Annotated in this window: 40 protein-coding genes and 1 pseudogene (1 of these 41 only partly in view); 37 read left to right on the top strand and 4 right to left on the bottom strand. The window is 37.3% G+C overall.

The window, feature by feature from the left end; translation table 11 throughout:
• Window positions 1-141 precede the first annotated feature (141 nt).
• From AC4FQ5_RS11325 to AC4FQ5_RS11275, 11 genes are all read left to right on the top strand, one after another.
• The gene (locus AC4FQ5_RS11325; protein ID WP_491143356.1) at window positions 142-2,673 is read left to right on the top strand and encodes a glycosyl hydrolase 115 family protein; all 2,532 of its coding nucleotides are present in this window, start codon (window positions 142-144) and stop codon (window positions 2,671-2,673) included.
• 90 nt (window positions 2,674-2,763) lie between these two features.
• Window positions 2,764-5,511: a T9SS type A sorting domain-containing protein gene (locus AC4FQ5_RS11320; RefSeq protein WP_491143355.1), complete on the top strand. Its 2,748-nt coding sequence runs from the start codon at window positions 2,764-2,766 to the stop codon at window positions 5,509-5,511.
• Window positions 5,512-5,716: 205 nt separating this feature from the next.
• On the top strand, window positions 5,717-8,344 hold the full coding sequence (locus AC4FQ5_RS11315; RefSeq protein WP_491143354.1) for a glycoside hydrolase family 3 C-terminal domain-containing protein: 2,628 nt from the start codon (window positions 5,717-5,719) through the stop codon (window positions 8,342-8,344).
• A 95-nt stretch (window positions 8,345-8,439) separates the two neighbouring features.
• Window positions 8,440-10,413 carry an alpha-L-arabinofuranosidase family protein gene (locus AC4FQ5_RS11310; protein WP_491143352.1) on the top strand — a complete coding sequence of 658 codons (1,974 nt, stop codon included), beginning with the start codon at window positions 8,440-8,442 and terminating at the stop codon, window positions 10,411-10,413.
• Between the two features lie 250 nt (window positions 10,414-10,663).
• Window positions 10,664-12,361 (top strand): ribulokinase, encoded by a 1,698-nt coding sequence (locus AC4FQ5_RS11305; protein ID WP_491143350.1) that lies wholly within the window; start codon window positions 10,664-10,666, stop codon window positions 12,359-12,361.
• A 403-nt stretch (window positions 12,362-12,764) separates the two neighbouring features.
• On the top strand, window positions 12,765-13,463 hold the full coding sequence (locus tag AC4FQ5_RS11300) for an L-ribulose-5-phosphate 4-epimerase (RefSeq protein ID WP_491143348.1): 699 nt from the start codon (window positions 12,765-12,767) through the stop codon (window positions 13,461-13,463).
• Between the two features lie 151 nt (window positions 13,464-13,614).
• Window positions 13,615-15,111 (top strand): L-arabinose isomerase, encoded by a 1,497-nt coding sequence (gene araA / locus AC4FQ5_RS11295; protein ID WP_491143346.1) that lies wholly within the window; start codon window positions 13,615-13,617, stop codon window positions 15,109-15,111.
• Window positions 15,112-15,132: 21 nt separating this feature from the next.
• Window positions 15,133-16,290, top strand: coding sequence for an aldose epimerase family protein (locus AC4FQ5_RS11290; protein ID WP_491143344.1), 1,158 nt, complete (start codon window positions 15,133-15,135; stop codon window positions 16,288-16,290).
• Between the two features lie 3 nt (window positions 16,291-16,293).
• Complete coding sequence (locus AC4FQ5_RS11285; RefSeq protein ID WP_491143343.1) at window positions 16,294-18,021, top strand: sodium:solute symporter family transporter; 1,728 nt, start codon at window positions 16,294-16,296, stop codon at window positions 18,019-18,021.
• An 87-nt stretch (window positions 18,022-18,108) separates the two neighbouring features.
• A complete protein-coding gene (locus tag AC4FQ5_RS11280) occupies window positions 18,109-18,753 on the top strand; it encodes a 3'-5' exonuclease (protein WP_491143341.1) in 645 nt (214 codons plus the stop codon).
• Window positions 18,754-18,865: 112 nt separating this feature from the next.
• Window positions 18,866-20,773 (top strand): DUF294 nucleotidyltransferase-like domain-containing protein, encoded by a 1,908-nt coding sequence (locus AC4FQ5_RS11275; protein ID WP_491143339.1) that lies wholly within the window; start codon window positions 18,866-18,868, stop codon window positions 20,771-20,773.
• Window positions 20,774-20,775: 2 nt separating this feature from the next.
• Here the strand turns inward: AC4FQ5_RS11275 and AC4FQ5_RS11270 are convergent, their stop codons facing one another.
• Window positions 20,776-21,453, bottom strand: coding sequence for an NUDIX hydrolase (locus tag AC4FQ5_RS11270; protein ID WP_491143337.1), 678 nt, complete (start codon window positions 21,451-21,453; stop codon window positions 20,776-20,778).
• Window positions 21,454-21,978: 525 nt separating this feature from the next.
• On the opposite strand from AC4FQ5_RS11270, the gene AC4FQ5_RS11265 reads away from it, so the two are divergent.
• The 12 genes from AC4FQ5_RS11265 (at window position 21,979) to AC4FQ5_RS11210 (ending at window position 39,058) form a co-directional block, all read left to right on the top strand.
• Window positions 21,979-24,354: a beta-L-arabinofuranosidase domain-containing protein gene (locus tag AC4FQ5_RS11265; protein WP_491143335.1), complete on the top strand. Its 2,376-nt coding sequence runs from the start codon at window positions 21,979-21,981 to the stop codon at window positions 24,352-24,354.
• Window positions 24,355-24,381: 27 nt separating this feature from the next.
• On the top strand, window positions 24,382-26,295 hold the full coding sequence (locus tag AC4FQ5_RS11260) for a sialate O-acetylesterase (protein ID WP_491143333.1): 1,914 nt from the start codon (window positions 24,382-24,384) through the stop codon (window positions 26,293-26,295).
• Between the two features lie 33 nt (window positions 26,296-26,328).
• Complete coding sequence (locus AC4FQ5_RS11255) at window positions 26,329-27,783, top strand: MFS transporter (RefSeq protein WP_491143331.1); 1,455 nt, start codon at window positions 26,329-26,331, stop codon at window positions 27,781-27,783.
• Between the two features lie 206 nt (window positions 27,784-27,989).
• Window positions 27,990-29,111, top strand: a complete 1,122-nt coding sequence (locus tag AC4FQ5_RS11250) for an endo-1,4-beta-xylanase (RefSeq protein WP_491143329.1) — start codon at window positions 27,990-27,992, stop codon at window positions 29,109-29,111.
• Window positions 29,112-29,138: 27 nt separating this feature from the next.
• A complete protein-coding gene (locus AC4FQ5_RS11245) occupies window positions 29,139-30,107 on the top strand; it encodes a glycoside hydrolase family 43 protein (RefSeq protein ID WP_491143327.1) in 969 nt (322 codons plus the stop codon).
• Between the two features lie 148 nt (window positions 30,108-30,255).
• Window positions 30,256-32,289 (top strand): alpha-glucuronidase, encoded by a 2,034-nt coding sequence (locus AC4FQ5_RS11240; protein ID WP_491143325.1) that lies wholly within the window; start codon window positions 30,256-30,258, stop codon window positions 32,287-32,289.
• A gap of 156 nt (window positions 32,290-32,445) precedes the next feature.
• Entirely contained in the window at window positions 32,446-33,099 is a 654-nt protein-coding gene (gene fsa / locus AC4FQ5_RS11235) for a fructose-6-phosphate aldolase (RefSeq protein WP_491143323.1), read from the top strand.
• A 3-nt stretch (window positions 33,100-33,102) separates the two neighbouring features.
• The gene (locus AC4FQ5_RS11230) at window positions 33,103-33,951 is read left to right on the top strand and encodes a transketolase (protein ID WP_491143322.1); all 849 of its coding nucleotides are present in this window, start codon (window positions 33,103-33,105) and stop codon (window positions 33,949-33,951) included.
• 584 nt (window positions 33,952-34,535) lie between these two features.
• The gene (locus AC4FQ5_RS11225; RefSeq protein WP_491143320.1) at window positions 34,536-35,492 is read left to right on the top strand and encodes a transketolase family protein; all 957 of its coding nucleotides are present in this window, start codon (window positions 34,536-34,538) and stop codon (window positions 35,490-35,492) included.
• Between the two features lie 56 nt (window positions 35,493-35,548).
• The gene (locus AC4FQ5_RS11220; protein ID WP_491143319.1) at window positions 35,549-36,532 is read left to right on the top strand and encodes a Gfo/Idh/MocA family protein; all 984 of its coding nucleotides are present in this window, start codon (window positions 35,549-35,551) and stop codon (window positions 36,530-36,532) included.
• Window positions 36,533-36,837: 305 nt separating this feature from the next.
• Window positions 36,838-38,025: a galactokinase gene (gene galK, locus AC4FQ5_RS11215; RefSeq protein ID WP_491143318.1), complete on the top strand. Its 1,188-nt coding sequence runs from the start codon at window positions 36,838-36,840 to the stop codon at window positions 38,023-38,025.
• Window positions 37,994-39,058: a UDP-glucose--hexose-1-phosphate uridylyltransferase gene (locus tag AC4FQ5_RS11210; protein ID WP_491143316.1), complete on the top strand. Its 1,065-nt coding sequence runs from the start codon at window positions 37,994-37,996 to the stop codon at window positions 39,056-39,058. The genes galK and AC4FQ5_RS11210 overlap by 32 nt, the downstream gene beginning before the upstream one ends.
• A 74-nt stretch (window positions 39,059-39,132) precedes the next feature.
• Here AC4FQ5_RS11210 and AC4FQ5_RS11205 read toward each other — a convergent pair whose 3' ends face one another.
• Both AC4FQ5_RS11205 and AC4FQ5_RS11200 read right to left on the bottom strand, forming a co-directional pair.
• Entirely contained in the window at window positions 39,133-39,831 is a 699-nt protein-coding gene (locus AC4FQ5_RS11205; RefSeq protein WP_491143314.1) for a DUF1826 domain-containing protein, read from the bottom strand.
• Between the two features lie 42 nt (window positions 39,832-39,873).
• Entirely contained in the window at window positions 39,874-40,299 is a 426-nt protein-coding gene (locus tag AC4FQ5_RS11200; protein WP_491143313.1) for a winged helix-turn-helix transcriptional regulator, read from the bottom strand.
• 15 nt (window positions 40,300-40,314) lie between these two features.
• On the opposite strand from AC4FQ5_RS11200, the gene AC4FQ5_RS11195 reads away from it, so the two are divergent.
• From AC4FQ5_RS11195 to AC4FQ5_RS11185, 3 genes are all read left to right on the top strand, one after another.
• Window positions 40,315-41,088, top strand: a complete 774-nt coding sequence (locus tag AC4FQ5_RS11195) for an SDR family oxidoreductase (protein ID WP_491143311.1) — start codon at window positions 40,315-40,317, stop codon at window positions 41,086-41,088.
• A 200-nt stretch (window positions 41,089-41,288) separates the two neighbouring features.
• Window positions 41,289-41,645, top strand: a complete 357-nt coding sequence (locus AC4FQ5_RS11190; RefSeq protein WP_491143310.1) for a response regulator — start codon at window positions 41,289-41,291, stop codon at window positions 41,643-41,645.
• Window positions 41,646-41,949: 304 nt separating this feature from the next.
• Complete coding sequence (locus AC4FQ5_RS11185) at window positions 41,950-42,567, top strand: DUF4142 domain-containing protein (protein ID WP_491143308.1); 618 nt, start codon at window positions 41,950-41,952, stop codon at window positions 42,565-42,567.
• Window positions 42,568-42,742: 175 nt separating this feature from the next.
• Here AC4FQ5_RS11185 and AC4FQ5_RS11180 read toward each other — a convergent pair whose 3' ends face one another.
• On the bottom strand, window positions 42,743-43,075 hold the full coding sequence (locus tag AC4FQ5_RS11180) for a hypothetical protein (RefSeq protein ID WP_491143306.1): 333 nt from the start codon (window positions 43,073-43,075) through the stop codon (window positions 42,743-42,745).
• Window positions 43,076-43,165: 90 nt separating this feature from the next.
• On the opposite strand from AC4FQ5_RS11180, the gene AC4FQ5_RS11175 reads away from it, so the two are divergent.
• The 11 genes and pseudogenes from AC4FQ5_RS11175 to AC4FQ5_RS11125 all read left to right on the top strand — a co-directional run.
• On the top strand, window positions 43,166-43,486 hold the full coding sequence (locus tag AC4FQ5_RS11175) for a DUF6660 family protein (protein WP_491143304.1): 321 nt from the start codon (window positions 43,166-43,168) through the stop codon (window positions 43,484-43,486).
• 145 nt (window positions 43,487-43,631) lie between these two features.
• Window positions 43,632-47,996 carry a CusA/CzcA family heavy metal efflux RND transporter gene (locus AC4FQ5_RS11170; protein WP_491143302.1) on the top strand — a complete coding sequence of 1,455 codons (4,365 nt, stop codon included), beginning with the start codon at window positions 43,632-43,634 and terminating at the stop codon, window positions 47,994-47,996.
• A gap of 1 nt (window position 47,997) precedes the next feature.
• Window positions 47,998-49,233, top strand: coding sequence for an efflux RND transporter periplasmic adaptor subunit (locus tag AC4FQ5_RS11165; RefSeq protein WP_491143300.1), 1,236 nt, complete (start codon window positions 47,998-48,000; stop codon window positions 49,231-49,233).
• 603 nt (window positions 49,234-49,836) lie between these two features.
• Entirely contained in the window at window positions 49,837-50,637 is an 801-nt protein-coding gene (locus tag AC4FQ5_RS11160) for a Cof-type HAD-IIB family hydrolase (protein WP_491143299.1), read from the top strand.
• Window positions 50,638-50,758: 121 nt separating this feature from the next.
• Window positions 50,759-52,111, top strand: a complete 1,353-nt coding sequence (locus tag AC4FQ5_RS11155) for a sigma-54-dependent transcriptional regulator (RefSeq protein ID WP_491143298.1) — start codon at window positions 50,759-50,761, stop codon at window positions 52,109-52,111.
• 160 nt (window positions 52,112-52,271) lie between these two features.
• Complete coding sequence (locus AC4FQ5_RS11150) at window positions 52,272-52,631, top strand: DUF7674 family protein (protein WP_491143296.1); 360 nt, start codon at window positions 52,272-52,274, stop codon at window positions 52,629-52,631.
• 13 nt (window positions 52,632-52,644) lie between these two features.
• Window positions 52,645-52,785, top strand: coding sequence for a hypothetical protein (locus AC4FQ5_RS11145; RefSeq protein WP_491143295.1), 141 nt, complete (start codon window positions 52,645-52,647; stop codon window positions 52,783-52,785).
• A 334-nt stretch (window positions 52,786-53,119) separates the two neighbouring features.
• On the top strand, window positions 53,120-54,808 hold the full coding sequence (gene kdpA, locus AC4FQ5_RS11140) for a potassium-transporting ATPase subunit KdpA (RefSeq protein WP_491143293.1): 1,689 nt from the start codon (window positions 53,120-53,122) through the stop codon (window positions 54,806-54,808).
• 103 nt (window positions 54,809-54,911) lie between these two features.
• Window positions 54,912-56,920 (top strand): annotated as a pseudogene (gene kdpB / locus AC4FQ5_RS11135) (potassium-transporting ATPase subunit KdpB).
• 12 nt (window positions 56,921-56,932) lie between these two features.
• Window positions 56,933-57,499, top strand: a complete 567-nt coding sequence (locus AC4FQ5_RS11130; protein ID WP_491143291.1) for a K(+)-transporting ATPase subunit C — start codon at window positions 56,933-56,935, stop codon at window positions 57,497-57,499.
• A 40-nt stretch (window positions 57,500-57,539) separates the two neighbouring features.
• A protein-coding gene (locus tag AC4FQ5_RS11125) for a porin (protein ID WP_491143289.1) crosses the window boundary here: on the top strand, window positions 57,540-57,671 show its 5' end (the start). 948 nt of this gene lie beyond the right edge of the window; only the first 132 of its 1,080 coding nucleotides appear in the window; the start codon lies at window positions 57,540-57,542; its stop codon lies off the right edge, out of view.

Genomic DNA, 57,671 nt, shown 5'->3' with positions numbered 1-57,671 from the left:
CGCTTTTTTGCTCGTCGTGCCTCCTCACAAAAAGAGCTCCGTTCAAGCCGGGCTGCGTGCAATTCGCAACCAATAAATGTTAAACTAAACCTTATAGGTTTTCAGAATCTATAAAGTTTCAATTAAATCAAAATAAAGATTATGAACAGATTACCGATACTATTTCTCTTTGTACTGCTGTTTGGTGCTTGTTTAAATGGACAGGCGACAGAACCATTTATCACAACAAAAAAAAGCGATGATGCTATTCTCCTGAAAGATAAATCAGTCAGTATCTCATTATTTACTAACAATAATATTGATGCAGGAATATTGAGAGCTGTCAAAAACCTGCAATCCGATTTCCAGAAAGTAACAGGTGAGGAACCAACGATTTTGAATCAGATTTCCGGAATAAATTCTCCCTTAATCATCATTGGAACTCTCGGAACAAAATCGGTGATTGATGATTTAATCAAACAAAAAAAGATTGATGGAAAATCTCTAACCGGAAAACGTGAAAAATATATTATCCAAAACGTCAGCAACCCGTTTCCGGGCGTTTCGGAAGCGATTGTGATTGCAGGCAGTGACAAAAGAGGAACCATTTACGGGATTTATGAAGTGTCTCGGCAAATCGGCGTTTCACCTTGGCATTACTGGGCAGACGTTCCTGTGGAAGCAAAAGAAAATTTATACTTCAAAAAAGGAATGTATACCGATGGAGAACCTGCCGTAGAATACCGCGGAATTTTCCTGAATGATGAAGAACCTTCGCTTGGCGGTTGGGCAAGAGCAACTTTTGGCGGCATCAATTCTAAATTTTATGAAAAGGTTTTTGAACTGCTTCTTCGCTCCAAAGCCAATTATCTATGGCCTGCGATGTGGGGAAAAGCATTCTATGACGACGATGCGTTGAGCGGACCATTAGCCAACGAAATGGGAATTATAATGGGAACTTCGCACCACGAGCCGATGGCGCAGGCACAAGCCGACTGGCACAGATACATCAAAAGAAATAACCTTCCGAATGTCTGGGATTATTCAAAAAACGCAAAAGTCTTGCAGGAATTCTGGAAAGCCGGAATCGTTAGAAGCAAAAACTGGGAAAAATTAGTCACTGTCGGAATGCGTGGCGACGGTGATGAAGCAATGGGAGAGGGAACCAATATTTCCTTATTAGAGAACATCGTAAAAGACCAGCGCAAAATCATTCAAAATGTTACAGGTAAAAATCCAAGCAAAACACCACAGGTTTGGGCTTTATACAAAGAAGTTCAGGATTATTATGACAAAGGAATGAGAGTTCCGGATGATGTGATTTTGCTGTTTTGTGACGACAATTGGGGTAATGTTCGTAAACTTCCAGATCCTTCAAAACCTTTACACAAGGGAGGTTACGGAATGTACTATCACTTCGATTATGTAGGCGGCCCGAGAAATTCCAAATGGATCAATATCAGTCCGATACAACGGGTTTGGGAGCAGATGAATCTTTCTTATGAACATAAAGTAGACAAAGTTTGGGTCGTGAATGTGGGTGATTTAAAGCCAATGGAATTTCCAATCAGCTTTTTCCTCGAAATGGCTTGGAATCCGAAACAGTTTAATGCTAAAAACCTTTTGGAATACACCGAGAAATGGTCTGCTCAGCAATTTGGCGAAAAACATTCAAAAGAAATTGCCAGAATGATTAATCTTTACGCTAAATACAACCGCAGAGTAACTCCGGAAACACTTGACAGCAAGACATTCAGTCTGGAAAATTATAATGAATTTGAAACGGTTTTGAATGATTACAGAGCTTTGGCAGTAGATGCATTACGTTTGAAAGAACAGATTCCTACTGAATATCAGGATGCATACTATCAGTTGGTTCTTTATCCGATTGATGCGTGCAGTAATTTGTATGAAATGTATTATGCAGTTGCCAAAAACAGGGAATTGGCAGCCAAAAATGACCTTAAAGCAGATTATTATGCGGATAAAGTGAAAGAGTGTTTTGAAAGAAACACGTATCTCGATAATAAATATAACAATGTAATTGCCGGCGGAAAATGGACGCATATGATGGACCAGATGAAGATAGGATACAAAGCCTGGTTCGATGGAAAAGAAAATATAATGCCTGAAGTCACTTACGTTTCTGAAGCAAATGTCCCGAAGGAAAAAGTATTCCAAGAAAAAGACGGTTATGTTTCTATCGAAGCCGAAAATTTTGCACGAATGAATAATTCAGACAGAATCCATTGGGAAGTGATTCCTGATTTCGGTAAAACAAAATCAGGAATTACGACTTTTCCCCAGAATGCTTATCCGAAGGCCGATGAAAATATTTATCTGGAATACGATATTAATTTCGAATCCAAAGGAGAATTTGAAGTTCAACTTTTGTTGGCTCCGACTTTAAATTACAATCACAATAAAGGATTGCGCTACGAAATTTTTTTTGATGGCGAAACTCCGCAAACTGTCAATTTCAATGGTCATTACAAAGGCGAATTGGGAAAATGGCAGTCGGAGCATATCATTAAATCAATCACAAAGCATCAGATTTCCGAACCGGGAAAACATACTTTACGTTTCAGAGTTTTAGAACCGGGAATTGTACTGGAAAAAATACTAATTAATACAGGCGGTCTCAAACCAAGTTACTTGGGAGCGCCGGAAAGTGAAATTTTAGAAAATAAATAAGCAATTTTCCACGCATTATATTTCAAAAAACAATAATAACATATTGAGTTAAATTAAAATTTATGTCACATTTAAAATCAAATTATTACTATGAGAAAAATCATCAATTTAGTACTTGCTGCCATGGCAGGTATTGTATTCACAGGGCATCTTAATGCACAGAGTACACAGAACGCAAAAGTAAAGATTGATAAGAACATTACTTATCAGAAAATAACCGGTTTTGGCGGATTTGTCTGCAGTCCGCAGTTTGCCTACAATCACATGACAACAGCAGAAATTCAGAAACTCTGGGGAAACGGCGCTACAGATGCCGGATACAATATGCTGAGGCTATATATTCCGGAAGACAGTTCTAACTGGCCACAGGTTTTGGCCACTGCACAATTGGCAAAATCAATGGGATTGATTGTATTTGCAAGTCCATGGACAATGCCTGCAGCATGGAAAACCAATAATCATGTTAACGCAGTGTACACGGATACGAACGGAGTACAGCAAATTGGTTATTTGAAACCTGAAAATTATCAGGATTATGCTCTTCATCTCAACAGTTTCGTAACTTATCTGGCTACTAACGGAGTTACACTCGATTATATTTCTATACAGAACGAGCCTGATGAGATGGCGCAATACCAAGGTTGTATCTGGACACCAACGCAGATTGCTACTTTCGTTAAAGACTATGGACATTTGATAAACTGTAACGTAATTGCTCCGGAAAGTGTCGGTTTTACGGATAATTTCGCAAATGCGTTTTTAAATCCAGCAGTAATGGCAAATTTTGAAGTTTATGGAGGTCATCAGTATGGATCTATGCAGTCTGTCTACAAGCAATTTCAAAATCACAATAAACAAATCTGGCAAACAGAATATCTCATTAACTGGAATTCGTCCACAAGTGTACCTGCAAGAGACTTTAGCTGGACAATTGACGGTTTCACTTTTGCAAGAAGCGTAAATAATGCTATGCTTGGTAACATCAACGCATGGGTTCACTACGCATCAAAAAGATACTACGGAATGATGGGTGATGGTACAAATGGCACAGTAGCAGGTGAGATGACAAAAAGGGGATATATTTTATCCCAATATGCTAAAAATACGACAGGTAAAACCAGAATTGATGCAAAATGGGAAACTTCAAGCGGAACTTTGGAAGGTTCTTCTTATATTTCACTAGACGGCAACCAGATTACCCTTGTTGTTATCAATTCCTCTTCCAACACCTATGATCTTAAAGTTGATCTGCCATTCTTTACGACTTCAGGAGTACAGACAACCACATCACAATCATTGAATATGGCTTCATCACCTTTCTCTTTCAGTACGGCGAGTTTCCGTCCGACAGTTCAGGTGAGTCCTTCGAGTGTAATGACTTTTGTTTTTAATAAAAGCGGAGACAGACCGGTATCATTAATGACAGGCGGCGATGTTCATTATAATAAAATTGAAACTCAGATCCCGACCAATACTGCGTTTGGTATTAATTATCAGCTTAGCGGAAAAACAGTTACTTTCTACAATTCAACTCCGTTGATAAGTTCAAACACAGATGCGAACAGCGGATATTTGAATCTGGATGACCGTTACAATAAGTTAATTTTTAATGTATTAAACTATACAACAAGCAATTTGCCGACTTCTTCCAATACAACACTGTATTACGTTGATATAAACGGAACAGTAAGATCTCATAATTATGGAAGTGTTGCATTTCCTGCACCAGGCTCAGGAAGTTTCAATCTGGTGTTTGACATTTCCAGAACAGTTCTTCCATATGGCTGCAAAGGAATCATCGGGCTTAGAAGTGGAAATTACAGCTCCATTCTTACCCTGACTTTGGGTGATGTCTATTTCAATGTGGGTAATGAAAGAGCTTCAAAATTTGCATCAGCGTACTCTCTTACAGACAGTAATCTTATGGACGCCTTGGAAAATGAATATTATACATCCGTTGATTTTAAAGATGTTACAGGAAACACATCAGCAGATACATGGAATAGTGCTTCTGCCAATCTTAACAGTATTTTTTATGTTAATGGAAGTGTCAGCAACAGTAATGTAAATGTAATTTCTGGCAATTCTTGTCAGAATCTTACTCTTTCGGATCTGGGTAAAGATTTTCAGGTTCCATTTGGATTTACTGCAAATTCTGCAACGTATGCAAGAACTTTTAATGGGTACGGAATCGTTCTTTTACCTTTCCAGTCAGCCATCCCTTCTGGAGTTACAGCCTATACGATGCAGCCGGCTTCGGGAAATGTGGTTTGTACACAGATTTCCAATGGAATAATTCCTGCCAATATTCCTGTATTGATCAACGCAACAGGAAGCAAAACATTCACAGGATCAGGTGCTGTATCTACACCAAAAGCCATTACCGTGAATCAGATCAATGGGGTTTATCAGTCTATAAAAGTGGCTGCAGGAGGATATGTATTGAAAACAGAAAACGGAGTTACAGGATTTTATAAAGTGACAGCAGGTAACGAACCGGTAATCAGCTCGTTCCAGGGGTATCTTTCCGAAAACAATACATATACTGACGTTTTCCTTCCTTTGAGCTTTTCTACACTTGGAGTTGAAAGTATTATAGAAACAAAGAATGACATAGTTCTCTATCCAAACCCTGCCAAAAACGAAATTTTCGTTGATTGGAAATCGGGTGATGCAGTATATTCTATCATTGATGCAAAAGGAAGTGTTGTTTCGTATAAAGCAAAACTGACAAACGGCAAAAACAGAATTGATGTTTCAAAACTTCCTTCAGGAGTATATTTTATTGAAATATCAGGTTCAGGAAAAACCGTCACAAACAAATTTATAAAGCAATAACCTCAATTATATTCTTTTAAAATTAAATTTTGCAAGGTCACTGGTTTATTCCAGTGACTTTTTCTTGTAATAATATCTATAATTAAGTGTAATATATACATTTATTCAAAATAGAATCTTATATTTGTCTTTATCACACTGCAAAGCAATATTTGGTGATAATATTCAAGATCTATTAATAAAAAACTGCTTTAAAATCAATTATATGAACAAAATTTTATTAACCATATCAGTAGTTGTCTGTACTTTCAGTTTTGCTCAGAATTATAAATATCCGTTTCGAAATCCCAATCTTCCAGTCGAACAAAGAATCGAAAATCTTCTCGGATTATTAACTGTTGATGAAAAAATAGGAATGATGATGGACAATTCTAAAGCCGTTCCAAGACTTGAAATTCCCGCTTACGGATGGTGGAACGAGGCACTTCACGGTGTTGCCAGAGCTGGAACAGCAACTGTTTTTCCGCAAGCCATTGGTTTAGCAGCAACCTGGGATGTTCCGGAACATCTCAAAACCTTTGAAATGATTTCTGATGAAGCCCGTGCAAAATATAACAAATCTTTCGATGAAGCCAGTAAAACCGGACGTTACGAAGGTCTCACATTCTGGACTCCCAATATTAATATTTTTCGTGATCCAAGATGGGGAAGAGGTCAGGAAACCTATGGAGAAGATCCATTTTTAACTTCTGTTCTCGGTGTTGCTGCGGTAAAAGGTTTACAGGGAAATGATCCGAAATATTTCAAAACCCACGCCTGTGCCAAGCATTTTGCCGTTCACAGCGGTCCGGAATGGAACCGCCATTCTTACAACGCAGAAGTTTCCAAAAGGGATTTGTACGAAACTTATCTTCCTGCTTTTAAAGCATTGGTTTTGGAGGGAAATGTTAGGGAAGTGATGTGCGCTTATAATGCTTTTGATGGACAGCCTTGTTGCGCCAACAATACTTTGCTTACAGAAATTCTTCGTGGTAAATGGAAGTACGATGGAATGGTCGTTTCAGATTGTTGGGCTTTGGCAGATTTCTATCAGGAAAAATACCACGGAACACATCCTGATGAAAAAACCACCGCTGCAGATGCCCTGAAACATTCAACTGATTTGGAATGTGGAGATACTTATAATAATCTTAATAAATCTCTGGCAAGCGGATTAATCACCGAAAAAGACCTCGACATTTCAATGCGAAGAATCCTGAAAGGCTGGTTTGAGCTCGGAATGCTTGATCCAAAATCGTCCGTTCATTGGAACCAAATTCCATATTCGGTGGTGGATTCGGAGGATCACAAGAAACAGGCTTTGAAAATGGCTCAAAAATCAATCGTTCTGATGAAAAACGAGAAGAATGTCCTGCCTTTAAATAAAAGCATTAAAAAAATAGCAGTAGTCGGTCCCAATGCTGATGATGGAATTATGCAATTAGGAAATTACAACGGAACACCTTCTTCAACGGTTACGATTTTAGATGGAATCAAAGCCAAATTTCCTAATGCTGAAATCATTTACGAAAAAGGAAGTGAAGTGGCAGATCCGTCATCCAGAACATCTCTTTACCAGAATTTTCTAAGCCAGAAAAACGGTGAAAAAGGAATGAAGGTAGAGTTTTTCAATAATAATGAATTCAAAGAAAAACCGGTTAATATTTCCGTTAATAAAACAGGAATTACCTACAACAGTTTTGGCGGAACTCAGCTTGCACCGGGAGTTGCCAGAGAAAATACTTCCGCAAGAATATCAGGTGTTTTTAAAAGCAGTTATTCGGGCGAAGTGATATTTTCTGCTGCAACATCAGATGTTTACACACTTTTTGTAGACGGTAAGGAAATCGCCACTAGAAAAGGTCCTGATGCAAGACATCCTTCAGAATTTCCTGTAAAAATGGAGAAAGGGAAAGAATATCAGATAGAACTTCGACACAGCCAGAAAGGAAAATATGTAAGCATTGCCTTTGAAGTATATAGAAAAGACCCGGTGAATTTCGCTTCAGTAAAAGAAAAAGTAAAAGATGCAGATGTAATTGTTTTCGCAGGCGGACTTTCTCCAAGTTTGGAAGGTGAAGAAATGTTGGTGAGTGCCGAAGGTTTCAAAGGTGGTGATAAAACTTCAATAGAACTTCCGAAAGTTCAGCGTGAACTGTTAGCCGAATTGAGAAAAACAGGGAAACCCGTCGTGTTTGTACTGTGCACGGGAAGTGCGCTTGGTTTGCAGCAGGATGAAAAAAATTATGATGCTCTGCTGAATGCTTGGTATGGCGGACAAGCCAGCGGAACTGCGGTTGCAGATGTTTTGGCGGGAGACTATAATCCTTCCGGAAGATTACCCATTACATTTTACAAAAATCTGGAGCAATTGGACAATGCACTTTCGACAACAAGCAAGCATCAGGGTTTTGAGAATTATGATATGAAAGGAAGAACCTATCGCTATATGACCGAAGATCCTTTATATTCATTTGGTCACGGTTTGAGCTACTCAAAATTTAATTATGGTCAGGTTAAATTGAACAAAAATTCCATCAGTTCTAATGAAAATATCACGATAACGATTCCTGTTACCAATATTTCGGAAAGGGATGGCGAAGAAGTGGTAGAGGTTTATGTGAAAAGAAATAACGATGTTTTAGCACCTGTAAAGACTTTAAGAGCTTTTGAAAGAGTTTTTATTAATTCTAAAGAAACAAAAAACATTCAACTCACAATTTCCAATGAATCATTCAAATTTTATAATGAAAAAGCCGATGATTTGGTTTCAAAACCCGGAGATTATACCATTTTCTATGGCGGAACTTCCGAAAATTCAGGATTGAAAAGTGTTCAGTTGAAAGTCAAATAATTATAGACTGACACGCTCCATTAAACATTTAGTATTAGAGATGTTACACTGAGCGTAGTCGAAGTGTCTGTTTGAACAATCAAAAAATAGAATCAATGAAAACTAAAAATAAAATCTTCACCCTTCTTCTCTCAACCTGTGCTGCATTTTCATCAGCACAAACAACAAAATTTACTTTTGATTTGGATGGAAGTCCTACCAACATCAAAATCCAGCCAACGATGTACGGAATCTTCTTTGAAGATATCAATTTTGCAGCCGATGGAGGAATTTATGCCGAACTCATCAAAAACCGGAGTTTTGAATTTGACGAACCTATGATGGGCTGGAAACAACAAAACACGAAAACCCTTTCTCCGAATTTAGATTCCGGGTTTCTGACGATTTATTCTGATGATTCTAAAACTAATAAAAACTACGCAAGAATCACGGTTTACAATGACAAAAATTATATTTTGGAGAATGAAGGTTTCAGAGGAATCGGACTTCATCAGAATTCCGGATATGATTTTAGTTTTGACTTGGAAAAAGTATCCGGAAACATTTCTGCCGTCAATGCAAGTCTGATTGACGAAAACGGAAAGATAATCTCGACAGTTCCCATTCTAATCAAAGGAAAGGGCTGGCAAAAATATACAGCGGTTTTTTCTCCATCAAGAACAGTTGAAAAAGCAAAACTTCAAATCACTTTTACTGGAAACGGCATCGTCAATATGGATATGATTTCCCTTTTCCCACAAGATACTTGGAAGGGAAGAAAAGGAGGTTTGCGCAAAGATTTAGTTCAAAAATTATATGACTTGCAACCCGGTTTTTTACGGTTTCCCGGAGGTTGTATTGTCGAAGGCAGAACCCTTGCCGAAAGATATCAATGGAAAAAAACTTTAGGAAATATCGCCGACAGAGAATATCTCATCAACAAATGGAGTTCAGGATTTTCGCATCGCCTGACTCCCGATTATTATCAGTCTTTCGGTTTAGGTTTTTATGAATATTTCCAGCTTTCGGAAGATTTGGGAGCAGAACCATTACCGATTTTGAGCTGTGGAATGGCGTGCCAGTTCAACACCGCCGAATTGGTTCATTTGGAAGAATTAAATCCTTACGTTCAGGATGCTTTGGATTTAATTGAATTTGCCAATGGAAGTGAAAATACAAAATGGGGGAAAATCCGTGCTGAAATGGGACATCCAAAACCATTCAATATGAAGTATATCGGCGTTGGAAACGAGCAGTGGGGAGAAGATTACATTGAGCGTTATAAGATTTTCGAGAAAGCCATTCACGGCAAATATCCTGATATTAAAATCATTTCCGGAAGCGGACCATCGCCTGACGGAGAATTCTTCGATTACGGCTGGAAAGAACTCAAAAAACTCAATGCACAGATTGTGGATGAGCATTATTACAATTCGCCCGAATGGTTCACAAAAAATGCCGGAAGATATGATTCTTATGATCGTTCCGGACCAAAAGTTTTTGCCGGAGAATATGCTGCACAATCAGTCGGTGTAGTAAAACCCGACAATAAAAACAATTGGCTGACTGCACTTTCCGAAGCTGCATTTATGACAGGGCTTGAAAGAAATGCCGATGTTGTCACGATGACTTCTTATGCTCCGCTTTTTGCTCACGCAGACGGTTGGCAATGGACACCGGATTTAATTTGGTTTAATAATCTTCAGTCGTATGCAACACCCAATTATTACGTTCAGAAATTATTTTCCAACAATAAAGGAACAGATTTAATTAAGATTTCTGAAAATGGGAATCCTGTAAAAGGACAAAATCAACTCTTTGCATCTGCAGTGAAAGATGGTAAAAATAATGAAGTAATTATCAAAATAGTTAATACAAATTCTCAAGAAAAGTTAATTGAAATCAATCCAAAAAACATAAAATTAGGAAGCAAATTAGCCAAAACAACCTTGACAGCTTCTCAACTTTCGAGTGAAAATAATTTTCAAACAGAAAACATAAAACCCCTCGAAGAGAATTCTGTGATTAAAAAAGGGAAATTTTCTGTTCAAATCCCAGCCAATTCTTTCGTTGTTTTAAAGATAAAATAGTCGTTAAGCACCATCAATAAAAGAAAAATTAAAATTAAGTGTAATATTTACATTTATTTAAAATAAAAATATATATTTGTTTTAATCTCTTAAACATAAATGTAACGATTTGTTAAAGCTTAATTAAATATGATTCTTTTGAGTCTATTACATTAAACTAAAGCTTAAGATTTAGTATTAGAGATGTCACCCTGAGCCTGTCGAAGGGTCTACCAAAATAAAAATTAATAAAATTTAATTCATCGCAACAATGAAGAAATATGTTATCGGATTAGATTATGGAACAGATTCCGTTCGTGCAGTCCTGATTGATACAGAAAACGGAGCCGAACTCGCCACATCCGTGAGCTATTACCAAAGATGGAAAGAAGGAAAATTCTGTCAGCCGGAACAAAATCAATTCCGTCAGCATCCGCTTGACCATATCGAAGGCTTGGAAAAAACCATTTCCGATGTTGTCAAAGAAAGTGGAGTAGCTCCTGAAAGTATTGTCAGCATCTGCATCGATACCACAGGTTCATCACCACTTCCGGTAACCAAAGAGGGAATTGCATTAGCTTTAACACCTGGTTTCGAACAAAACCCCAATGTAATGATGGTTTTGTGGAAAGACCATACATCAATTGATGAAGCGGAGGAAATCAACCATTTAGCGAGAAATTGGGGCGGTGAAGATTACACCAAATTTGAAGGCGGAATCTATTCTTCCGAATGGTTTTGGGCAAAAATTCTTCACATCAACAGAGTTGATGAAAATGTAAAAAATGCGGCGTACAGCTGGATGGAGCATTGCGATTATATCACGTTTCTACTTTCCGATAATCAGGATTTAACGACATTTAAAAGAAGCCGTTGCGCCGCAGGTCACAAAGCAATGTGGCACGAATCGTGGGACGGATTGCCGTCTAAGGATTTCCTTGGTCAGTTAGATCCGTCATTAGCTGAACTTCGTGACAGGTTGTACGATAAAACTTACACTTCCGATGAGGTTGCAGGAAATTTAAATCAAGAATGGGCAGCAAAACTGGGATTAACAACCAATACTGTGATTGCCGTAGGAACTTTTGACGCACATTCCGGAGCAGTCGGTGCAAAAGTGGAGGAGAACACGCTCATCCGAATTATGGGAACTTCTACCTGCGATATTATGGTTGCACCCAACGATATTATCGGAGACAAGACCGTCAAAGGAATCTGCGGACAGGTAGATGGTTCTGTCATTCCGGGATTGATTGGTCTGGAGGCGGGTCAGTCGGCGTTTGGTGATTTGTTGGCCTGGTACAAAGACATTCTGATGTGGCCAACTCAAAATATTCTGATGAATTCTAACGTCATCGATGAAAGTCAAAAACAACAATTAAAGGAAGAAATAGAAAACAATCTTATCCGAAATCTTACTTTAGAGGCAGAAAAAATTCCTCTTTCCGAAGCCGTTCCTATTGCTTTGGATTGGATTAACGGACGAAGAACGCCCGATGCGAATCAAGAGCTGAAAGCTGCTATCAGCAACCTGTCACTCGGAACGAAAGCACCACACATTTTCAAAGCATTGGTGAATGCTATTTGTTTCGGTTCCAAGAAAATTGTTGACCGTTTCGAAGAAGAAGGCGTGAAAATCGAAAAGGTCATTGGAATCGGCGGCGTTGCCAGAAAATCACCTTTCATTATGCAGACTTTGGCAAATGTCCTGAATATGCCGATTGTGGTGGCAGCGTCAGACCAGGCTCCGGCTTTAGGAGCAGCGGTTTATGCCGCAGTTTCAGCCGGAATTTATCCGAATGTTCAGGAAGCAAGTCAGAAAATGGGTTCCGATTTCGAAGCCGAATACTTCCCGCAGGCAGAACACGTAGAAAAATATGCAGAATTAATGAGTCAATATCAAATTCTAGCCGACTTCACAGAAAATAATGTCAAATCAAAAAAGAAGTTGATTGTTGATAGTTTATAGTTGATAGAAATTTTAACCAGGATTTGATAGCTCCGTAGGAGCGCACTGTTAATAGCCAAATATAATTGTCCATACACACCAAGCCTCGTAGAGGCGACCTGTTAAAAGATTATATAATTAAAACCAACAACCATCAACCAAAAACTAACAACTAAAATTTTTTATGGCAGCTTTATCCGTCTTCCGCTCCCAATCTTTTTTTGCCAACGCTTTTGCCAACACAAAAAAGGATTTCCGCTCAAGCCGGGCTGCAGACTGAGCATAAAAACAAGAGAAGGTTATAACCAAAAAGTTTGTCATTCCGTAGGAATCTAGACCGCTTAGATTCCTACGGAATGACAAAAGAAACTTTAAAAAATAAATAAAAACTTTGCGCTCCTTTTGCGTTAAAAAATATAATGAAATGAGCATCTATAAAGAACTCCAGAGAGAATGTTACGAAGCCAATATGCAGTTGGATGCCTTGAAGCTTGTAGTTTACACATTCGGAAACGTAAGTGCGGTTGACCGTGAAAAAGGAATTTTTGCCATCAAACCAAGCGGCGTTCCCTACGAACTTTTAAAACCGGAAGACATTGTGATTTTAGATTACGATGCTAACGTAGTCGAAGGAAATTTAAGACCGTCTTCTGACACCAAAACCCACGCTTACCTTTATAAAAACTGGGAAAATATTGGCGGAATTTCTCATACTCACGCGATCTATTCGGTAGCTTGGGCTCAGGCTCAGATGGACATTCCGATTTTCGGAACCACACACGCCGACCATCTGACTTCGGATATTCCGTGTGCTCCACCGATGCGGGATGATTTAATCGAAGGAAACTACGAATACAACACCGGAATCCAGATTTTAGACTGTTTCAAAGAAAAAGAACTGTCTTACGAAGAAGTGGAAATGGTACTCATCGGAAATCACGGACCGTTCACTTGGGGAAAAAATGCCGATAAAGCCGTTTACAACAGCAAAGTTCTGGAAACCATCGCAGAAATGGCGTATCGCACAAGACAAATCAACCCGGATGCACCACGACTGAAAGATTCGCTCATCAAAAAACATTACGAACGAAAACACGGCAAAAACGCCTATTACGGACAATAAAAGAATTAAATAAGGTCTGTCATTCTGAACGAAACGTAGTGTAGTGAAGAATCTTAATTAAATATAATCAATAGAGATTCCTCGTCCCTCGGAATGACAACGCAAAAGTAAAAAACCATCAACCATCAACAAACAACCATCAACTAAAAATATGTTAACACCTCTCAATACAAAAGAAATCTGGTTTATCACCGGAAGTCAGCATTTATACGGACCTGAAACATTAGCGCAGGTTGCAGAACATTCACAGAAAATTGTTGAAGCACTTAATATTTCTTCATCAATTCCGGTAAAAGTTGTTCTGAAACCAACGGTAAAAACTACGGAAGAAATTTTTGAAACGCTTACAGCCGCCAATTTTGCCAAAGACTGTATTGGTATCGTAACCTGGATGCACACTTTTTCACCTGCAAAAATGTGGATTCGCGGACTAACCGCTTTGCAAAAACCAATGCTACATTTGCACACACAGTTCAATCAGGATATTCCGTGGGCTACGATGGATATGGATTTTATGAACCTAAATCAGGCAGCTCACGGTGACCGTGAATTTGGATTTATGGTAAGCAGACTTCGTAAAAACAGAAAAGTGGTTGTCGGACATTGGGCTGATGAAAGAGTTCAGAAACAAATCGGAGACTGGATCCGTGTTGCAGCAGGTTGGGATGATTGGCAAGGTGCTAAATTCGCTCGTTTCGGAGATAATATGAGATACGTCGCAGTTACGGATGGCGACAAGGTAGAAGCGGAAACTAAGTTTGGATTTTCAGTAAACACTTGGGGAATTGGGGATTTGGTGAGCGTGGTCAATTCTATTGGCGATGGCGAAATCAAAAATTTAATGGAAGAATATGAAGCGTCTTACAAAATGGCAGAATCTCTTCTTTCAGGCGGAAGCAACAGAAAATCTCTTGAAGCAGCAGCAAGAATAGAATTAGGTTTAGAAAAATTCCTGAAAGACGGAAATTTCAAAGGTTTCTCAGATACTTTTGAAGACCTTCACGGTTTGGAACAACTTCCGGGAATTGCCGTTCAGAGGTTAATGGAAAAAGGGTACGGATTTGCAGGAGAAGGCGACTGGAAAACCGCTGCACTCGTTCGTGCAATGAAAACGATGGGACAAGGTCTTGAGGGCGGAAATGCCTTTATGGAAGATTATACTTATCATCTAAATCCTTCAAATCCTTCGGTTCTAGGTTCTCATATGCTGGAAGTTGACCCTGTTCTAGCGGTTGACAAACCATCTTGTGAAATTCATCCGTTGGGAATTGGTGGAAAAGCTGATCCGGTTCGTTTGGTTTTCAATTCAAGAGGAAATATCGATTCGCTGAATGCTGCTCTGATGGATTTCGGAAATCATTTCAGACTGTTAATCAACAAAACAAAAGCATTGGAAATCACCGAAGAATTACCAAAACTTCCTGTGGCAAGAGTTCTTTGGAAGCCGCTTCCGGATTTGTTCACTGCTGCAGAAGCCTGGATTTTGGCTGGCGGAGCGCATCACACTTGTTACAGCGAAAACATCAGTGCGGAACAATTGGAAGATTTTGCAGAAATTGCGGGAATTGAATCATTGGTTATTGATGGAGACACAAAAATCCGTGATTTTAAGAATACCCTTCGCTGGAATGAAATTTATTATCGTTAAACTTGCAAAATCATTCAAACTATGAAAAAAATAAGTTATAATCTGATTATTATTGCACTTTTATGTATTTTCGGCTGCAATAAAAAAGAAACTCATCAAAAAACGGATTCAGAACAAATGGAAAACATACAGGTTTCAGATTACGGAGTGACAGCGAAAGGCGATTCCATTAAAAAATATACTTTAACCAACAAGAACGGAATGAAGGTAGAAGTCATCAATTTCGGTGGAATTATCACTTCATTAACTGCACCCGACAAAAACGGAAAATATGAAGACGTTGTTTTAGGCTTTACAAAACCTGAAGATTATTTCAACGGAAATCCTTACTATTTCGGGGCTTTGATTGGTCGTTACGGGAACAGGATTGCCAATGCCAAATTCACTTTGGAAGGTAAAACTTACGACATCGATAAAAATGACGGACCAAACACTCTTCACGGTGGAAAAGAGGGTTTTCATACCAAATTCTGGAATATTGAACCTGTAAAAGATGCAAAATTTCCAACTTTGAAGCTGACTTACACAAGTGCAGACGGCGAAGAAGGTTATCCTGGAAAACTGTCGACAACTGTTTTATATACTTTGACAGACGACAATGCTTTGGAGATTTCTTATGAAGTAACGACGGATAAAGCAACGGTTGTTAATCTTACCCAACATTCTTATTTTAATCTTTCAGGGAATTTCACTAAAACAATTCTTGACCACGAATTACAGATAAATGCTGATAAATTCACACCAGTGAATGAAACTTTAATTCCTACTGGAGAACAGAAAGCAGTAAAAGGAAGTCCGTTTGATTTCACGGTTTCAAAACCAATCGGAAAAGACATCAATGCAAATGATGACCAATTGAAAAAAGGAAAAGGCTACGACCACAACTGGATTCTGAACGGAAACGGAATGAGAAGCATCGCCAAAGTGTATCATCCAGAATCAGGAAGAATGATGGAAGTTCTGACAGATGAACCGGGCGTTCAGTTCTATTCCGGAAATTTCCTTGACGGGAAATTCGATACCAAAACAGGTGGGAAAAATGAATTCCGAACAGGTTTTTGCTTAGAAACTCAACATTTCCCGGATTCTCCGAATCAGTCTTCTTTCCCTTCAACAGAGCTGAAGCCGGGACAAAAATATCAGACTAAAACGATTTATAAATTCTCAGTTAAAAAATAAATTATGGGAAACTTAGCAACTATTGATATCATCATATTTCTTGTTTATTTTGTGGTGGTAGCCGGTTACGGAATCTGGATTTACAACAGAAAAAAGTCAGCAGCTACAGGCAGTAAAGATTATTTCCTGGCAGAAGGTTCACTCACTTGGTGGGCGATTGGTGCCAGTTTGATTGCGTCCAATATTTCGGCCGAACAGTTTATCGGGATGAGTGGGGAAGGCTTTTTCGTAGGTATTGCCGTTGCAGCTTACGAGTGGATTGCAGCAATTGCATTGATTATCATTGCTGTTTGGTTCATTCCTATTTACCTCAAGAATAAGATTTATACAATGCCGCAATTTCTGGAAACCCGTTACAACAAATCGGTTTCACTGATAATGGCGGTTTTCTGGCTGTTTTTATACGTTGTTGTAAACCTGACTTCGATTCTTTATTTAGGAGCATTGGCAATAGATACTTTATTGGGTGGAGATAATCTGCATATTATAATGATTGGATTGCTTCTAATGGCTTTGCTTATTGGTTTGGGCGGAATGAAAGTAATCGGATATACCGACGTTATTCAGGTAGCTGTTTTGATTATCGGTGGTTTTGCAACTGTTTATATGGCTTTGCAAATCGTTGACCAGAGAATCAACGGAGCGGCTGTAGGAAATGCTTTTGCAGGTTTCCAAACATTAATGAATGAAGCACCACAACATTTCAAATTAATGCTTGATAAGCCAACGACAACTACCACAACTTTGGCAATGCCGGAAAATCTGAGTGTTCAGAAATATGTAGTTTTACCAGGATTGGCAATGTACTTTGCAGGTCAGTGGATTGTAAACTTAAACTATTGGGGATGCAACCAGTACATCACGCAACGTGCTTTGGGAGCTGATTTAAAAACGGCAAGAACCGGAATTTTATTCGCAGGATTTCTGAAGTTATTTATGCCGATTATCGTAATGCTTCCGGGAATTGCAGCCTATGTTTTATATACAAAAGGGCATTTGCCTGGTTTCAATGGGGTAAAAGATGGTGCATATTCAGCTATTTTAGGATTTTTACCAACCGGGTTGAAAGGACTTGCAGTTGCAGCACTTACCGCAGCAATCGTAGCATCTTTGGCAGGAAAAGTAAACAGTATTTCCACGATTTTCACTTTGGATATTTACAAAAAATACTTGAAAGCAGATGCCACCGAAATAGAGATGGTAAGAACAGGACGTTGGGCAATTATTATTGCAATGGCAGTTGCTTTGGCATTTACGTGGACCGATGTTTTGGGAATCGGAGGAGAAGGTGGTTTTACATTCATCCAGAAATATACAGGATTTATCAGTCCGGGCGTTTTTGCGATGTTCCTTTTGGGAATGTTCTGGAAGAGAACTACGGGAACTGCAGCTTTAGTCGGCGTTCTTCTTGGTTTTTTACTTGCGATTTTCTTCAACAGTTTTGCAGTAGATATTTTCGGGAAAGAAACTTGGTTATACACCGCTTTCACGTATGAAAAATTAGAAAATGGAGTTGTTCATACTATTACAGAAATTCCGTTCCTGATTAATATGGGATGGTCATTCTTTATCACAGTTGCTGTAATGGTGATGATCAGTTTGGCTGGTCCGAAAGTGAATCCGAAAGCTTTCGCAATAGATGCAACAATGTTTAAAGTAGATAACAGAACTTTGGTTATGATTGTAGTGACGGTTCTTTTACTGACCGCACTTTACGTAAGATTCTGGTAATTTTAAAATAAATTAAAAATAGGATGTCATTATTGGCATCCTATTTTTGTTAAATATTCTGATGATTTTGTAATTTTAAATAAAGTTTTGAAAAAACATCTCCTTTTTATCGACACCGAAACAACGGGAATTCCAAAACGCTGGGATTTACCTTACTCTGACACCGAAAATTGGCCTTCAGCAGTTCAGGTTTCGTGGATTATTTATGATGAAAACGGTATCGAGATTAAAAGAGAAAATTGTTACATTGATGATGACAATTTAAAAATTAGTGCCAAATCTTTTAAAATACACGGAATTACCAAAGAATTTTTAAGCAAAAACGGACAAAACCGGAAATTGATTTTAGAACAACTTTCGAAGGATATTCAAAAATATCAACCGTTGATTATCGGACATTTTACTGAGTTTGATATTGATACGCTGAGCTGTGATTTTTACAGGGCAGGTCTGGAAAATCCTTTTCAGCAAAGTTATTTTTATTGTACAATGCTAAAAAGCAAAGACTATAATTTGAATCCAAAAGTTATTTATCTTCGTTTGAATCAGCTTTTTGAATTTCTTTTTAATGAAAAAATGGAACGTTCTCACGATGCGATGATTGATGCAGAAATGACGGCAAAATGTTTTTTTGAAATTCTTTCCCGTGGAGAAATTTCAGAAGATGAATTTCAGAAAATCCATCACGAAATTGAATGTAAATTAAAATTTTTAACAGATAAATTGAAATAAATTTTAATTATAACCACGAATACACGAATTAAATCTTTAATACTTTCTTTTGGGTGGAAAGTTTACCTGATTTTAGTTTAAAAATTTGTGCATCCGTGGCAAAAATAAAATTATGGAAGAAAAAATCATTTCACTATTAAAAATAACAGAACCTTTCCATCTTTTACCTGAAACAGTTCTTGCCGAGATCTCTGAAACATTGATTAAAACTGAGTTTTCTAAAGACACACTGATTTATCGTCAGGATGTGACGGAGATGACAGGAGTTAGTATTATAGCATCCGGCGAATATGAAACCTTCTTTTTCGACGCTTCAGAAAACAAAAGAGCAATTACCAAACATCATAAACCTTATTGTTTTGGCGGAATTTCCATTATTCTGAACAGAGTTCGTGCGCTGAAATCTGCTATTGCCAAAAAAGGAACCGTGGTTTACACCTTACCCAGAAAGGAATTTTACGAATTATGCAATGCCTACGAAGATTTTTTCCACTATTTCACTTCAGATTTTGGTAAAAAAATGCTGGATGAAGAGTTTTCTCATTTTGTAAAAACACCCGCCACTTTCGAGGAAAGTTATTTTGCGGCCGACCAATTGTATTCCAGGAAAATTGAAGGAATTACCTACAAAAGTATCGTTTCGTGTGGGGAAAATACGCCTGTTTTTGAAGTAGCCAAAATGATGGCAGCCAATAAAGTGAGCTGTATTTTTATAAAAAAATCGGGGAGTGACGAGATTATTGGTTATGCGACAGATATTACTTTAAGGGATAATGTCATCGCACGTTGTTTGGATTCAAAGATTGCCATTTCGGAAGTGATGGATAATCCGATTGTCAGTATTTCCAGCGATGCCTATTTGTATGAAGCCGTTCTGATGATGTTTAAAACTAAATCAAGGTATCTTTTAGTTAAAAATAAGGAGGAATATGTCGGTTTTCTGAGCAGAAACCGTTTGCTGAGTGAACAGGCGCAGAGTCCTCTGGTTTTTATTCAATCAGTAAAACAGGCAGAAAATACAGAAGAACTCCGTAAAAAATGGAATCAGGTTCCGGATATCATCAATCAGCTTTTGGGAAGAGGCGTGCACGGCGAAATTGCCAGTCAGGTCATTACCACGATTGCCGATACGATAACCGGAAAAGTGATAGAAAAAGTCATAAAGGAAATAGGAAAACCACCTGCGAAATTCGCATTCATTGTCACAGGAAGCGAAGGAAGAAAAGAGCAGACATTGAGTACCGACCAGGACAACGGAATCATCTACGAAGATAAAGCCAACGAACACCGGGAAATGGTGCGGGAATATTTTCTGGATTTTGCCAAAAAAGTTTCAGACGATCTCAATATGATTGGTTTTGAATACTGCAAAGGCAGTTTTATGGCAAGCAATCCAAAATGGACGCATTCTCTTTCTCACTGGAAAAGAAATTATGCCCAATGGATTGAAGAATCTGTGCCGGAAAATGCAATGAAATTCTCCACTTTTTTTGATTTCCGTTTTATTTATGGTGATGAAAATATTGTGCGTGAACTGAAAACTTTCATTAAAGAAAAACTCGTTTCGCCCAATCAAATTTTCTTTGCACATATTGCAAAAAATGCACTTCAATATGAACCGCCTTTGACTTTTTTTAAAAGAATAAAAACCCAGACTATCGGGAAATCAGAAGTTTTTGATATCAAAACTGCGATGTCTCCAATTGTAGATTTGGTTCGTGTCTACGCACTGAAAAATCATCTTGAAATGGAAAATACAGGCGAAAGAATGAAAAAACTGACGGAAATCGGGATTTTCACGCAGCAGCAGTATAATGAAATGCATCAATCATATTATTACTTGATGGCGCTTCGCTTAAAAAATCAGGCAAATCAAATCAACATTGATAAAAAACATCCTGATAATTATGTCGAAATTAACAAACTGACGAAAATAGAACAAGTAACTTTAATCGAAATCTTCAAGACGATTGCCAATTTTCAGTTGGGTATTAAAGTGAAATTTACCGGAAGTTTCTAATCTTAAATTTTAAACATAAAACCCTCCGCGATTTTTTTATTATATTTTTCTTCATCAAAAGTATACAGAAAAGAACCTTTTTTAGAAGAGCTCATATCTTTCTCGTTAGTATTTACCAATACATCCAATGCATTGATTTTACTGGTAAAATTACGCTTGTCGTATTTTTCGTCAAAAATAGCTTCGTAAAGATTCTGAAGGTCTTTCATTGTGAATTTTTCAGGTAACAGCTCAAAGCCGATCGGTCTTGTGGTTGCTCTTCTTCTCAGTCTCAGGACAGCATCTTTCACCATTGCATTGTGATCAAAAATCAAATCGGGATGACCTTTTAAATCAAACCATTTAGCGCTGTATTTTTCATTGATTTGAATAGAATCCTGAATGTTAATCAATGCATAATGCGATATCGACATAATTCTGGCACTGGGATCGCGGTCAACCGCAGTGTAGGTATTCAATTGTTCGAGATAGATGTTTTCCAGACCTGTCAACGCATTTAGAATACGATTGGCCGCCTGGTCAGAACTTTCCTGTTCAGTGATAAATCCGCCCATCAATGACCAATCTCCTTTATTGGGTTCAAAATTTCTTTTAATCAAGAGAATTTTAAGATTTTCTCCATCAAAACCGAAGATAATACAGTCTACTGCGACAAAATGTTTAGGATAATTCTCTTCCATCAAAAATGATTTTATACAAAGTTAAAGGTTTTAAAGTAGATTTTAATATGAAAAATAAATAAATGTATGTTAAACACTTTATTTTTCTGTCGTCGCCAAATTTTTAATGATTTGCTTGTTTCAGGAAGTGTTTTGGGGAATTGTTTTCATCTTTTCTGCAATTTATTTGTTAAAATTACTATGAATCCTATATGAATGCAATGTTAAAATTGTGTTAAAATTTTATTTTGGATTTAAGTCAAGAATTTATGCAACATATTATTTAAAATACGATAAGTATGAATATAAATTTTAATAGTTTTTTGTAAACCCACTCTGTTTATTTTGATAATGACTAAATTATATTTATTTAATTGATATTGTATGGTTTGTCTATTCTTGTTTTTTATGATAAGGTAAAGCTTTTTTTAACTTTTTTTCGTTGTCTAAAATGCTTTTTCAATAAGATTTATTTCTAAATGATGAAAATTGTTTGCTATCTGGTTACTTTCTTTTATTTTAGAAATGTAGAAATAACATTTATTAATGAACAAAAAATCACTGATATTATTTTTAGGCTTTACTTCGCTTGCTTTTGGGCAGGTAAAGAAAAATGTCAGCTACTTTCCACTCAACAAGGTTCATTTGTCTGAAAGTGTTTTCAGTAGAGCAATGCAGACGGATGAAAAATATATTCTGTCGATGGATGCAGACCGACTTCTTGCACCTTATCTGAAAGAAGCGGGACTGAAACCTAAAAAAGAAAACTATCCCAATTGGGAAAATACCGGACTTGATGGCCATATCGGCGGTCATTACGTTTCAGCTTTGGCATTGATGTATGCTTCCACAGGTGATCCAAAAGTCAAGCAGCGTCTGGATTATATGATTGATGAGCTGGAACGTTGCCAGAATCTTTCAGGAAACGGCTACCTTTCCGGTGTTCCGAACGGTAAAAAAATCTGGAAAGAAATTGCCGATGGAAATATCCGGGCTGCAACTTTCGGTCTGAATGACCGCTGGGTTCCTTTATATAATATTCACAAAATATATTCGGGTTTACGAGATGCCTATTGGTATGCCGATAGTGAGAAAGCAAAAAAAATGCTGATAAAGCTCACTGATTGGATGGCTGATGAAGTTTCCGGACTTTCCGATGAACAGATTCAGGAAATGCTTCGCAGTGAGCATGGCGGTCTGAATGAAGTTTTTGCCGATGTTTATGACATTACAAAAAATCCAAAATATCTCAAGCTTGCCCATCGTTTTTCACATCTTGCAATTTTAAACCCATTGTTGAATGGTGAAGACAAACTCACAGGAATCCACGCCAACACACAGATTCCGAAAGTGATTGGTTTTAAGAGGATTGCAGATTTAGAAAATAACAAAGAATGGAGCAATGCAACAGATTTTTTCTGGATGAATGTCACACAAAAAAGGTCATCAATTATTGGAGGAAACAGCGTAAGCGAGCATTTTAATCCCATCAATGATTTCAGCGGAATGATTAAAAGTATCGAAGGTCCCGAAACCTGCAATACGTATAATATGCTGAAACTTTCCAAAGAATTGTACGCGACCAATCCAAAATCCTCTTACGTAGATTATTACGAAAGAGCTTTATACAATCATATTCTTTCAACGCAAAATCCCGAAAAAGGTGGTTTTGTCTATTTCACGCCGATGCGTCCCGGTCATTACAGGGTTTATTCCCAGCCGGAAACCAGCTTTTGGTGCTGCGTAGGTTCCGGAATGGAAAATCACGCCAAATATGGTGAAATGATCTATGCTTATTCTGATGAAGATTTGTACGTGAATCTGTTTATTCCTTCCGTTTTAAAATGGTCAGAAAAGAAATTGGTTCTGAGACAGGAAAATAATTTCCCTGAAAATCCATCGACAAAATTAGTTTTTGATGTTGCTTCAAAATCAAATATAAATTTAAAATTAAGAGCTCCGGAATGGGCAAATGCTTCTGAAATTACGATTTCATTAAATAATAAAAATATTAGCGTTCCCATTGATGTTGAAGGTTATTTTACCATCAAAAGAAAATGGAAAAAAGGAGATGTTATCGAAATGAAGATGCCGATGCATCTTTCTGCAGAACAGCTTCCTGACCATTCAGATTATTTTGCCTTCAAATATGGACCTATCGTTTTGGCTGCGAAATGCGGAAAAGAAAATCAGGACGGACTTTTCGCCGATGATAGCAGAGGCGGACATATTGCACACGGACCACAAATTCCTTTGAATGAAATTCCGACTATTTTGGGAAGTTCAGATTCTGTTTTAAGCCATTTGGAAACGGTTAATATTAAAGATTTAACCTTCAGATTAAAAGGTTTGTATCCTCAGGATAAGTTCAGCAACGGATTGGAATTGGTTCCGTTTTATAAGATTCAGGAAGAACGCTACATTATTTATTTTCCGCAGGCGAATCAGGATAAAATCGAAATGATTCAGAAACAGAAAGCCAAAGAAGAAGAGGAAATCAGAAAACTGGACAATATCACTTCAGATAAAATTCAGTTGGGCGAGCAGCAGCCGGAATCAGACCATTTCATCGACAGCAAAGATTCCAACACTGGTTATATGGAAGACCGCCATTTCCGTGAGGCAAAAGGCTGGTTCAGCTACCAGATGAGAAACAAAGATAAAAATGCAAAATACCTTTATCTTCTTTATTTCGATGCCAATAACAATCGTACCTTGAATGCGGAAATCAATGGAATGAAGGTTATTTCTAAAAATTTTGAAGGAAAAACGGGCGGTTCTCCACAATCTTTATTAATCCCGATTCCTGAATCTGAAAGCAGGAAAGAAATTCTTAATGTAAGATTCAATACAAATGAAAAATCTCTGACTCCGAAAATCATCGAAGTAAGATTGCTGACCCAAATGCCAGATAAAAACTAAAAATAAACTGCAGAATTCAAATTTGCTATGAAAAACAGAATCTTTTTTAAAATATTAATTTTATTCGTAGGCTCATTATGCATTTCCTTTATTGATGCAAAAATCACGCTTCCAACTTTGGTTTCAGATGGAATGGTTTTGCAGCGTAACCAAAAACTGAATGTTTGGGGAAAAGCTGATGCCGGAGAAAAAGTGGAAGTAAAATTCCTCAACAAAAATTACAAAACCAATGCCGACCAAACCGGAAACTGGAAAATCACACTTCCTGAACAAAAAGCTGGCGGACCTTACACGATGACCATCAATGAGATTACACTGAAAGATATTCTTATCGGAGACGTCTGGCTCGCTTCCGGGCAATCGAATATGGAGTTGCCAATGCGCAGACTGACTCCGCTTTATGCCGATGAAATCAAAAATGCGAATAACCAAAATATCAGATTTTTCACTGTTCCTCAAAAATATAATTTTAAATCACCTCAGACCGAGCTTGATGGCGGAAAATGGGAAGCGACAAATCCACAAACGATTCTTAATTTTTCGGGAGTTGCTTATTTTTTCGCTAAAGAATTAAGTCAGAAAAATAAAGTGGCCGTTGGAATTATCCACGCAAGTTTGGGTGGTTCTCCGATTCAGGCGTGGATGGATGAAAATTCTCTGAAAAAATATCCCGAATATCTTGACGAAGCCAAAAAATGGCGAAATGATGATTTGATAAAATCTACAGAATCTGGCGAACAGGCATTAAGCAAAGCTTGGTACTCGGAACTCGACCAAAGTGATATCGGATTAAACCAACATTGGGAAAATTTTGACCTAAACGATTCTGACTGGAAAACAATGAATATTCCCGGTTCTTGGGAGGATAAGGAAGGTTCTTTCGAAGGTTCAGTTTGGTTCAGAAAAGAAATTAATTTAACTAAAAATCAGGCAGGAAAAGTCGCTTTTTTAAATTTAGGAAGAATAAAAGATGCCGATGTTACCTACATCAACGGAACGAAAGTAGGCAATGTAACTTATGAATATCCTCCCCGTTGGTACGAAATTCCGGCAGGCATTTTAAAAGAAGGGAAAAATGTGATTGCTGTGAGAATCTCCAATGGAAGCGGAAAAGGACAGTTCATTGCTGACAAGCCTTATTACTTAGAAATCGACGGACAGAAAATAGATTTAAAATCCGAATGGAAATATAAAATCGGCGCTAAAATGGAAAAAATGGCTCCCGGAACTACTTTCATCCGTTGGAAACCGACCGGATTGTATAACGCAATGATTAATCCGCTTATTAATTATAATATCAAAGGTGCCATTTGGTATCAAGGCGAAAGCAACACCGGGAAACCGAAAGAATACGGTGATCTGCTGACCACAATGATTACCGATTGGCGAAACAAATGGAACCAGAAAGATTTGCCTTTCTTCACCGTTCAACTGGCGAATTTTATGGAATCAAAAGCGCAGCCTGTGGAAAGCAATTGGGCAGAGCTGAGAGACCAGCAACGTCAGGTTTCGTTGAAAGTTCCGAACACCGGACTTGCCGTAATTATCGATATAGGAGAGTGGAACGATATTCATCCTCTGAACAAAAAATCGGTTGGCGACAGATTAGCTTTACAGGCGCTTAAAGTTGCTGACAAGAAAAATATCATCGCAGACGGACCAGTTTATCAGTCGATGAAAATCGAAGGAAATAAAATCATTCTTTCCTTTAAAAATGGAACTGATGATTTTGCACCGGTTTCAGAACTGAAAGGATTCACTATCAAAGGAAAAGATGGAAAATATGAATGGGCAAAAGCCAAAATCGAGAGCAACAAAATCATTGTCTGGAACGACACCGTTTCAAATCCCATTTCAGTAAGATACGATTGGGCAGACAATCCCGATGGGAATCTGAAAAACAAGACCGGACTTCCCGCGTCACCATTTACGACAGAATAATCAATTATCATTTATCAATTATAAATTATTAAAATGAACAACTCATCTCAAAAAATATCTGTCGTTGAGAAAATCGGCTACAGTTTAGGAGATTTAGCCGCCAATCTGGTTTTCCAGACTTTAGTGACGTATTTAGCTTATTTTTACACAGATATTTACGGATTAAAACCGGAAGATGCATCCATCATTACGCTTACGGTTGGTTTATTGGCTGGTTTTGTCTTCAACCCGTTGATTGGAGCTTTAGCAGACAGAACCCGTACAAAATGGGGGAAATTCCGTCCTTGGATTTTATTAACGGCAATTCCATTGGGTGCTGCGGCACTTTTTGCATTCAGCACACCTGATTTTTCTTATAAAGGAAAAATGATTTATGCAGCAATTACTTATTCTGTTTTACTATTACTTTACGCAGCCAATAATTTACCTTACGCAGCATTAAGTGGCGTTATCACAGGCGATATGAGTGAAAGAAACAGTATTTCGTCTTACCGTTTTGTGGCTGTGATGTTTGCGCAGTTCTTCGTTCAGGTATTTATGCTTCCGATTATTTTGTCGGCTGGACATGGTGACAAAGCAGCCGGAATCGAGGTGGTAATGACTTGGCTGGCAATTATCGGAACGGTAATGTTACTCATCACTTTTCTCACGACCAAAGAAAGAGTCATTCCAAAACCGGAGCAGGAATCTACTTTAAGCGCGGACTTAAAAGATTTAAAGAAAAACAAGCCGTGGATTATTATGTTAACCGTTACTGCATTGATTTTCATTACATTGGCAATGAAAGGCGGTTCGTATGTATATTATTTCAACAATTATGTCGATGAAGCTTCACTGCAGCAATTTATATCGCCGATTACCGATTTTTTCAATTCCATTGGGATGAATTTCTTCGGAGAAGACCCTCGTTCAGCAGGTTTCGGATTATTCAATGCAGGTGGAATCATTATGATGATTGTTGGAATCACTTTCTCAAAAAAGTTTGCAGATAAATATGGCAAAAGAGATGCATTTATCGCTTCACTTTTTATTTCAACATTATTTGTCTTAGCATTTATATTTTACCCGCCAAAATCTGTTGGATTAATGTTCTTATCCCAGATTCTACACGGTTTCTTTTATGGAATCGGGACACCATTACTTTGGGCAATGATTGCGGATGTTGCAGATTATTCAGAATGGAAAAACAATAGACGAGCGACAGCAATTATTTTCTCAGCAATGATGGTCGGCTTAAAGGTTGGTTTAAGCATCGGAAGTTCGCTGGTTGCATTAATTATCGGAAAATATGGATACATTTCATCAGAAGGTGCAATGAGCGTTGTTCAGCCGGCAAGTGTTTCAGCTGGAGCCAAAATGCTGGTCAGCGTATTTCCATCCATTCCTTTCTTTTTAGCTTGTGGATTGCTGATGTTCTACGAAATCAACAAGAAAAAGGAAATCGAAATCGAGCACGACCTAAAAGAAAGAAGAAAAGCGAAAAATTAAAGATAAAATAAAAAATTTGGGCAGCTTTTCCGTCTTCCACTCCCGCTTTTTTGTTCCGCTTCGCTCCACAAAAAGAGCTCCGTTCAAGCCGGGCTGCGAGTGATTCGGCGTGTTAAAAAAGCCTTGTCAAGGTTCAAAACCTTGACAAGGCTGATTGAAAATCAATTTGCCCGCTCAATAAAAGATCAAATGAAAATAAAAATCTTATGAAAAAAATAATAGCATTATTAGGAATTTTAACCTTAACAGTCTCGTGCAAGACAGCAAGCACGGGAAATTCTGATGCAACCCTGAAAAATGCATTCAAAAATAAATTCTACATCGGAACGGCGATGAGTCTTTCTCAGATTCACGAAACAGAGGTGAAATCCGTTGAGATTATTAAAAATCAGTTCAGTTCCATCGTTGCAGAAAACTGTATGAAATCAATGTTTTTGCAGCCAGAAGAAGGAAAATTTTTTTTTGATGATGCCGATAAATTTGTGGCGTTTGGAGAAAAAAATAAAATGTTCATCATCGGTCATACTTTGATTTGGCATTCCCAATTACCAAAATGGTTTTTCATAGACAAAGACGGAAAAGATGTTTCTCCGGAAGTTTTAAAACAAAGGATGAAAAATCACATCACAACGGTTGTGAGCAGATATAAAGGTCGTGTGAAAGGGTATGATGTTGTTAACGAAGCCATAATGGAAGACGGTTCTTACCGTAAAAGTAAATTCTACGAAATTCTTGGCGAAGAATTTATTCCTTTAGCATTTCAGTACGCTCAGGAAGCCGACCCAAATGCAGAATTGTATTATAATGATTACAATGAATGGTTTCCGGAAAAAGTAAAAACGGTTGTCAAAATCGTTAAAAATTTAAAATCCAGAGGAATCCGTATTGATGGAGTAGGAATGCAGACCCACGTTGGATTAGATACTCCCAAATTAGCAGAATATGAAAAAGCAATAGTAGAGTATGCCGAAGCTGGTGTAAAGGTGAATGTTACCGAAATGGAAATCAGTGCATTACCGTCGCCTTGGGGAACTTCTGCCAACGTTTCCGATAAGGTAGAATATGATGCGAAAATGAATCCTTACACAGCCGGACTTCCCGAAAATGTAAAAACAGAATGGGAAAACCGTTATCTGGATTTTTTCAGATTATTTCTGAAACATCAGGATAAAATCAGGAGAGTAACCTTGTGGGGAACGACTGATGCTCAATCCTGGAAAAATGATTTCCCGGTAAAAGGCAGAACCGATTATCCGTTACTTTTCGACCGGAATTATCAGACAAAACCTGTGGTGGAAAAAATTATTCAATTAACAAAAGAAAAATAAGTCTATTATCTAAACATCTAAATTAAAATGAAACAATCAAAATATCTGTTCCCAAAAGATTATATGGCAGACCCGTCCGTACACGTTTTTGAAGGTAAATTGTACATTTATCCATCACACGACCGTGAAAGTGGTATAGAAGAAAACGACAATGGAGACCATTTTGATATGAATGATTACCACGTTTTCTCGCTTGATGATGTGGAAAACGGCGAAATTACAGACCACGGTGTTGTTCTTTCGGTAAAGGATATTCCGTGGTCGGGAAGACAGTTGTGGGATTGCGATGTGGCGTATAAAAACGGTAAATATTATATGTATTTTCCTTTAAAAGATAAAAACGATATCTTCAGAATTGGCGTTGCAGTAAGTGATAAACCTTACGGACCGTTTGTGCCGGAGAAACATCCGATGATGGGAAGTTACAGCATCGACCCTTGTATTTTTGAAGAAAATGGCAAATATTATATGTATTTTGGTGGAATCTGGGGCGGACAATTGCAGCGTTACAGAAATAACAAAGCATTGGAATCCGCAATTCTTCCTAATGAAGATGAACCGGCAATCCCTTCTAAAGTTGCATTGTTAAGTGAGGATATGTTGGAATTCGGTGAAGAACCAAAAGACGTTCTTATTCTCGATGAAAACGGAAATCCTTTGCTTCACGGTGACAAACACCGCTTTTTCGAAGCGTCCTGGATGCATAAATACAACGACAAATATTATTTCTCATATTCTACCGGCGATACACATTTGATATGCTATGCGACGGGAGATAATCCTTATGGTCCATTTACTTTTCAGGGAGAAATTCTGACACCTGTCGTTGGATGGACAACCCATCACAGTATTGCTGAATTTAAAGGAAAATGGTATCTCTTCTTCCACGATTCTGTTCCAAGTGAAGGAAAAACCTGGCTCAGAAGTATGAAAGTAGTAGAATTGGAATACGATGAAGATGGTAAAATTAAAACCATTAAAGGTTTAGAAGAATAAGCTACCAAAAGTCCCGAAGGGACGCTTTAACGAAGGATAGGATGAAATCCTATTATCAATAGGAACGGGCTTTAGCCCGTTTAAAGATGAAGAGATACAATTTGGCTTTAGCCAAAACTTATTTAAATAAAAATTAAAAGAAAATCTAATGCGCTATTTCCGACTGTACATTCTATTATTTCTAATGATTCCGTTGACGATTTTTGCAGAAGACGGAAGTCAGCTTTGGCTTCGTTTCCCGGCAAAAAATGGAGTTTCGGCAGATAAAATTATTTCCAAAGGAAACAATCCGACTCTGAATATTGCCAAAAAAGAATTGATGAATCATTGGCAAGGTCAGGAAATTGAACTTCGTACGAACAAATCATTAAAAAATCTGAAAGGCGGTTACACGATAAAATCAGTTCAGAACAAATTGGTCATCTCTGCCGAAAAAGAAATTGGATTGTTGTACGGGGTTTACCATATTTTACGTTTGCAGCAGACAAAATCTTCATTGGCAAATCTTGATATTATCGAAAAACCATCGTACAATGTCAGAATTCTCAACCATTGGGACAATCTGGACGGAACTATTGAACGGGGTTATGCAGGACATTCACTTTGGAAATGGGAAGATTTACCGAACACCATTTCGCCGAGATATGAAGAATATGCAAGAGCAAATGCATCCATCGGAATTAACGCAACCGTTCTTAACAACGTCAATGCCTCGCCAAATATGCTCAGAAAAGATTATTTGGAAAAAGTAAAAGCTCTAGCAGATATTTTCAGACCTTACGGAATCAAGGTATATCTTTCTGTTAATTTTTCATCACCAAAAGTTTTGGGAGGTCTTGAGAATTCCGACCCGCTGAACAAAGATGTTCAGAAATGGTGGAAGAATAAAGCTGCAGAAATCTATAAGTTGATTCCAGACTTCGGCGGATTTTTGGTTAAAGCTAATTCTGAAGGACAGCCAGGACCGCAGGATTACGGAAGAACGCACGCAGACGGTGCCAATATGATGGCAGATGTCCTGAAACCTTACGGCGGAATTGTGATGTGGAGAGCATTTGTTTATAGTCCGAGTAAAGATGACCGTGCAAAACAGGCTTATCTGGAATTTGTTCCTCTTGATGGGAAATTCAGAGATAATGTCATTATTCAGATTAAAAACGGACCTGTTGATTTTCAGCCTCGGGAAGCGTTTAATCCACTATTTGGAGCATTGAAAAAAACGCCCGAAATGGTTGAATTTCAAATTACTCAGGAATATTTAGGGCAAGCCAATCATCTGGTTTTTCTCGCACCATTATTTAAAGAAACTTTAGATAGCGATACGTATTCTGATGGAAAAGGTTCCACGATTGCCAAAATTACGGACGGAACTTTAAGGCCAGCAAAATTAACCGCAATTTCTGCGGTTGCAAACATTGGTGAGGATAAAAACTGGACAGGGCATCATTTTGCACAAGCCAATTGGTATGCTTTCGGACGTTTGGCTTGGAACCACGATTTGACTTCAGAACAGATTGCTGATGAATGGATTAAAATGACGTTTAATGATGATGAAAAATTCCTCAATCCTGTAAAAGAAATGATGCTCACTTCAAGAGAAACTGCCGTAGATTATATGATGCCGCTTGGTCTTCATCATATTTTCGCAGGTGGACATCATTATGGTCCTGAACCGTGGGGCGATTACAAAGGCGGAAGACCTGATTGGTCGCCGGTTTATTATCATCAGGCTGATGAAAAAGGACTTGGTTTTGACAGAACCAAAACGGGAAGCAATGCTGTTTCACAATATTTTCCTCCACTCAACGACATCTACGGAAATATCAAAACGACTCCCGAAAACCTCATTCTCTGGTTTCATCACGTTCCTTGGGATTATAAAATGAAAGATGGTAAAACCTTGTGGGAAGAACTTTCTTACAAATATGACACAGGTGTAAAAAATGTCCGTGACTATCAAAAAGTTTGGGATAAAATGCAGCCTTATATTGATGGGGAGAGGTTTTCAGATGTTCAGGATAAGCTGAAAATACAGGCAAAAGATGCAGTTTGGTGGAAAGATGCCTGCTTACTTTATTTTCAGACGTTTTCAAAAATGCCGATTCCATATGATATCGAAAGACCTGTTCACGAACTGGAAGATTTAAAGAGGATTAAACTCAATATGGGACATCATAATTAAGATTTCTCCAACTTAGAAATCACTTTATATATTATTTCTACTTTTTCTCTAAAATAAAGATTGTAAATTAAATATATCTAAAATTTTAGAGAAAAATTGTACGAGTAAATATATAAGTGTAATTTTAACACTTAAATAAATTTAACCACATATCTTATGAAATTTTTTATTGACACTGCTAACTTAGAGCAGATAAAAGAAGCTAACGACCTCGGAATTCTGGATGGCGTTACAACCAATCCATCTTTGATGGCAAAAGAAGGTATCAGCGGAACAGAAGCTATTTTGCAACATTACAAAGACATTTGTGACATTGTTGATGGTGCTATCTCAGCGGAAGTCCTTTCTACAACTTACGAAGAAATGATTGCAGAAGGCGAAATTCTTGCCGCAATTCATCCAAATATCGTCGTGAAGATCCCAATGATTAAAGACGGCGTGAAAGCTTTAAAATATTTTTCCAACAAAGGAATCAAAACCAATTGCACATTAATTTTCTCTGCTGGACAAGCTCTTTTGGCAGCAAAGGCTGGTGCGAGTTATGTTTCTCCGTTCTTGGGAAGATTAGATGATATTTCGACAGACAGTTTGAATCTTATTGAAGAAATCCGTCTTATTTTCGATAATTATGGCTACGAAACAGAGATTTTAGCGGCTTCTGTAAGACACAGTATGCACATCATCAATTGCGCAAAAATTGGTGCAGATGTCGTGACTTGCCCGATTCAGCCGATTCTTTCGTTGTTAAAACATCCTTTGACAGATTCAGGACTGGAGCAGTTTATCAAAGATTCACAAAAAATGCAATAATTTATGCAGCACGATATTTCAAAACTCAATAATATCGCTTCGCAGGTGAGAAGGGATATTGTAAGAATGGTTCACGCCTGTCAGTCAGGTCATCCCGGCGGTTCGTTGGGTTGCACAGACTTTCTGGTCGCACTTTATTTTGATGCGATGAAAAGAAAGGAAGGATTTGATATGAAGGGTAAAGATGAAGACGTATTTTACCTTTCCAACGGTCATATTTCCCCTGTTTTCTACAGTGTTTTGGCGCACGCAGGTTATTTTGATAAATCGGAACTGGCAACTTTCAGAAAACTGAATTCAAGATTGCAGGGACATCCAACTACACACGAACATCTTCCAGGAGTTCGTATAGCTTCCGGTTCTCTGGGGCAAGGAATGTCTGTGGCAATTGGTCACGCAGTCGGTAAAAAGCTGAACAAAGATGAGAATTTAGTGTTCACACTTCACGGCGATGGTGAGTTGCAGGAAGGGCAGAATTGGGAAGCTATAATGTATGCCTCTCACAACAAGGTTGATAATTTGATAGCAACCATCGATTACAACGGGCAACAGATTGACGGTCCAACTTCAAAAGTCCTTTCTTTGGGTAATCTTAAAACCAAATTCGAAGCCTTCGATTGGAAAGTTCTGGAAGTAGAAAAAGGAAACGATATGGAAGAAATTCTCAAAGTTCTGGACGAAGCAAAATCATTAACGGGACAAGGTCAGCCTATATGTATTCTTCTGAAAACAGGAATGGGTCACGGCGTAGATTATATGATGGGAAGTCACGCGTGGCACGGAAAAGCACCTAACGATGAGCAATTGGCAAAAGCATTAGACCAACTCGAAGAAACTTTAGGAGATTATTAGACTTTAAATTATTTGGGCAGCTTGATCCGCCTTCCGTTCCCGCTTTTTTGCAAATTCCCGAGGCTTTTTCCATTGTGAATTCGCAAAAAGAGCTCCACTCAAGTCGGGCTGCGAACGATTCGCCGTTCCAAACCAATCAATTATCATAAAAGTTAGAAGGTTAATATTTTCTTTCTCCGCTAAAAACAAGGGATTTTGTTTTTATGTTTTTTGCAGGTCGCTCCTACGGAGCTTGATTCTCTGAACTTAATTTTTCTATTAACGGTTCGCCACGCTGTGGCTGTGTCTTAATAGGTTTTAGATTTTAATAAATGCTCCATAGGAGCGAACTGATAATAGGAAAAAACAGTTTTGCAATTACAAAACCTCGTAGAGGTGACCTGTAAAGGTTTCATTATTTATTTTAGACAATAAAAAATCATTATGGCAAAAACAGAAAACAAAACATTCGATATAATTTCCTTAGTCAATTGCGTACACCTAATTGCTTAGCTGAGTTTACGCCTTTGCGAACGAAAATATTCTCAATACAAAAAAAATCTTTGCGCTCTTTGCGTTTAAACAACCATCAACAGATAAAAACAATGAAAAAATATACCTACACAGAAAAAAAAGATACCCGAAGCGGTTTCGGAGCCGGTCTTGCAGAACTGGCAGATAAAAATCCTGATGTCGTAGCACTTTGCGCCGACCTTATCGGTTCCCTTAAAATGGAGAAATTTATCGAAAAAGCACCCGAACGTTTTTTCCAAATTGGAATTGCTGAAGCCAATATGATTGGTATCGCAGCTGGTTTAGCGATAGAAGGCAAAATTCCATTTACGGGAACTTTCGCCAACTTTTCTACCGGAAGAGTGTACGACCAGATTCGTCAATCGGTAGCTTATTCCGATAAAAACGTAAAAATCTGTGCTTCTCACGCCGGACTGACTTTAGGCGAAGACGGCGCAACACACCAGATTCTGGAAGACATCGGATTAATGAAAATGCTTCCCGGAATGACGGTTATCAATACCTGCGATTACAACCAAACCAAAGCGGCAACTATTGCAATTGCAGATTATAAAGGTCCTGTTTATCTGCGTTTCGGAAGACCTGTGATTCCTGTTTTCACCGATGAAAATCAAACTTTTGAAATCGGAAAAGCCTGGATGGTGAACGAAGGAAAAGATGTAACGATTATTGCAACCGGACATTTGGTTTGGGAAGCGATAAAAGCAGGAGAAATGTTGGAAGAGCAGGGAATAGATGCAGAAATCATTAATATTCATACCATCAAACCTCTGGATTCTGAAGCGATTTTAAAATCAGTAAAAAAAACAGGATGTGTCGTAACTGCTGAAGAACACAACAGATTAGGCGGTTTGGGAGACAGCGTTGCTCAGCTTCTGATTACGGAACATCTTGCGCCTCAGGAATATGTTGCCGTAAACGACAGTTTCGGAGAAAGCGGAACTCCCGATCAACTGATGGAGAAATACGGATTGACTGCCAATGACATCGTAGAAGCCGTTAAAAAAGTAATGAAAAGAAAAAAGTAATATTAGACTTAAAAATAAACTTTCCGATTTTTGCTAAAGATTTCATTAATCAAAATATGAAAAAAATAAGATGGGGAATTCTGGGTACAGGAACTATTGCTCACAAATTTGCAGCAGACTTGAAGTATGTAGAAGGTGCAGAATTGACTGCAGCCGGATCTCGCTCACTGGAAAAAGCTCAAAGTTTTTGCGAAGATTTTAACATTCCATTCAGTTTTGGGAGTTATGAAGAGCTTGCAGAAAGTAATGTGGTAGATATCATTTACATCGCAACACCGCACAACCTGCATCACGAAAATACGTTGTTATGTCTGAATAATGACAAAGCTGTTCTTTGTGAAAAACCATTTGCCATGAACGCAAAACAGGCAACTGAAATGATTGAGTTATCCCGTCAGAAAAAACTATTTTTGATGGATGCCTTATGGACAAAATTGCTACCTCATTATCAAAAAATGATGGAGATGGTGAAAACCGGTGTTTTTGGAGACATAAAAGTGGTTTTAGCTAATTTCGGTTTTCAAGCCAATGCAGACCCGAATTCTCGTTTGCTCAACCCAGAATTTGGAGGAGGATCATTGATGGATATTGGTATTTATAATGTTTTTACAGCATTGGATGTTCTGGGTAAACCGGATGAAATTAACGTCAGCATTGTTGCGACAGAACAAGGTGTTGACGAGCAATGTGGCGTTATTTTTAAGTATAATAACGGGAGTATGGCAAGTTTGTTTTCGACTTTATCAGCCGATCTTGCTACCGAAGTAGAAATATGCGGTACATTGGGTCGTCTGAAATTAACCACCCCTTTCTATGAACCTTCGTCAACTCTGGAATATTATTCCAATGGACAGAAAAATATCATTGGACTAGAACAGAATGTTGGATTTGGCTACCAGTTTGAGGCACGTCACGCTACAGAATGCCTGCAAAATGGTCTTACCGAAAGTCCAATCATAACTCACGCCGGGAGTCTGTTGCTGATGCAAACTTTAGACAGAATCCGCAATTTGTCAGGAATTGTTTTTCCTGATGAATGAAATTAAGAACCTGTTTAAATCGTATTCAATAAAATTATTATGCAGAAATAATTATTAAAGAAAAATATTCCTCTCGCAGATTAAAGGGATTTTGCAGATTTATTTCAGTCATAAAAATCTGTGTAATTTGCTAAATCTGCGAGATTTTAAAATTTAAACAGCCTCTAAATTATTTTTTTAAGATATTACATTACTTTTAATCATTTAATTGATGAAATGGTATTTAAAATATTCTGATTAAGTAAAGCATTATTCACAATTTTTATTTTAAAATACCTCTGAAAAAGCATAAATTGCAGTCATCTATGAAGGAGAAATTAATCAATCATACTACAGAAGGATTCCAGGCTTTTTTCCAGTCAGAACCGGAAAGTTTTTTTCTGGCGCCGGGAAGAATTAATATTATTGGTGAACACGTCGATTACAGCGACGGTTTTGTACTTCCTGCCGCCATCGACAAACATATCTGTTTTGCCGTGAAAAAGGTGGATGACTCAGAAACCTGCACTTTTTTCGCCAAAGATTTTAATGAATGTTTCAGCTTTAACGTTAATCAAAAACAAACTCCGGTTGAGCAGACTTGGGTCAATTATTTGCTGGGCGTTTTCAATGCCATTCAGGAAAACGGGAAACAGATCGGCGGTTTGCAGATTGCTTTTAGCAGTACGATTCCAATGGGTTCAGGTTTGTCTTCTTCGGCAGCTTTGGAATGTGGTTTTGCCTATATTCTCAATCAGGTTTTCGATTTAAATTTATCTAAAAAAGAATTGGCACTTATTGGTCAGAAATCTGAACATACCTTTGTTGGTGTAAAATGCGGAATTATGGACCAGTTTGCATCCGTTTTCGGTAAAGAACACCAAGTAATTATGCTCGATTGCAATTCTCTGGAACATCAGTATTTTGAAGCTAATATTGAAGGGTACAGTCTGGTGCTTTTCGACAGTTGTGTAAAACATACGCATCTTACTTCCGGTTACAACGACCGAAGAAATGATGTTGATAACGGAAAGAAAGTTTTGTGGGAAAAATTTCCGGAAGTAGAAAAATTCAGAGATTTCAGTTTTTCAATGCTTGATGCAGTTAGAGCAGAAATAGGAGAGACGTCTTATAAAAGATGCCTTTATCTTTTAAAAGAAATCAAAAGGGTAGAAAAGGCTGCCAAAGCTTTATCAGAAGGCGATGTGGAATATTTAGGAGAACTTCTTGTCGAAACGCATTCCGGACTTTCAACAGAATTTGAAGTGAGTTGTGAAGAACTTGATTTTATGGTAGAAGAAACTTTAAAGGAAAACGGTGTTTTGGGTGCAAGAATAATGGGTGGTGGTTTTGGTGGATGTAGTATCAATCTTATAAAAGATGAAAATGTAAATGAAGTGATTAAAAACATCAGTGCAAAATACAAAGTAGATTTTGATATCGAAATGAAAGTGTACCGTGTAAAAATATCAGATGGAATTAATGAATACAGAAGAAATGAATTCGTCGTTTAATCAAAAAAAACATCCTCACAGAAGATATAATCCGCTTTTGGATGAGTGGATTCTGGTGTCGCCGCAACGAGCCAACCGACCTTGGCAAGGACAAACCGAAAAAGTTACCGAAGAAAAACTTCCCATTCACGACCCGAATTGTTACTTATGTTCGGGAAATGTGCGTGTCAATGGGGATAAAAATCCTGATTATAAAGGTGTTTTTGTTTTCGAAAACGATTTTGGTTCTTTGATGAAAGATGATGTTGAATTTTCTGAAGAACAGTCGGATTTTTTTACATTAAAACCGGAACGCGGCATCAACAGAGTCATTTGTTTTTCGGAAAATCACAGCCTGACTTTGCCGGAAATGGAAGTAAGTGATATTAAAAAAGTGGTAGATGTTTGGCAGGAACAGTATAAAGAATTGGGCGCTGAAGATTACATCAATCATGTCCAGATTTTTGAGAATAAAGGAAGTGTGATGGGATGCAGCAATCCACATCCTCACGGCCAGATCTGGGCGCAGTCATCAATTCCGTCTACTGTTTTGAGAACGCAGGAAAATCTGAAAAAATACTTTGATAAAAACAGAAATTCACTTTTAGAAGACTATGCTAAAAAAGAACTGGAAATCAACGAAAGAATCATTCTGGAAAATGAAGATTTTGTTGTTGTTGTGCCATTTTGGGCAGTCTGGCCTTACGAAACGATGATTATCAGCAAGAGAAAGGCTGAAAATATTTTAGAATTTTCTGACTCTGAAAAACTTTCTTTAGCGGCGATAATAAAAGATTTAACCACAAAATACGACAATCTTTTTGAAATTTCTTTTCCGTATTCAGCGGGAATTCATCAATCACCAACAGATGGAAAACTACATCCAGAATGGCATTTTCATATGCATTTTTATCCGCCGTTGTTGAGAAATGCCGAAGTGAAAAAATTTATGGTGGGCTACGAAATGCTGGCAGAACCGCAACGCGACATCACGCCGGAACAAAGTGCTGAAATATTGAAGAATCTTCCATCTGTTCATTATAAAAAGCTTTAGGTAAAATTTATAAAAATCTATAGTTCAATTCATTAATTATTGTTTTTAAATCAAATTTTAATAAGTTCAAACATTTAAGAGATCAAAAGCAATCTGTATTCACCGTCATTTTCAATGGGTGCCCGATGAATACAAGGTAAAACCTGTTGTTGAGGATGATCTACAGCTAATTTCCACAGATGACCCAACTTTAAATTTACAGGTACAGCATTAGGCTTTGGATGGTAATGCAGATCAAAATAATTTTCCCTGATAAAGGATTCAAACTGATCTTTTCTACCATGATATAATGATTTTATCTTTTCAAGAATTTCAGGAATCAGGATTTTTTGTATACTCTGATCATTAGGCAATATATCACTTGTAGCACCATAATACGTGCATAAAAAGGTGTCGATTCCAATATCAGAGCGGTCTGCATGATAAGAATAAACATCTGTTGCGATGAAATCAAAATCCAGATCACGTTCGTAGTTTTTAATTAAATTCAGTGATGGAGACGCTCCGAACTCGATTAATAATTGTAAATCAGACAGAATGGTTTTTCTTGCAAGATGACCATTTCCTGAAAGCTCCAGAGCTAAAAGATCTTCCGGATAAACTTCTGTGATATCTTGTTTCAATTTAAGCTTTGTTACGATCTCTTCAAAATCACCTTGCAAATTTCTGTCCCAACAGACTGCGTTCATTTCGCCCTGAAAGGGAGTTTCTACAAGTTTTGAAAAAGAGGAAACCACTTCAATTTGACTATTGTCAGTAAATACATTGTTCATAGAAAAAATAATTTTGATTAGCAGACAAACAATGAATACCGTTCAGTGAACGTATTCTAGTCCCCATTTGTACAATTCATTAATGATTGGCTCCAATTCTTCTCCTTTTTTTGTTAAGGTATATTCTACAGTAGGTGGTACGGTTGCAAAAACTTTTCTTATGACAATTCCGTTTGCTTCCATATTCTTTAATTCTTTAACCAACATTCGGGTATTGATATTAGAGACAAGTCGTTCTAATTCACTGAAACGCTTTTTACCGGAAAATAATGCATATATAATTGACATAGACCATTTTCCTCCAATAACACCCAAAATCTCCTGAAGTGCACATTTCTCATCATTTTTTTTTATTTTTTTTGTATTCATAACTTTTTGATTTTGTTGAAGGCTGTACTTTTTGTTATTACTGTACAAAAGTGTTACTACTTGCAAAAGTAAAGTATTGTATTTTACTTTGCAACTCATTTTTAATAACAGAATATGGATTTAACATTAAAAGGACAGGTTGCCTTAGTAACTGGCGGAACAAAAGGCATTGGTAAAGCTATTGCAGATACATTAAGAGACAAAGGTGCTCAGGTCGTCATAGCTGCACGAACCGGACCTGTAGAAAACATACATCAGCATCACTTTATAGCTGTAGATCTCAATCATCAGGAAAGTGCCGAGACTATTGCAAAAGAAATTATGGAAAAATATGGCAGAGTAGATATTATTGTAAATAATGCAGGTGCCAATTTAAGTCCGGGTGGTGGTTTTAGCACTCTTTCAGACGAACACTGGTACAATGACTGGCAATTAAATTTTTTGTCGGTGGTAAGAATCAACAAATCGATGCTGCCGATAATGATACAACAAGGAAGTGGGGTTATCATCAATATTTCCACAGGTGCTGCAAAACAGCCGATCTGGGAGATGACCATGTCTTACTCGTCTGCAAAAGCTGCATTGAATGCATACAGCAAAGCATTGGCAAACGAATTGGGTCCGAAAGGAATACGTGTAAACGTCGTTTCACCTGGTGTAGTCAAAACGCCACTTATGCTGGATTTTATTAAGAATATAGCAGAGTCTTCTGATATTACATTTGAGGATGCCTTTACATCTGTGATCGAAAAAGTAGGCGTTCCGCTGGGCAGAATGGCAGAGCCTGAGGAAATTGCCGGTCTTGTTGGCTTTTTGGTTTCAGCAGAAGGAAAATATATTACCGGAGCCAACTATTCGGTAGATGGTGGTGCTTTACCTGTCATCTAAAACTAAACTGTATTTCTCAAAAAACTCAGATTGAAAAATAAAACTGAACTATACCCAGAAAAAAACCGGTATCAATAAAAATCTTGAGTTTTTATAGATTGTTAATCTGTTGAATTTAAGCAATTTTCAGAATAAAAAAGCAAATTTATGTACTGTATTAAATATTTATTTACTTTTGTAAAAAAAAACTATAATATTTAATGAAGAAAAAAGTTGTCCTTGTTCAAGATAATGCCGAAATTCTTGACATCATGGATCAGGTATTGGATGAAGCCGGATTTGATGTGATAGGATCGCTTACGACAGAACCAATAGAAAATGTAGAGGAGATTGATCCGGATGTAGTGATTGTTGATGACCACATTAAAGGAAAAGTTAAAGGTTCGGAAGTGATCAAAGAATTAAAATCTGATCCTGATACGGAAGATATTCCGGCTGTCCTGACTTCAACTTCAAGCAGTATAAAAGATATTGCGAAGGAATGTAAAGCTGATGATTATATTGAAAAACCATTTGGCATTGATGAGATGATCGATGTCGTAAAGAGAAATGCCTGATTGTTCTTTTACTTATATCAAATTAATTTAATGGTAGAGCAATAATCAAGAACAAAAATAGAAAATACAAAAAGAGCCTGATGATCCGGGCTCTTTTTTGTGACCAGATCTAAATTAATACTTTAACTTATTTCAGTTGATTGAATTTTACATTTACAAACCTTAGACCGAAGAGTTTGTTATTTTTTTTGATTAATCAGAATATTGATTTGAAATTGAAACAAATTGGCAAAATAATTGTAAACAGATTTCAAAGAGAAGAGTAATCAACTCAAATATTCTAAACCAATCAAATTTTATTATTATGAAAAATTCAATTCTGACTTTGTTGGCATTAGCTGCAATCACGGCATGTAACAAAAAAGAGAACACCACAACAGCTGATTCTACGGCAGACACTACTGCCACCATGAGTTCACCGCAAGACACTCAAACTACACTCAGCGATTCTGCAACAGTTTCGAATACAGCGGTAACAGAAAAATCACTTAGCGAGCAGGACAAGAAATTTGCTGATGCTGCCGCAAGAGGCGGAATGATGGAGGTAATGATGGGCAATCTCGCTGCGAAAACTTCAACGAATACAACGGTAAAAGCGTTAGGCGAAATGATGGCAAGAGATCACGGAAAAGCGAGTGAAGAACTGAAAAACTGGGCATCAGCTTCAGGTTATACTTTGCCGACAAGCTTAAATACTGAGCAACAGAAAAAGCATGACGAGCTAAAGGCTAAAAAAGGAAGCGACTTTGATAAAATGTATACAGATCTAATGGTAGCAGATCACAAGAAAGATATTGCCGAGTTTAAAAAGCAAGCTTCGGAAGGCTCAGAAACTTCTCTGAAGGATTTTGCAGGAAAAACGCTTCCTACTCTGGAACATCACCTTATGGAATCAGAAAAAGCCAAAACGGCAGTCAAATAAAGGATTACTTTAGTATTATTAAAAGTTATTTCTGTAAAAGCATGATCTGAAAGATTAGTTTTGCAGGAATAACTTTTTATATAAATTATTATGTCACAGCAATATTTTAGCTATGTGCTTGATTTTGAAAATTATAAAAAATATTTCCTGTGAGTCACCAGAATGTTTTCTCTGATTATTTACTTCTCTTTAGCGTATAAACTTCCTTCCTCAGATCGCTTATTGTGGTTATCGTGTGATTGATGTGCTGAATTATGTTGTAAAGAGTCAGTCTGAGTTCTACATTAGAATCAATATAATTTGAGAAAGTCGGGACGATGATATATTTTCCGGAAACTAAATTTCGCTCAATCAAATATTCATCTTGAAGGTTTATTTTTATTTTAAAATCACGTTTGAGATATATTAATATCAGTTGATGAAGTAAGTTTTTGTGTAATCTGAGTTTTTTCATTGTGTTTAAGGCTCTGCTGAATGTTCCACTTGCCATAGTAAGTATAAATATCATGCCATAAATTAAAAAAAATTACTTAGTGAATTATAAATGGAAGAAACTTAAATATATAATTTTGAGTATAATTCCTATATTTGTATCTGAATGAAATATCTTGTACTTATATTCACATTGTATCTTCTGGCAATTTCTTTAATGCCGTGCAATGATGTGAACGATAAATTCAGTTTTTCAGAGACCAAAGCAGAAAGACAGCAGGATAATCATCAATCTGGTCACAGTGATATTTGTAGCCCTTTCTGTACCTGCAACTGCTGTCAGATGACGGTTGCATCTTTTAAGATTGATCCTTTATTAGAGCTTCCTTCGCAGGTTCAGATTTATTTTTCAAAGAAAATTCTTTTTCAGAAAAACGATTTCGCCTATCAAGTTTACGGTCATATCTGGCAACCTCCCAAGATTTAATTTTTATTGATTTTTTGAAATTTTAATTTCAAATTTTTGTGAAGACTTTTCAGTTTTCAGAACTCACATGCTGTTGCTTTCTATTTGAAAGTTATATTCAAGTGTGAAAAGCAGGCAATTTCAAATCAATATTAAATACAATTCTGTGTTAGATAAAATTATAAAATTTAGCATCAGCAACAAGATTATCATTGGTATTATGACCTTGTTGCTGATCGTTTGGGGAGTTTGGAGTGCCACAAAACTACCTATTGATGCTGTTCCGGATATCACCAACAATCAGGTTCAGATCATTACTGTTTGTCCTGCATTGGCAGGGCAGGAAGTGGAGCAGCTGGTCACTTTCCCCATCGAGCAAAGTATTTCAAATGTTCCTGATATTGAGGAAACCCGAAGTATTTCAAGATTTGGGCTTTCGGTAATTACAGTCGTTTTCAAAGAAGAGGTCGATGTATATTTTGCACGTCAACTGATCAGTGAAAAACTAAAAGAAGCCGCCGAAGAAATCCCCAAAGGAGTTGGAATACCAGAACTGGCTCCTGTAAGTACAGGTTTGGGTGAAGCTTATCAATATATTCTGCATCCGAAAAAGGGAAGCGAACATAAATATTCAAGTATGGAACTCCGTACAATGCAGGACTGGATCGTACGGAGACAGCTCAACGGAACACCCGGAGTTGCAGAAGTCAACAGTTTTGGGGGTGAGCTGAAACAATATGAAGTGGCAGTCGATCCCAATCGGCTTCGCGCAATCGGAGTAAGTATTTCCGATATTTTTACAGCACTGGAAAAAAACAATCAGAATACAGGAGGAGCGTATATTGATAAAAAGCCAAATGCTTATTTCATCCGTGGAATTGGTGTCGTTACGTCTTTGGAAGATATAAAAAATATTGCCGTAAAAAATGAAAACGGAAGTGTTCCGGTATTTGTAAAAGATGTAGCCGATGTACGTTTGGGAAGTGCAGTCCGTTACGGTGCAATGACTTACAATGGAAAAGTAGATGCCGTGGGAGGAATAGTAATGACCTTAAAAGGGGCAAACAGCAATGAAGTTGTTAATTTAATTAAAGATAAAATCCCGACCATTCAAAAATCGCTTCCCGATGATGTTTTGATAGAACCGTTTTTAGACAGAACAGACTTGGTTGGAAGAGCCATCAACACTGTTGAGAAAAACCTGATAGAAGGCGCTTTGATAGTTATTTTCGTGCTTGTTGTTTTTCTGGGTAATTTTCGGGCAGGACTTATCGTTGCTTCTGCAATTCCCTTGTCATTGCTTTTTGCTTTAGGAATGATGAATGTTTTCGGAGTGAGCGCCAATTTAATGAGTTTGGGCGCGATCGATTTTGGCTTGATCGTTGACGGGGCCGTTATTATCGTAGAAGCAACGCTTCATCATTTAGGGTTAAGAAAATCGAATCAAAAATTAACGCAGGAGGAGATGGACGAAGAAGTTTTTCTTTCTGCCTCAAAAATACGAAACAGTGCTGCTTTCGGAGAAATTATTATTCTCATTGTTTACATTCCAATTCTGACTTTGGTAGGTGTTGAAGGGAAAATGTTTACGCCAATGGCTAAAACAGTAGGCTTTGCAATTTTAGGAGCACTGATTCTTTCTTTGACTTACATCCCAATGATGAGCGCATTGTTTTTGTCTAAAAATCAATCGAATAAAAAGAATTTTTCAGATAAAATGATGGATAAACTACAACGTATTTACCATCCTTTATTGGAAAAAGCGATAAAAATCAAAGGAATTATTGTTTCTGTTACCATTCTTTTATTTGCGGTCAGCATTTTTCTATTCAGCAGAATGGGAGGAGAGTTTATTCCTCAATTGCAGGAAGGTGATTTTGCATTTCACTGTATTTTACCACAGGGAAGTTCATTAAGTCAGAGTATTGAGACGTCAATGCAGGCTTCAAGAATTATTAAAGAGTTTGATGAAGTAAAAATGGTGATTGGAAAAACCGGTTCTGCAGAGGTTCCTACCGATCCGATGCCACCGGAAGCTTCAGATTTAATTATTGTTTTAAAACCTCAGAAAGACTGGAAAACAAAGAAATCCTATGATGAACTGGCAGATGAAATTTCTGAAAAACTTGAATTGATTCCCGGTGTTTTTTTTGAAAAAAATCAACCGATACAAATGCGTTTCAATGAATTGATGACCGGAATACGGCAGGATGTAGCCGTGAAGATATTTGGTGAAAATCTGGATTCTCTCACTGTTTATGCCGATAAGGTGGGAAAAATAATTCAGACGGTTGACGGAACGACGGCTCCACAAATTGAGAGAATAAGCGGACTCCCACAGATCAATGTGGAATATGACCGTGTAAGAATGGCGAATTACGGTTTGAATATCGAAGATGTAAACAATGTATTAAGCACTGCATTTGCCGGGAAAAGTACCAGTCAGGTCTTTGAAAATGAAAGACGTTTTGATCTGGTTGTACGTCTCGACAGTCTTCACAGAACCAATATTGATGATGTAAATAATCTGATGGTTTCAACAAGTTCAGGAAGCCAGATCCCGCTTTCACAGATTGCCAATATCAGTTACAAATTGGGTCCCGCTCAAATAAGCCGTGAAGAAGGAAAACGCAGAATTGTAATCGGATTTAATGTAAAAGACCGCGATGTGGAAAGCGTTGTGAATGATATTCAGGAAAAATTGGATCAACAGGTGAAGCTTCCTTCAGGATATTATTTTACGTATGGCGGACAATTTGAGAATCTGCAGGCTGCTAGCAAACGTCTGATGATTGCAGTTCCGGTTTCTTTGCTGCTTATTTTTATGCTGCTGTATTTTACTTTTAATTCAATTAAACAGGCTGCTTTGATTTTTACGGCAATTCCTATGAGTGCGATTGGGGGAATTTTCGCGTTGCTTGTAAGAGATATGCCTTTCAGCATCAGTGCAGGAATAGGATTTATCGCTTTGTTTGGTGTCGCAGTTCTGAATGGGATTGTTCTCATAGGAACTTTTAATCAATTGGAAAAAGATGGCGAAAATGATATTTTAAAAAGAGTTTTTAAAGGGACCAAAGCAAGGCTCAGACCTGTTCTGATGACTGCTGCAGTAGCATCGTTAGGATTTTTACCAATGGCAATTTCCACGGGAGCAGGAGCGGAAGTCCAGAAACCTTTGGCAACCGTTGTGATTGGCGGTTTGATCACAGCAACTTTCCTTACTTTATTTGTTTTGCCAATGTTATATATTATTTTCAATACCCAATTTACAAGAGGTAATTTTAAATTGAGATCTTTGACAACAGCTATTTTTTTAGGGTTTTTATTTTTCGGACAAACATTGAATGCACAGACAACTGAAGTTTTTACGGTTGAAAAAGCAACGGAAATAGGATTGAAAAATAATCATCTAATTCATTCAAAAGATCTTGATATAAAAGTTTCCGAAGCGTTGAAACCTACGGCAAATGAGCTTCCCAAAACGAATGTAAATGTGCAGTTGGGACAATACAACAGTCCGAAATTTGATCAGTCGTTTTCCATTTCGCAGAGCATTCCGTTTCCCACCTTGTTTAAAGCGAGAAAAGATCTGATTGCTGAAGAAATTAAAGCCAAACAAATTAATAAAGAAATCTCTGCAAATGAATTAGCAAAACAGATCAGAACGTATTATTATCAAATAGATTACCTGCAGTACAATCAATTGAAACTGATGAAAATGGATAGTCTTTATCAGGATTTTATCAGAATTGCAACGGTGAGATATAAAGCAGGAGATATTAAAAAAATTGAAATCAATACGGCAGAAACTCAAAAAGGAGAGATTGATCTTTTATTGAGTCAAAATAAAGTATATCTCAACAATGCCTATAAAAATTTAAAAACGCTTCTTAATACTTCGGATCTTTTCGAAATTCCTCTCATTAAGGATTACAAACCTCTGAAAGCAGAATATGTTCTGGACAGTACTGCAATTGCCAATCATCCGACCGTAAAAGCAATGTATCAGGAAATGGAGATTGCCGAAAAGAACAAAAATGTAGAAAAATCACAAGGTTTGCCGGAATTTAGTCTTGGATATACCAATCAGTCTCTTACCGGTTTTCATACACTCAACGGTCAGGAAAAGTATTTTGATGCGGGAAACCGTTTTCACGTTGCCAATATTGGAATTTCAATTCCGCTGACTTTCGGAGCTACAAAAGCAAAAATCAAGTCTTGGGAATATCAGAAACAGATGGCGGAATCTAATGCAAAATTGCAGCAGAAACAGCTAGTTACACAACTGGAAAATGCATTCAGCCAATACAATCAGGATGTTCTGCAATATGAATATTATATCAGTCAGGCTTTGCCGAATGCAGAGAAAATCGTTAAAGCTGGGCAACTTGGCTACAAAACCGGAGAGATTTCTTATGTGGAATACCTTTTTGCGCTTCAGACTGCAACCAATATTCAGCTAAAATATCTGCAATCTATTCAGGAAGTGAATCAGTCGGTTATTACTATTAATTATTTAATCAACAAATAAAATGGAACTCAAATTCAAACAAAATATCCTCTATATCTCGCTCGCTTCTGTCTTTCTTTTAAACTGCGGAAAAAAAGATGCCGCCAACGATTCTGAAAGTGAAATAAAAACCGAACAGACTGAAGATCATCACAGTGAAGATCCGAAAACCATTGCTTCTATTACCGAATATCAGATAAAAACAGTAGGAATTACTTTAGGAAAAATTGAAATGAAAGAACTGACAGCAACGATAAAAGCCAACGGTTTATTGAGGGTTCCAAACAATAATAAAGCTACCGTAACGTCACTCTACGGAGGGATGATCAAAACCATCAATGTACAGATCGGGGATTATATAAAGAAAGGACAGGTTATCGCAACAATCGGAAATTCAGAATATATCCAGGTACAGGAACAATATCTTACCGTGAAAAGCAGGATCGTTTTTGCCGAACAGGAGTACAGAAGACAGAAAGAGCTGTTTGACAATGATGCAGGAGCCAAGAAAAATCTTCAAAGCTCAGATTCTGAACTGAAAACTTTAAGAACTCAGAAAGCATCTCTGCAGAAACAGCTTCAGATGATGGGAATCAATCCTGCGAACATCAGCAATGGAAATCTGCGTTCGGGATTGGTGATCACTTCGCCGATCAGCGGTACAATCAGTACAATTAATGCTCAGATCGGAAGTTATGTAGATATTTCTTCACCTGTTGCAGAAGTGATTGATAACGGTTCGATTCATCTTGATCTGCAGGTTTTCGAAAAAGATCTTCCCAAAATGAAAACAGGGCAGATCGTACATTTTAAACTTACAAACAATCCTGAAACGGAATATGATGCAAAAGTATACAGCATCGGTTCTTCTTTTGAAAATGAAAGCAAAACGATTTCCGTACACTGTACAGTTATCGGAAATAAATCAGGATTGATTGACGGAATGAACATTACAGGAATTGTAAGTCTGAATAATACCACAACTCCTGCTGTTCCCAATGAAGCCATCGTAGAAGCAGACGGAAAATTTTATATTTTTATACAAACCAACAAAAAAGCCGAACAACATGAAGCTGAAGCCAAAAGTGAAAGCAAAACGATTAATTTTGAAAAAATAGAAATTGTAAAAGGTTCTTCCGATATGGGTTATACAGCAATAACTCCGGTTAAAGAAATTTCTGATGAGACCAATATTGTGGTAAAAGGTGCTTTTTTTGTGAATGCTAAATTGAGTAACTCGGGGGAGCATGAGCATTGATCGAGCTTAATTATCAAATGAAAAACTATCCGAAGCTTTTTAATGAAAAGATGAATAGAATTACAAACAAAAAAGACAAAACATAAATGCTTTGCCTTTTTCAATATAAATGATTTGGTGTGTGGTGTGAAGTCTATCTATAAGTCAATTATTTGCAATTCACATTATGATTTTCAGTCATCTTAAAGCTGTATCGCTTTTTAATTTCTTTAGTAAAGATAGATCGGAAATCAGACGGATACAAGTATATGCAGTGGTGATTTATAAATCTTTACGTAGAAATTTATCAATTTTTGCAGTGTGAATTGTTTTTATTATTGTGATAATCAATAGGTTGTTTTGTTGATGTGATTTAGTATAAATATTTTCAGAAGATGTTTGCAAATATCTAATAACTGAGAAATAAAAGTATTGTTAAGTCTTTAATATATTTAAAATTGTTGGTTTAATGACTTTTTCATCATAAAGATTGTCTTAATATATACTTGAAAAATGAGTGGCTTCATCAAATTTAAAATTTTACGTTAAAATATTGTTATCATTTGCCTTTAAAGGCTGAGACTACAATATTATCCACTATATTTGATATTTAATGAGAGATTTATGAATGATATTAGGTTGATAGTGACGGATATGGATGGCACATTTCTTAATTCTAAACATGAAGTAAGCCCGGAATTTCCTGAAATTTATGAAGAACTGAAAAAACGAAACATTCTTTTTGTTCCTGCAAGCGGCAGACAAATGTTGGGAATTACAAAATACTTCGGTGACAAAGAAGACGAAATGGCTTTCATCGCCGAAAACGGTGGCTATATGATCTACAAAAATGAAGAATTGTTTGCCGATAAGCTTGAAGTACAATATGTTGAAGAAATCATTTTAGCAATACGAGGGATTACAGGTGCAACGGTGGTAGTTTCCGGTAAAAAAAGAGCTTATTATGAAACAGAAAATCAGGACTTCATTGATTATATCGCACAATTTTATACAGGGAATCAGAAAATAGATGATCTTACACAGGCATTAGACGACAGCATTTTTAAAATTGCAGTTTATCATCCTGAAGGTTCTGAAGAGCATTTGTATCCTGCCCTAAAGCAATTTGAAAAATACAATCTGGAAGTTGTAGTTTCTGGAAAATATTGGCTGGATATTATGAACAAAGATATCAATAAAGGAAATGCACTGGAAAAACTTCAGAAAACACTCAACATTAGTCCGCAACAGACAATGGTTTTCGGTGATTATATGAATGATATCGAGATGCTTAAAAAAGCAGAATATTCTTATGCTATGGAAAACGCTCATCCATCGGTGAAAAAAGCAGCAAAATTTGAAGCATTGAGCAATAATAATTTCGGGGTTTTACAGACTATTAAAAATTATCTCAATCTCAATTAAGATTTTTTTGAATTAATTTAAAGGAAAAATTATTGTGTAATCTCTATCTTTGACAAAATATTGAAGATATAGGTATGCACTTCGAAGTGCAGTTTTTCTAATAATTTAGACAGTCAGCCCATTGAATACAGTTTTAATAATCGATGATGAAGCCAAAATAAGATCACTCTTATCAAGAATCATCAGTCTTGAAGGTTTCGAAGTTTTTGAGGCAGGAAATCTTAAAAGCGGACTCAAACGACTTGAAATTTCCGATATAGATATTGTCCTTTGTGATGTTAAACTTCCTGACGGAAGCGGCGTAGACTTTTCAAAAACGGTGAAAGATCAGTTTCCCGGTGTTGAAATTATTCTTCTGACTGCTTTCGGAAACATCCCCGATGGAGTGATGGCAATAAAAAACGGCGCTTTCGATTACATCACTAAAGGAGACGACAATACCAAAATTCTTCCGTTGCTTTATAAAGCTGCAGAGAAAGTGGCACTCAATAAAAGAGTTTTACAACTTGAAAAACAGTTAGATTCTAAACAATCTTTTAAAAGTATCATTGGAAAATCTACTGAGATAACCAACGCAGTTTCTTCGGCTCAGAAAGTGGCTGTTACAGATGCAACAGTCCTTCTTACAGGAGAAACGGGTACCGGAAAAGAGGTTTTCGCTCAGGCAATACATCATGCAAGCAACAGAAGCAAGAAAAATTTTATTGCAGTCAACTGTTCGGCGTTTGGAAAAGAACTGCTTGAAAATGAACTTTTCGGTCACAAAGCTGGAGCCTTTACCGGAGCTCTGAAAGATTCAAAAGGTATTTTTGAAGAAGCCAATCTCGGAACGGTTTTTCTTGATGAAATTGGTGAAATGCCTCTCGATTTACAGGCAAAATTGCTCAGAGTTCTTGAATCTGGTGAGTTTCTGAAAGTGGGAGACAGCAAGCCGACAAAAACTGACGTCAGAATCATTGCCGCAACCAACAGAGATCTGGAAACCGAAATTGAAACCGGAAACTTCCGAGAAGATCTGTATTACCGGATCAATATTTTTACTATTAAACTTCCGTCTTTAAAAGAAAGAATAGCGGATATAGAATCGCTTGCCGGCTTTTTCCTGAAGACTTTTTCTCAGAAAATGGGGAAAAGCATCACTTCTTTTTCGGATGATTATTTAAAAGCTTTAAAAAATCATCAATGGAAAGGTAATATCCGCGAACTTCGTAATGTAATTGAGAGAAGTGTCATCCTCACAGATTCATCCGAATTATCAACTGACAGTCTTCCTGTAGACATTCTTGAAAAACAGGAACAGAACCAATTTTCACAAAACAAAATGATGTCTGCATTTTCTATGGCAAGTGCAGAAAGAATGCAGATTCAGAAAATATTAAAGCATACCAACGGAAACAAAGCCGAAGCGGCGCGTCTTCTCGAAATCGGTATCGCCACACTATACCGAAAGATTGAGGAATACAGTATTTCGTAAGAGAATGATTCCATTCTGATAACGACCCTATCATTTTGATAGGGTTTTTTGTTTTTTCTAATCATTGGGTTTTAGTTTAAATAATTAAATATCAATTGTTTATAGTTAAGTTTTTCTATAAGGAATAAATCTTGGCATTACTGTTTCAAAACAATTAAAAATGAATCATACAGATGCCGTCACAGAGATCATCAAAACGATCCCTGAAACACAGGAAGATTTTAAAGAATCTTACAAAACAAACTCACCTTTCATGGTAATCAGTGTCTTTACCAAACAGATCAAAAGGCTTATTAAAGAAAATGATCAGAAAATTCTGATTAAGTCTATTCTTAAAATGAATAAGCTTTACAGCAAAGGTGATGCAGCTTTAAAAAATGCAATTGAAAACATTTTCGTCTATTCTCTGGACAGTTTTACATTTTGCAGCGAACCGACTTACAAAAAAATGATTTTCAGTAAAATGTCAACACGCTTACAGGAAAACTACTTTCATCAGGTTTACAAATCAGGAATTTAAAAACGAAAAATTTATGAAAACAAAAATCAGAAAAATCGGAAGCTGGCAACAATGGAAATCAATTCGCGGAAAACACGATCTGGAAATGATAACGATCAACGTAGCGGTCATTCTCGGAGTTTTCGTTGCAGCAGTAATTATTCAATTTAATTAAAATAAAAAGAAAATGATCACAATTATTTTATTGGCTTCGGGAGTATTACTCTTTGCTCTGTTTTACTTTTTGGTAGAATATTTTGAAAAGATTTAAAAATTAAAAACGTACTCATGACCCTATTATTTATCACAGCAATAGCCATATTCTTCTACATGATTTATGTACTCGTAAAACCTGAAGAATTTTAAACAAAATCAATAATCAAATGAACCGTAAGATTTTAAATGAAATAAAAGAGTGGAGCAAGATGATCTTTTGGATCTGCTTCGTAATCGCTTTTATCTATCTGATTTTTACGGTTAAAAAATTTGCATTAATTCATTAAACAACTATGAACACTGAAATTTTTGGAATTATAGCCATGTTTCTGGTAACGCTCTTACTGGCGATACCATTTGGGAAATACATTGCTAAAGTATATGCAGGAGAAAAGACTTTTCTTGATCCTGTTTTCAAACCTGTAGAATCATTTATCTACAAAATCTCAGGTATCAATCCTGACAACGAAATGAACTGGAAGCAGCATCTCAGCGCACTTCTGACGATTAATCTTTTGTGGTTTTTCATAAGTATGCTCATTCTGATGAATATGAGCTGGCTTCCACTCAATCCGGACGGAAATCCTGATATGTCGCCTGATTTGGCATTTAACACAACCATTTCCTTTTTAGTCAACTGTAATCTTCAGCATTATTCTGGCGAAACAGGATTGAGTTATCTTGGACAGATTTGGCTGATGTTTCTTCAGTTCGTTTCCGCAGCAACGGGAATGGCGGCAGCAATTGTTATTTTTAAAGCTTTCCGTGAAAAATCAACCGAAAAGCTGGGTAATTTCTATGATTATTTTTTGAAATCAAGTACCAGAATTTTCCTTCCCCTTTCATTAATTATGGGTGCAGTACTTCTTTTTGAAGGCGTACCAATGACTTTTGACGGGAAAGATAAAGTAATAACGCTTCAAGGAAATACTACCGAAGTTTCTACAGGTCCTGTTGCTGCATTTGTTCCTATTAAACACATTGGAACCAACGGAGGTGGTTTCTTCGGAGCAAACAGTGCACATCCATTTGAAAACCCAACCTATTTCACCAATATGGTCGAGATGGTTTCGCAATTAATTATTCCTATGGCTATGGTTTTTGCATTTGGTCATTTTATCAGAAGGAAAAAATTCGGATACATGATTTTTGGAGTCATGACGGCAGGTTTTCTTCTGCTTGCAATCCCAACCATCACTATGGAAATGAATGGAAATCCTGCCATTTCATCAATGGGAATCGATCAGTCACTCGGCGCAATGGAAGGAAAAGAAATAAGGTTTGGTGCTGCGGCTTCAGGCTTTTGGAGTATTGTCACTACCGTTATTTCTACAGGATCTGTTAACTCAATGCACGATAGTTCGGTTCCACTTTCTGGGATGACACAAATGTTGGCAATGATGGTCAATGCATTTTATGGAGGTGACGGTGCAGGTATTTTAAACATATTTATTTATATCATTCTTGCAGTATTTATCAGCGGATTGATGGTAGGTAGAACTCCCGAGTTTTTAGGTAAAAAAATTGAAGCAAGAGAAATGAAGATCGCAATGATTGTGGCACTTTTTCATCCGTTTTTGATTTTAGCAGGAGCTGCGATTGCGACTGCTTTCCCAGATGTGGGAACAAGTACGCTCAATAATCCTGGTTTTCATGGTTTCAGTGAAGTTTTATATGAATTTACTTCATCTGCCGCCAATAATGGAAGTGGTTTTGAAGGTCTAGGCGATAATAATCCTTTCTGGAATATCTCGACAGGAATTGTACTGTTACTTGGCCGTTTTTTACCGATTATCGGTCCCATCGCAATTGCAGGTTTACTGGCTCAGAAAAAATATATTCCTGAAGGCGAAGGAACGCTGAAAACGGATACCTCAACTTTTGGATTAATGACTTTCGCAGTCATTGCGATCATCGCAGCATTGTCATTCTTCCCGGCATTGGCTTTAGGTCCGATTGCTGAATATTTTTCACTGAAATAAAATAGATAAAGAAATTAAAATGAAATTGCCATGATTGGAAAGATAAAACCAATGAAGATTAAGCGATTGCATTTGACCTTCAAATAAAAATAAATATATCCCAATGAATAATAATAAATCGTTGTTTCAAAAAGAACTGATGCAGGAAGCACTTGTACAGTCTTTTATAAAACTCAACCCAAAAACGATGTTCAGAAACCCGGTTATGTTTCTGGTCTGGATTGGAACTCTTGTTATGCTGATTGTAAGTATCTGGACTTTGACAGGGGAAAAATCTCAGGGAAGTTTTGCCTATAACTTTACTGTATTTATCATTCTGCTGCTTACCGTTCTGTTTGGAAACTTTGCTGAAGCCATCGCAGAAGCGAGAGGAAAAGCACAGGCAGACAGTCTACGAAAAACAAGAGAAGAAACACCTGCCAAATTGCGTGATGGCAGTATTATTTCTTCCGCAAAACTTCAGAAAGGTGACATCTTTGTCTGCGAAACGGGAGACATCATCGCATCTGACGGAGAAATTATTGAAGGTTTGGCTACCATCGACGAAAGTGCCATCACCGGAGAATCTGCTCCTGTCATTCGTGAATCAGGTGGAGATAAAAGTTCTGTAACCGGAGGGACAAAAGTTTTGTCGGACAGAATTGTCGTAAAAGTGACTACACAACCTGGAGAAAGTTTTCTCGATAAAATGATTGCATTGGTAGAAGGTGCATCAAGACAAAAAACTCCCAACGAAATTGCACTAACGATTTTATTGGCAGGATTTACTTTAGTTTTTATCATTGTTTGTATTACGTTAAAACCATTTGCTGATTATGCCAATGTAAGTATTACGATCGCATCGTTTATTTCACTTTTTGTATGTCTGATTCCTACGACGATCGGTGGACTTTTATCCGCAATCGGTATTGCGGGAATGGACAGAGCATTGCGCGCGAATGTCATTACAAAAAGCGGAAAAGCCGTAGAAACAGCGGGAGATATTGATGTTCTTCTTTTGGATAAAACAGGAACCATCACCATTGGAAACCGTAAAGCAACTCATTTTTATGCATCTAATAATGTTGATGAAAAAACTTTGATAAAAGCTGCCGTATTAAGTTCAATGACTGATGAAACTCCTGAAGGAAAATCAATTGTTGAATTGGCTGGAATTGATCCTTCTACTTATTCATTAGAAAATCCTGAGTATATCAAATTTACAGCAGAGACAAGAAGTTCCGGAGTGAATTACGAAAACTTCCGGATCCGAAAAGGGGCGACTGATGCCATAAAAAATATCGTTCTGAATGCCGGAAATACATTTCCACAGGAAACTGATGATAAAGTAAAAGAAATTTCGCAAAACGGAGGAACCCCGCTTGTTGTTTCTGAAAACGAAAGAGTTCTCGGCGTAATCGAACTTCAGGATATCATCAAACCCGGAATCAACGAACGTTTTGATCGTCTTAGAAAGATGGGTATCAAAACAGTAATGGTTACAGGTGATAATCCGCTTACAGCGAAATTTATTGCTGAGAAAGCAGGTGTTGATGACTTTATTGCTGAAGCAAAACCTGAAGATAAGATGAATTACATCAAAAAAGAGCAGACTGAAGGTCGTCTTGTTGCGATGATGGGAGACGGTACCAATGACGCACCGGCTTTGGCTCAGGCAGATGTCGGTGTTGCAATGAACAGCGGAACTCAAGCGGCAAAAGAAGCGGGAAATATGGTGGATCTGGATAATGATCCTACCAAATTGATCGAAGTTGTAGAAATCGGGAAACAGCTGCTGATGACGAGAGGAACACTAACTACATTCAGTATTGCAAATGATGTTGCGAAATATTTTGCCATTATTCCGGCGCTGTTATTACTGCGATTCCAGCTTTGCAAGGTCTCAATATTATGAATCTTCACAGCCCGGAAAGTGCGATTCTTTCAGCAGTTATTTTTAATGCGATCATTATCCCGATTCTGATTCCGTTGGCTTTAAAGGGTGTTGCTTACAAACCGATTGGTGCTTCAGCTTTATTGAGACGTAATCTACTAATCTTCGGACTTGGAGGTGTTATTATTCCATTTATTGGAATTAAAATTATCGATCTTTTAGTTTCATTATTCTTTTAAAACTTATAAAAAATGAAAAAACATATTTTACCTGCCATAAAATTAACGGCAATGTGCATTATACTTTTTGCTGTTGTTTATCCTGCTTTGGTTTTTGCAATGGCTCAGTTGGCACCCAATCACGGGAAAGGAAAAACGGTGGAGTTTAACAATAAAAAATACTATTCTAATGTAGGACAAGCTTTTACTGAAGATCAGTATTTCTCATCAAGACCTTCTGCTGTAGATTATAATTCTGCAGGATCGGGTGGAAGCAATAAAGGTCCTTCCAATAAAGAATATCTTCAGCAGGTGCAATCCCGCATTGATACTTTGATGATCAAAAATCCAGGACTTGTAAAATCTCAGATTCCTGCAGATCTGGTAACAGCAAGCGGGAGCGGACTTGATCCTAATTTCTCGGTACAGGCAGCGAAAATTCAGGCAAAAAGAATTGCCAAAATAAGAAACATTGATGAATCTAAAATCAATCAGCTGATCGAAGAAAATATTGAAAAACCATTTTTGGGTATGTTCGGCCCTGAAAAAATCAACGTTCTCAAACTGAATATTGCACTCGATCAAATTACCAAAAAGTAATATCAAAAAAATAATTAAAAAATACTTAATTTAGAACTTAATGAAAAAAATAATATTTGGACTTTTAGCGATAGTAAGTGTCTCAGCAAAAGCCCAGAACGATTCGCTTAAAAAACCTCTTACCATAAGCGGTTACGCAGAAGTTTATTATCAGGCAGATTTTAATAATCCT

The sequence above is a fragment of the Chryseobacterium sp. DT-167 genome, assembly GCF_058310155.1.
This window is presented reverse-complemented; position numbering and strand designations above follow the sequence as displayed.

Coding starts and splice junctions, on each gene's coding strand:
- AC4FQ5_RS11200 (WP_491143313.1), bottom strand. CDS start 40,299: ATGAGTTGCAAAGTAAAATACAATACTTTACTTTTGCAAGTAGTAACA.
- AC4FQ5_RS11275 (WP_491143339.1), top strand. CDS start 18,866: ATGGAAGAAAAAATCATTTCACTATTAAAAATAACAGAACCTTTCCAT.
- AC4FQ5_RS11270 (WP_491143337.1), bottom strand. CDS start 21,453: ATGGAAGAGAATTATCCTAAACATTTTGTCGCAGTAGACTGTATTATC.
- AC4FQ5_RS11315 (WP_491143354.1), top strand. CDS start 5,717: ATGAACAAAATTTTATTAACCATATCAGTAGTTGTCTGTACTTTCAGT.
- AC4FQ5_RS11310 (WP_491143352.1), top strand. CDS start 8,440: ATGAAAACTAAAAATAAAATCTTCACCCTTCTTCTCTCAACCTGTGCT.
- AC4FQ5_RS11320 (WP_491143355.1), top strand. CDS start 2,764: ATGAGAAAAATCATCAATTTAGTACTTGCTGCCATGGCAGGTATTGTA.
- AC4FQ5_RS11180 (WP_491143306.1), bottom strand. CDS start 43,075: ATGATATTTATACTTACTATGGCAAGTGGAACATTCAGCAGAGCCTTA.
- AC4FQ5_RS11195 (WP_491143311.1), top strand. CDS start 40,315: ATGGATTTAACATTAAAAGGACAGGTTGCCTTAGTAACTGGCGGAACA.
- AC4FQ5_RS11150 (WP_491143296.1), top strand. CDS start 52,272: ATGAATCATACAGATGCCGTCACAGAGATCATCAAAACGATCCCTGAA.
- AC4FQ5_RS11175 (WP_491143304.1), top strand. CDS start 43,166: ATGAAATATCTTGTACTTATATTCACATTGTATCTTCTGGCAATTTCT.
- araA (WP_491143346.1), top strand. CDS start 13,615: ATGTTAACACCTCTCAATACAAAAGAAATCTGGTTTATCACCGGAAGT.
- AC4FQ5_RS11185 (WP_491143308.1), top strand. CDS start 41,950: ATGAAAAATTCAATTCTGACTTTGTTGGCATTAGCTGCAATCACGGCA.
- AC4FQ5_RS11220 (WP_491143319.1), top strand. CDS start 35,549: ATGAAAAAAATAAGATGGGGAATTCTGGGTACAGGAACTATTGCTCAC.
- AC4FQ5_RS11130 (WP_491143291.1), top strand. CDS start 56,933: ATGAAAAAACATATTTTACCTGCCATAAAATTAACGGCAATGTGCATT.
- AC4FQ5_RS11230 (WP_491143322.1), top strand. CDS start 33,103: ATGCAGCACGATATTTCAAAACTCAATAATATCGCTTCGCAGGTGAGA.
- AC4FQ5_RS11165 (WP_491143300.1), top strand. CDS start 47,998: ATGGAACTCAAATTCAAACAAAATATCCTCTATATCTCGCTCGCTTCT.
- AC4FQ5_RS11325 (WP_491143356.1), top strand. CDS start 142: ATGAACAGATTACCGATACTATTTCTCTTTGTACTGCTGTTTGGTGCT.
- AC4FQ5_RS11260 (WP_491143333.1), top strand. CDS start 24,382: ATGAAAAACAGAATCTTTTTTAAAATATTAATTTTATTCGTAGGCTCA.
- galK (WP_491143318.1), top strand. CDS start 36,838: ATGAAGGAGAAATTAATCAATCATACTACAGAAGGATTCCAGGCTTTT.
- AC4FQ5_RS11225 (WP_491143320.1), top strand. CDS start 34,536: ATGAAAAAATATACCTACACAGAAAAAAAAGATACCCGAAGCGGTTTC.
- AC4FQ5_RS11205 (WP_491143314.1), bottom strand. CDS start 39,831: ATGAACAATGTATTTACTGACAATAGTCAAATTGAAGTGGTTTCCTCT.
- AC4FQ5_RS11255 (WP_491143331.1), top strand. CDS start 26,329: ATGAACAACTCATCTCAAAAAATATCTGTCGTTGAGAAAATCGGCTAC.
- AC4FQ5_RS11190 (WP_491143310.1), top strand. CDS start 41,289: ATGAAGAAAAAAGTTGTCCTTGTTCAAGATAATGCCGAAATTCTTGAC.
- kdpA (WP_491143293.1), top strand. CDS start 53,120: ATGAACACTGAAATTTTTGGAATTATAGCCATGTTTCTGGTAACGCTC.
- AC4FQ5_RS11250 (WP_491143329.1), top strand. CDS start 27,990: ATGAAAAAAATAATAGCATTATTAGGAATTTTAACCTTAACAGTCTCG.
- AC4FQ5_RS11300 (WP_491143348.1), top strand. CDS start 12,765: ATGAGCATCTATAAAGAACTCCAGAGAGAATGTTACGAAGCCAATATG.
- AC4FQ5_RS11145 (WP_491143295.1), top strand. CDS start 52,645: ATGAAAACAAAAATCAGAAAAATCGGAAGCTGGCAACAATGGAAATCA.
- AC4FQ5_RS11210 (WP_491143316.1), top strand. CDS start 37,994: ATGAATACAGAAGAAATGAATTCGTCGTTTAATCAAAAAAAACATCCT.
- AC4FQ5_RS11265 (WP_491143335.1), top strand. CDS start 21,979: ATGAACAAAAAATCACTGATATTATTTTTAGGCTTTACTTCGCTTGCT.
- AC4FQ5_RS11245 (WP_491143327.1), top strand. CDS start 29,139: ATGAAACAATCAAAATATCTGTTCCCAAAAGATTATATGGCAGACCCG.
- AC4FQ5_RS11290 (WP_491143344.1), top strand. CDS start 15,133: ATGAAAAAAATAAGTTATAATCTGATTATTATTGCACTTTTATGTATT.
- AC4FQ5_RS11305 (WP_491143350.1), top strand. CDS start 10,664: ATGAAGAAATATGTTATCGGATTAGATTATGGAACAGATTCCGTTCGT.
- AC4FQ5_RS11285 (WP_491143343.1), top strand. CDS start 16,294: ATGGGAAACTTAGCAACTATTGATATCATCATATTTCTTGTTTATTTT.
- AC4FQ5_RS11160 (WP_491143299.1), top strand. CDS start 49,837: ATGAATGATATTAGGTTGATAGTGACGGATATGGATGGCACATTTCTT.
- AC4FQ5_RS11240 (WP_491143325.1), top strand. CDS start 30,256: ATGCGCTATTTCCGACTGTACATTCTATTATTTCTAATGATTCCGTTG.
- fsa (WP_491143323.1), top strand. CDS start 32,446: ATGAAATTTTTTATTGACACTGCTAACTTAGAGCAGATAAAAGAAGCT.